The 53682-nt window shown below is 59.7% G+C and carries 61 protein-coding genes (1 of these 61 only partly in view); 31 read left to right on the plus strand and 30 right to left on the minus strand.

What is annotated here, in order from left to right:
- The 5 genes from HMPREF3138_RS26025 to HMPREF3138_RS24515 all read right to left on the minus strand — a co-directional run.
- Positions 1–333, minus strand: a 333-nt coding sequence (locus HMPREF3138_RS26025; RefSeq protein ID WP_144062337.1) for an AAA family ATPase, incomplete at its 3' end; no start/stop codon positions are given.
- Positions 330–2639 (minus strand): AAA family ATPase, encoded by a 2310-nt coding sequence (locus HMPREF3138_RS24500; RefSeq protein WP_070559435.1) that lies wholly within the window; start codon positions 2637–2639, stop codon positions 330–332. The genes HMPREF3138_RS24500 and HMPREF3138_RS26025, both read right to left, overlap by 4 nt.
- A gap of 374 nt (positions 2640–3013) precedes the next feature.
- The gene (locus tag HMPREF3138_RS24505; protein ID WP_038872747.1) at positions 3014–4150 is read right to left on the minus strand and encodes an HlyD family secretion protein; all 1137 of its coding nucleotides are present in this window, start codon (positions 4148–4150) and stop codon (positions 3014–3016) included.
- A 9-nt stretch (positions 4151–4159) separates the two neighbouring features.
- Complete coding sequence (locus tag HMPREF3138_RS24510; RefSeq protein WP_038872749.1) at positions 4160–4504, minus strand: DUF3302 domain-containing protein; 345 nt, start codon at positions 4502–4504, stop codon at positions 4160–4162.
- A gap of 38 nt (positions 4505–4542) precedes the next feature.
- A complete protein-coding gene (locus HMPREF3138_RS24515) occupies positions 4543–5196 on the minus strand; it encodes a DUF3313 domain-containing protein (protein WP_038872753.1) in 654 nt (217 codons plus the stop codon).
- A gap of 135 nt (positions 5197–5331) precedes the next feature.
- On the opposite strand from HMPREF3138_RS24515, the gene HMPREF3138_RS24520 reads away from it, so the two are divergent.
- Positions 5332–6267: a LysR family transcriptional regulator gene (locus HMPREF3138_RS24520; RefSeq protein WP_038872756.1), complete on the plus strand. Its 936-nt coding sequence runs from the start codon at positions 5332–5334 to the stop codon at positions 6265–6267.
- A 10-nt stretch (positions 6268–6277) separates the two neighbouring features.
- Here the strand turns inward: HMPREF3138_RS24520 and HMPREF3138_RS24525 are convergent, their stop codons facing one another.
- The 5 genes from HMPREF3138_RS24525 to HMPREF3138_RS24545 all read right to left on the minus strand — a co-directional run bounded on the left by HMPREF3138_RS24525 (position 6278) and on the right by HMPREF3138_RS24545 (position 12002).
- The gene (locus HMPREF3138_RS24525) at positions 6278–7588 is read right to left on the minus strand and encodes an L-cysteine desulfidase family protein (RefSeq protein ID WP_038872758.1); all 1311 of its coding nucleotides are present in this window, start codon (positions 7586–7588) and stop codon (positions 6278–6280) included.
- 30 nt (positions 7589–7618) lie between these two features.
- Positions 7619–8950, minus strand: coding sequence for an SLC5/6 family protein (locus HMPREF3138_RS24530; protein ID WP_038872761.1), 1332 nt, complete (start codon positions 8948–8950; stop codon positions 7619–7621).
- A gap of 337 nt (positions 8951–9287) precedes the next feature.
- Positions 9288–10949, minus strand: coding sequence for a DUF2534 family protein (locus tag HMPREF3138_RS24535; RefSeq protein WP_038872764.1), 1662 nt, complete (start codon positions 10947–10949; stop codon positions 9288–9290).
- Between the two features lie 71 nt (positions 10950–11020).
- Positions 11021–11437 carry a DUF2946 domain-containing protein gene (locus HMPREF3138_RS24540; RefSeq protein ID WP_223294853.1) on the minus strand — a complete coding sequence of 139 codons (417 nt, stop codon included), beginning with the start codon at positions 11435–11437 and terminating at the stop codon, positions 11021–11023.
- A 112-nt stretch (positions 11438–11549) separates the two neighbouring features.
- A complete protein-coding gene (locus HMPREF3138_RS24545; RefSeq protein ID WP_038872878.1) occupies positions 11550–12002 on the minus strand; it encodes a GNAT family N-acetyltransferase in 453 nt (150 codons plus the stop codon).
- 100 nt (positions 12003–12102) lie between these two features.
- Here HMPREF3138_RS24545 and HMPREF3138_RS24550 point away from each other — a divergent pair, with 100 nt between their 5' ends.
- Positions 12103–12840 carry a class I SAM-dependent methyltransferase gene (locus tag HMPREF3138_RS24550; protein WP_038872770.1) on the plus strand — a complete coding sequence of 246 codons (738 nt, stop codon included), beginning with the start codon at positions 12103–12105 and terminating at the stop codon, positions 12838–12840.
- Positions 12841–12902: 62 nt separating this feature from the next.
- On the opposite strand, the gene HMPREF3138_RS24555 is transcribed toward HMPREF3138_RS24550, so the two are convergent.
- Positions 12903–13400 carry a GNAT family N-acetyltransferase gene (locus HMPREF3138_RS24555; RefSeq protein ID WP_033649791.1) on the minus strand — a complete coding sequence of 166 codons (498 nt, stop codon included), beginning with the start codon at positions 13398–13400 and terminating at the stop codon, positions 12903–12905.
- A gap of 85 nt (positions 13401–13485) precedes the next feature.
- Here HMPREF3138_RS24555 and HMPREF3138_RS24560 point away from each other — a divergent pair, with 85 nt between their 5' ends.
- Positions 13486–14412: a LysR substrate-binding domain-containing protein gene (locus tag HMPREF3138_RS24560; RefSeq protein ID WP_038872773.1), complete on the plus strand. Its 927-nt coding sequence runs from the start codon at positions 13486–13488 to the stop codon at positions 14410–14412.
- Here the strand turns inward: HMPREF3138_RS24560 and HMPREF3138_RS24565 are convergent.
- Positions 14407–14922 carry a DUF1543 domain-containing protein gene (locus tag HMPREF3138_RS24565; protein WP_038872776.1) on the minus strand — a complete coding sequence of 172 codons (516 nt, stop codon included), beginning with the start codon at positions 14920–14922 and terminating at the stop codon, positions 14407–14409. The genes HMPREF3138_RS24560 and HMPREF3138_RS24565 overlap by 6 nt on opposite strands.
- 120 nt (positions 14923–15042) lie before the next feature.
- Here HMPREF3138_RS24565 and HMPREF3138_RS24570 point away from each other — a divergent pair, with 120 nt between their 5' ends.
- Entirely contained in the window at positions 15043–15225 is a 183-nt protein-coding gene (locus tag HMPREF3138_RS24570; protein ID WP_025303973.1) for a YodC family protein, read from the plus strand.
- A gap of 32 nt (positions 15226–15257) precedes the next feature.
- On the opposite strand, the gene HMPREF3138_RS24575 is transcribed toward HMPREF3138_RS24570, so the two are convergent.
- Together HMPREF3138_RS24575 and HMPREF3138_RS24580 are read right to left on the minus strand one after the other, a co-directional pair.
- Positions 15258–15536, minus strand: a complete 279-nt coding sequence (locus HMPREF3138_RS24575; protein ID WP_038872779.1) for a GNAT family N-acetyltransferase — start codon at positions 15534–15536, stop codon at positions 15258–15260.
- Between the two features lies 1 nt (position 15537).
- Positions 15538–15768: a (4Fe-4S)-binding protein gene (locus HMPREF3138_RS24580; protein ID WP_038872781.1), complete on the minus strand. Its 231-nt coding sequence runs from the start codon at positions 15766–15768 to the stop codon at positions 15538–15540.
- A 192-nt stretch (positions 15769–15960) separates the two neighbouring features.
- Here HMPREF3138_RS24580 and HMPREF3138_RS24585 point away from each other — a divergent pair, with 192 nt between their 5' ends.
- Positions 15961–16374, plus strand: a complete 414-nt coding sequence (locus HMPREF3138_RS24585; RefSeq protein ID WP_016929826.1) for a DoxX family protein — start codon at positions 15961–15963, stop codon at positions 16372–16374.
- Positions 16375–16424: 50 nt separating this feature from the next.
- On the opposite strand, the gene smrA is transcribed toward HMPREF3138_RS24585, so the two are convergent.
- On the minus strand, positions 16425–16997 hold the full coding sequence (gene smrA / locus HMPREF3138_RS24590; protein WP_038872783.1) for a DNA endonuclease SmrA: 573 nt from the start codon (positions 16995–16997) through the stop codon (positions 16425–16427).
- Between the two features lie 184 nt (positions 16998–17181).
- Here smrA and HMPREF3138_RS24595 point away from each other — a divergent pair, with 184 nt between their 5' ends.
- Both HMPREF3138_RS24595 and HMPREF3138_RS24600 read left to right on the plus strand, forming a co-directional pair.
- Entirely contained in the window at positions 17182–17517 is a 336-nt protein-coding gene (locus tag HMPREF3138_RS24595; RefSeq protein ID WP_004928976.1) for an MbeD/MobD family mobilization/exclusion family protein, read from the plus strand.
- Positions 17518–17584: 67 nt separating this feature from the next.
- Positions 17585–18031, plus strand: coding sequence for a DUF1198 family protein (locus HMPREF3138_RS24600; RefSeq protein ID WP_025303978.1), 447 nt, complete (start codon positions 17585–17587; stop codon positions 18029–18031).
- Positions 18032–18057: 26 nt separating this feature from the next.
- On the opposite strand, the gene HMPREF3138_RS24605 is transcribed toward HMPREF3138_RS24600, so the two are convergent.
- From HMPREF3138_RS24605 to HMPREF3138_RS24615, 3 genes are all read right to left on the minus strand, one after another.
- Positions 18058–18396 (minus strand): DUF2002 family protein, encoded by a 339-nt coding sequence (locus HMPREF3138_RS24605; RefSeq protein ID WP_038872785.1) that lies wholly within the window; start codon positions 18394–18396, stop codon positions 18058–18060.
- Positions 18397–18498: 102 nt separating this feature from the next.
- Entirely contained in the window at positions 18499–19671 is a 1173-nt protein-coding gene (locus HMPREF3138_RS24610; protein ID WP_038872787.1) for an MFS transporter, read from the minus strand.
- Between the two features lie 94 nt (positions 19672–19765).
- Positions 19766–20746 carry a helix-turn-helix domain-containing protein gene (locus HMPREF3138_RS24615; RefSeq protein WP_223294854.1) on the minus strand — a complete coding sequence of 327 codons (981 nt, stop codon included), beginning with the start codon at positions 20744–20746 and terminating at the stop codon, positions 19766–19768.
- A gap of 174 nt (positions 20747–20920) precedes the next feature.
- Here HMPREF3138_RS24615 and HMPREF3138_RS24620 point away from each other — a divergent pair, with 174 nt between their 5' ends.
- Complete coding sequence (locus HMPREF3138_RS24620) at positions 20921–21961, plus strand: alpha/beta hydrolase family protein (protein WP_038872790.1); 1041 nt, start codon at positions 20921–20923, stop codon at positions 21959–21961.
- Here the strand turns inward: HMPREF3138_RS24620 and HMPREF3138_RS24625 are convergent.
- Positions 21921–22817: a LysR family transcriptional regulator gene (locus HMPREF3138_RS24625; RefSeq protein WP_038872792.1), complete on the minus strand. Its 897-nt coding sequence runs from the start codon at positions 22815–22817 to the stop codon at positions 21921–21923. The two genes, HMPREF3138_RS24620 and HMPREF3138_RS24625, sit on opposite strands and share 41 nt — an antisense overlap.
- Before the next feature lie 105 nt (positions 22818–22922).
- Between HMPREF3138_RS24625 and HMPREF3138_RS24630 the strand changes: the two genes are divergently transcribed.
- Both HMPREF3138_RS24630 and HMPREF3138_RS24635 read left to right on the plus strand, forming a co-directional pair.
- Complete coding sequence (locus HMPREF3138_RS24630; protein WP_038872794.1) at positions 22923–24305, plus strand: MFS transporter; 1383 nt, start codon at positions 22923–22925, stop codon at positions 24303–24305.
- A complete protein-coding gene (locus HMPREF3138_RS24635) occupies positions 24302–24682 on the plus strand; it encodes a DUF4440 domain-containing protein (RefSeq protein ID WP_038872797.1) in 381 nt (126 codons plus the stop codon). The genes HMPREF3138_RS24630 and HMPREF3138_RS24635 overlap by 4 nt, the downstream gene beginning before the upstream one ends.
- Positions 24683–24877: 195 nt before the next feature.
- Here HMPREF3138_RS24635 and asr read toward each other — a convergent pair whose 3' ends face one another.
- A complete protein-coding gene (gene asr / locus HMPREF3138_RS24640) occupies positions 24878–25228 on the minus strand; it encodes an acid resistance repetitive basic protein Asr (protein ID WP_070559437.1) in 351 nt (116 codons plus the stop codon).
- A gap of 201 nt (positions 25229–25429) precedes the next feature.
- Here asr and HMPREF3138_RS24645 point away from each other — a divergent pair, with 201 nt between their 5' ends.
- Positions 25430–25969, plus strand: coding sequence for a nickel/cobalt transporter (locus HMPREF3138_RS24645; RefSeq protein ID WP_050572032.1), 540 nt, complete (start codon positions 25430–25432; stop codon positions 25967–25969).
- Positions 25970–26138: 169 nt separating this feature from the next.
- Positions 26139–26447 carry an ElaB/YgaM/YqjD family protein gene (locus HMPREF3138_RS24650; RefSeq protein WP_004928950.1) on the plus strand — a complete coding sequence of 103 codons (309 nt, stop codon included), beginning with the start codon at positions 26139–26141 and terminating at the stop codon, positions 26445–26447.
- Between the two features lie 61 nt (positions 26448–26508).
- Here HMPREF3138_RS24650 and HMPREF3138_RS24655 read toward each other — a convergent pair whose 3' ends face one another.
- A complete protein-coding gene (locus HMPREF3138_RS24655) occupies positions 26509–27915 on the minus strand; it encodes a MocR-like pyridoxine biosynthesis transcription factor PdxR (protein ID WP_038872800.1) in 1407 nt (468 codons plus the stop codon).
- A 95-nt stretch (positions 27916–28010) separates the two neighbouring features.
- Here HMPREF3138_RS24655 and HMPREF3138_RS24660 point away from each other — a divergent pair, with 95 nt between their 5' ends.
- The 5 genes from HMPREF3138_RS24660 (at position 28011) to nrdF (ending at position 32465) form a co-directional block, all read left to right on the plus strand.
- The gene (locus tag HMPREF3138_RS24660; RefSeq protein WP_038872802.1) at positions 28011–28442 is read left to right on the plus strand and encodes a carboxymuconolactone decarboxylase family protein; all 432 of its coding nucleotides are present in this window, start codon (positions 28011–28013) and stop codon (positions 28440–28442) included.
- Positions 28443–28714: 272 nt separating this feature from the next.
- Entirely contained in the window at positions 28715–28945 is a 231-nt protein-coding gene (gene nrdH, locus HMPREF3138_RS24665) for a glutaredoxin-like protein NrdH (RefSeq protein WP_004928934.1), read from the plus strand.
- A 9-nt stretch (positions 28946–28954) separates the two neighbouring features.
- Entirely contained in the window at positions 28955–29359 is a 405-nt protein-coding gene (nrdI, locus tag HMPREF3138_RS24670) for a class Ib ribonucleoside-diphosphate reductase assembly flavoprotein NrdI (protein WP_015378865.1), read from the plus strand.
- The gene (gene nrdE / locus HMPREF3138_RS24675) at positions 29341–31485 is read left to right on the plus strand and encodes a class 1b ribonucleoside-diphosphate reductase subunit alpha (protein WP_071605302.1); all 2145 of its coding nucleotides are present in this window, start codon (positions 29341–29343) and stop codon (positions 31483–31485) included. Before nrdI ends, nrdE begins: the two co-directional genes overlap by 19 nt.
- A gap of 8 nt (positions 31486–31493) precedes the next feature.
- Positions 31494–32465: a class 1b ribonucleoside-diphosphate reductase subunit beta gene (gene nrdF, locus HMPREF3138_RS24680; protein WP_038872807.1), complete on the plus strand. Its 972-nt coding sequence runs from the start codon at positions 31494–31496 to the stop codon at positions 32463–32465.
- 43 nt (positions 32466–32508) lie between these two features.
- On the opposite strand, the gene HMPREF3138_RS24685 is transcribed toward nrdF, so the two are convergent.
- The 4 genes from HMPREF3138_RS24685 to HMPREF3138_RS24700 all read right to left on the minus strand — a co-directional run bounded on the left by HMPREF3138_RS24685 (position 32509) and on the right by HMPREF3138_RS24700 (position 34166).
- Complete coding sequence (locus HMPREF3138_RS24685; protein WP_038872809.1) at positions 32509–32796, minus strand: type II toxin-antitoxin system RelE/ParE family toxin; 288 nt, start codon at positions 32794–32796, stop codon at positions 32509–32511.
- Positions 32796–33083, minus strand: a complete 288-nt coding sequence (locus tag HMPREF3138_RS24690) for a CopG family ribbon-helix-helix protein (protein WP_038872812.1) — start codon at positions 33081–33083, stop codon at positions 32796–32798. The genes HMPREF3138_RS24685 and HMPREF3138_RS24690 overlap by 1 nt, the downstream gene beginning before the upstream one ends.
- A gap of 83 nt (positions 33084–33166) precedes the next feature.
- Positions 33167–33361, minus strand: a complete 195-nt coding sequence (locus tag HMPREF3138_RS24695; protein WP_038872815.1) for a DUF1289 domain-containing protein — start codon at positions 33359–33361, stop codon at positions 33167–33169.
- A gap of 64 nt (positions 33362–33425) precedes the next feature.
- A complete protein-coding gene (locus tag HMPREF3138_RS24700) occupies positions 33426–34166 on the minus strand; it encodes an SDR family oxidoreductase (RefSeq protein ID WP_038872817.1) in 741 nt (246 codons plus the stop codon).
- A 101-nt stretch (positions 34167–34267) separates the two neighbouring features.
- Here HMPREF3138_RS24700 and HMPREF3138_RS24705 point away from each other — a divergent pair, with 101 nt between their 5' ends.
- Positions 34268–35161 carry a LysR family transcriptional regulator gene (locus tag HMPREF3138_RS24705; RefSeq protein ID WP_038872820.1) on the plus strand — a complete coding sequence of 298 codons (894 nt, stop codon included), beginning with the start codon at positions 34268–34270 and terminating at the stop codon, positions 35159–35161.
- 12 nt (positions 35162–35173) lie between these two features.
- Here HMPREF3138_RS24705 and HMPREF3138_RS24710 read toward each other — a convergent pair whose 3' ends face one another.
- Entirely contained in the window at positions 35174–36118 is a 945-nt protein-coding gene (locus HMPREF3138_RS24710; protein WP_038872823.1) for an MBL fold metallo-hydrolase, read from the minus strand.
- A gap of 206 nt (positions 36119–36324) precedes the next feature.
- Here HMPREF3138_RS24710 and HMPREF3138_RS24715 point away from each other — a divergent pair, with 206 nt between their 5' ends.
- The gene (locus HMPREF3138_RS24715; RefSeq protein WP_070559439.1) at positions 36325–37296 is read left to right on the plus strand and encodes a patatin-like phospholipase family protein; all 972 of its coding nucleotides are present in this window, start codon (positions 36325–36327) and stop codon (positions 37294–37296) included.
- Positions 37297–37394: 98 nt separating this feature from the next.
- On the opposite strand, the gene HMPREF3138_RS24720 is transcribed toward HMPREF3138_RS24715, so the two are convergent.
- A complete protein-coding gene (locus HMPREF3138_RS24720) occupies positions 37395–38750 on the minus strand; it encodes a 2-hydroxycarboxylate transporter family protein (protein ID WP_038872830.1) in 1356 nt (451 codons plus the stop codon).
- Positions 38751–39076: 326 nt separating this feature from the next.
- Between HMPREF3138_RS24720 and HMPREF3138_RS24725 the strand changes: the two genes are divergently transcribed.
- On the plus strand, positions 39077–40669 hold the full coding sequence (locus tag HMPREF3138_RS24725) for an ATP-binding protein (RefSeq protein WP_038872834.1): 1593 nt from the start codon (positions 39077–39079) through the stop codon (positions 40667–40669).
- Between the two features lie 34 nt (positions 40670–40703).
- Positions 40704–41390 carry a response regulator gene (locus HMPREF3138_RS24730; protein ID WP_038872837.1) on the plus strand — a complete coding sequence of 229 codons (687 nt, stop codon included), beginning with the start codon at positions 40704–40706 and terminating at the stop codon, positions 41388–41390.
- A gap of 16 nt (positions 41391–41406) precedes the next feature.
- Here HMPREF3138_RS24730 and HMPREF3138_RS26585 read toward each other — a convergent pair whose 3' ends face one another.
- Positions 41407–41670: a hypothetical protein gene (locus HMPREF3138_RS26585; protein WP_134267924.1), complete on the minus strand. Its 264-nt coding sequence runs from the start codon at positions 41668–41670 to the stop codon at positions 41407–41409.
- Between the two features lie 126 nt (positions 41671–41796).
- Between HMPREF3138_RS26585 and proV the strand changes: the two genes are divergently transcribed.
- The 3 genes from proV (at position 41797) to proX (ending at position 45170) form a co-directional block, all read left to right on the plus strand.
- Positions 41797–42999, plus strand: coding sequence for a glycine betaine/L-proline ABC transporter ATP-binding protein ProV (gene proV, locus HMPREF3138_RS24735; protein WP_038872840.1), 1203 nt, complete (start codon positions 41797–41799; stop codon positions 42997–42999).
- Positions 42992–44098: a glycine betaine/L-proline ABC transporter permease ProW gene (gene proW / locus HMPREF3138_RS24740; protein WP_038872842.1), complete on the plus strand. Its 1107-nt coding sequence runs from the start codon at positions 42992–42994 to the stop codon at positions 44096–44098. Before proV ends, proW begins: the two co-directional genes overlap by 8 nt.
- Positions 44099–44168: 70 nt before the next feature.
- Positions 44169–45170: a glycine betaine/L-proline ABC transporter substrate-binding protein ProX gene (gene proX / locus HMPREF3138_RS24745; RefSeq protein ID WP_038872844.1), complete on the plus strand. Its 1002-nt coding sequence runs from the start codon at positions 44169–44171 to the stop codon at positions 45168–45170.
- Positions 45171–45200: 30 nt separating this feature from the next.
- Here the strand turns inward: proX and HMPREF3138_RS24750 are convergent, their stop codons facing one another.
- Positions 45201–46079 (minus strand): LysR family transcriptional regulator, encoded by an 879-nt coding sequence (locus HMPREF3138_RS24750; protein WP_038872847.1) that lies wholly within the window; start codon positions 46077–46079, stop codon positions 45201–45203.
- A 105-nt stretch (positions 46080–46184) separates the two neighbouring features.
- On the opposite strand from HMPREF3138_RS24750, the gene HMPREF3138_RS24755 reads away from it, so the two are divergent.
- From HMPREF3138_RS24755 to emrB, 7 genes are all read left to right on the plus strand, one after another.
- Positions 46185–47384 carry an MFS transporter gene (locus HMPREF3138_RS24755; protein ID WP_033632267.1) on the plus strand — a complete coding sequence of 400 codons (1200 nt, stop codon included), beginning with the start codon at positions 46185–46187 and terminating at the stop codon, positions 47382–47384.
- A gap of 121 nt (positions 47385–47505) precedes the next feature.
- A complete protein-coding gene (locus HMPREF3138_RS24760) occupies positions 47506–48252 on the plus strand; it encodes an AzlC family ABC transporter permease (RefSeq protein ID WP_038872849.1) in 747 nt (248 codons plus the stop codon).
- Positions 48242–48589, plus strand: coding sequence for an L-valine transporter subunit YgaH (ygaH, locus tag HMPREF3138_RS24765; protein ID WP_038872852.1), 348 nt, complete (start codon positions 48242–48244; stop codon positions 48587–48589). The genes HMPREF3138_RS24760 and ygaH overlap by 11 nt, the downstream gene beginning before the upstream one ends.
- 162 nt (positions 48590–48751) lie before the next feature.
- On the plus strand, positions 48752–49270 hold the full coding sequence (gene mprA, locus HMPREF3138_RS24770) for a transcriptional repressor MprA (protein WP_025160249.1): 519 nt from the start codon (positions 48752–48754) through the stop codon (positions 49268–49270).
- A gap of 28 nt (positions 49271–49298) precedes the next feature.
- Complete coding sequence (locus HMPREF3138_RS24775; protein ID WP_038872855.1) at positions 49299–50750, plus strand: efflux transporter outer membrane subunit; 1452 nt, start codon at positions 49299–49301, stop codon at positions 50748–50750.
- A gap of 23 nt (positions 50751–50773) precedes the next feature.
- On the plus strand, positions 50774–51946 hold the full coding sequence (gene emrA / locus HMPREF3138_RS24780) for a multidrug efflux MFS transporter periplasmic adaptor subunit EmrA (protein WP_038872857.1): 1173 nt from the start codon (positions 50774–50776) through the stop codon (positions 51944–51946).
- Between the two features lie 17 nt (positions 51947–51963).
- Complete coding sequence (gene emrB / locus HMPREF3138_RS24785) at positions 51964–53502, plus strand: multidrug efflux MFS transporter permease subunit EmrB (protein WP_038872860.1); 1539 nt, start codon at positions 51964–51966, stop codon at positions 53500–53502.
- Positions 53503–53562: 60 nt separating this feature from the next.
- On the opposite strand, the gene HMPREF3138_RS24790 is transcribed toward emrB, so the two are convergent.
- A protein-coding gene (locus HMPREF3138_RS24790; RefSeq protein WP_038872863.1) for a tRNA/rRNA methyltransferase crosses the window boundary here: on the minus strand, positions 53563–53682 show its end. 969 nt of this gene lie beyond the right edge of the window; only the last 120 of its 1089 coding nucleotides appear in the window; its start codon lies beyond the right edge, outside the window; it ends in the stop codon at positions 53563–53565.

The raw sequence follows: 53682 nt of genomic DNA on the forward strand, positions 1-53682 counted from the left end.
AACGGTTGTATCTAATACTGGGGGCAGGTCAACACTGACTAAGCTATTGTCTCCAAGACGTCCGTTGATTACAGAGACAGCATTTTTGGTGTAGGTTACCACTCTAATCGAACGCCCATACATCTTCAGGGACCGTGCCAATTGTCCCCCCCTCTCATGCTCGGTCACACCAGTAAGGCGACGTAAAACTTCCACCAATGTTCGTGTTTTACCAGAACCAGCCCCTGCAAAAAGGAAGTAGTTACGTGGTGGTATATTTGTAAGGTAGCCACAGATCTCTTCTACTACCCCTGCATCGCGATCATTGCCGTCAAGGATCTGTGAGTTAGTCATGGCATCCCCTCCCTACTTGGCTCCAACTGTGTCTGGAGCCATTCCAATGCGTCCTCGATATATTTAGGACAGATTATCGGCTCATCCGCAGCAACCATTTCAAAGATGCTTGCGGCAAAATCTCCTTTATTAAAAGATCCATGCATTAATTTGTGCAGAGCCGCGAGCAGTTCTGGAATATTATCATTTTCAGCGACCTGTCTTGCTACTGAGCCCAGCGCGCCCTTCGGCGGTTTGATTTGCTTCCCATCGCCATCGACTTTTTCATTAATAAGTTGCTTAAACCAAGGGATATTTCTAAGAATTAGGGAGTCTTCAAAAGTACTTGGCCATTGACCATCAGCTTCGGCTACAGGCAACTGCCATGCGAAACGTACAGAACATTCGGCAATTTCGTTCCAGACAAGATGCTCATCTTTCGGGTTCTTGAAATCCTCAAGCTGTTGCAGCTTAGGGTGCCATCCGCGAAGAGTCGGGTTCCCACATTGCAGTCCGGGTTGTCCGGTATTAGCTATAGCAACTAAGGTTGTAGTCGGGTCCCCATTTTTTTTAGGCTTACCTGGTCTTTCTTCAACTGGATCGATATCAGTAATAATTACAGTTGGAATACGGAGTCTTTCAACGAGAGATCTTAGACGATGAGCATGGCTGCCACCAATATCAAGGAAGGACAGATAGCGGCTGTTGAGTGTTGCAAAATCTCTTTCAATGAAAAGAGGTAACAGCATTCGCTCAGCAACCCCCTCGACAAAGATTGCAGCATTGGCAAATAAAAGATCTGTGTGTTGAACGCGAAAATAACGTTCAGCGAATTGACGGGTCGTTTTATCATCACCAAAAACTTGCCCAAGATTAACCACCTCAGTGGTAGGCATGTTTTGTTCTTCACACTTAGCAATGCGGCGAACATATCGTAGCCGGTCAAAATTCTCAGCATGTGCTAGATGACTAGAATGAGTACTGATAATCAATTGGCTTTTAAGACCTGACTCATCGCTACCGTTAGGACTGATTAGTTTATGTGCCTTACCCGGGAAAATACGTTGTACCTGTACGTGCAAATGCGCCTCGGGCTCCTCAATCATAACCAGATGAACAGGTGCTGGAGCGCCCTTTTCAGGATTTAGGCGAGCAGCTTTGAAAGAAACTAGTTGGTAACTAAGGGACTGTAAATTCTGATAACCGAGTCCAATGGAATATTCAGGGAGAAGCTCCTCTAATGAATCCTTTTGCATGCTGTATTGAACAGCTGTCCCATGGTCGGGTAATTCGGCTGTCTGTATGCGCGTGCGGAAACGAATCTCTTGGGGGTCATGCAAACCGGGGTACCCAAGCTCTTTAACCTCTTCTACCGATGGCCCAATAGCCTCATGAATCTTTTTATCTAGTTCCTGCTGGGCCTCAGCAACAGCTTTTATGAGGTCAGCCCGGTGTCCATGACCTGTTGCTGCCACATTTAGATGTTGTCGAGCAAATTTGAGAAGCTGATTGGAGAATAAACCTATGCGATGTGGGCCAGAAGCAGACCGGGAATCAGCTTCCTCACTACCAAGGCCACGCTGTGCAGCCACAAAGTCTACTTTTATGAGTTTCTGCAGATGTTTACGATCAATTGGGCTGGAATCAGCATCTAGTACTTGGCTAACATAGGTCTTTATTCCGTCCAAAGGGTTGTTATCGGCATCCAACTTATAGGCCCGAACTTGACCGAGTAGAGAAGGTTCTCGTAGCCAAAAATCAAGAAGATCAATTGGCCACGCAAGTGAATCCTTTCCCATATCCTTCACAGGTATTCTCGCCAAGTGATACTTCCAAGCCAACTGCTTCAGATCCTCAATGTTCGTAGCCGGTTCCAGACGTAGTCGGACACCTACCCCGCCACCCTTCCAACTGAATTTTGACAAGAACGGGGAGACATAGTGGAACATACCTGCCTTAGCATCGAACCATAGATCCAGAGTTGGCATCGCCGAAAGTAAGGTTCTAAGTTGCTCTCCCCATTCACCTTCGGATGCGCCTGACGTAGACGGATCTTCTTCTAATGCGTCCCAAGCTCTCCCAAGTCCCCGCAATTTTGGCCATTGAGAAATACTGATGTCGAAAGCACCAAATGGTGAGCCATCAGCAAGGAAGTGGCGCAGCGCTGCCAGAATTGATGTTTTGCCGCTATTGTTAGCGCCGACGAGGATAGTAGTTTTTGGGTCAACGTCCATTTGGACCTTGCCTAGTCGGCGGAATTGGGAAAGCTCAATAAACCTTAGTGATATCTGTCCCGATAATGACATGGTGGTAGCTGCTTCTGACATTTTGGCTCCTCTCAATCCGTATAGAGATGCGCCAACCTGTAACAGCCTAGCGCCACGCCGTAAGCTCGAATTCTTCTAACTTGATGCCTTTATCTACGAATCATTGAGTTAGGTTAGAATCGACACGGCAAGTTATATTACCGCCCCGTTAAAAAATGCCCATTACTAAATGCGCATGAAATGACTCTTATCACACAACTTTTCGCTACTCAGAGTAACAGTGCATCACAAGCTTAAGCGTCAGCTGTAGAAAAGACTTAATGGGCTTGTAATAGGCCCGCTTTAGTTCCACACGCTTTTGAGCTCCTGACCAGATGATATTTTCGCATTCAGGGGCCAACCCAACGGCCCAGGCTCCCCCGGGCCAATGCGGGCTAGTGATCCAAATAAAGGTAATGCAACCAGCTGGTCATGCGCAGCAGCACTTTGCGCATCACGGAGACGTGCTCAAAGTGCCCGGTATAGACCGCCGCCTGAGCGCTCACGCCGTCGGGCAGATGATCCAGATCCGGGTTGGCCGCCAGGTCAATCATCACGTACACCCCTTCCCGGCCCGGCGTGGCGCTCAGGCCCTGCAATGCGCCGCTGGCCTGGTAGCTGCCGTCCGGTATCGCCGGCAACACCCGGCTTACGGTGCCGCCATAAACCTGCCCCGGCAAGCCGTTGAACACCACCTCGGCCTGGTCCCCCTGCGCCAAGCGCAGGATGGCGTTCTGACGGAATACCGCCACTACCTGGCGCTTTTGCTGCGGGATAAAAATCATCACCGGCTTGAACGGCAGGCGAACCGCCGCCGTACCCGGCCGCGCCAGCACCTGCGTGACATAACCGTCGCTCGGCGCGCGCACCACCGTTTGTTCCAGGTTGTAGCGCGCTTCGGCAATCTGCGATTTCAGGCTGGCTATCGTGGCGTCTTCGCCGTCATAGCGCCCGGACAACCGCGCCTGTTCCTGCTGGAACTGGGCTTTCGCCGCCTGCAGCGCCGCAGACTGCGCCTGATACTGCTGCTGCGCATGGCTGACGTCCTGCTCCGAGAACGGGTTGACTGGCATCGCCGCCCCTTTCGCGTAGCGCTGGTAATCCTTGCGGGCGCGCTCATACTCTGCGTTCGCCCGCTGCACGTTGGCGGCGGACTCGCTGAGCGCCGCCCGGCGCGTTCTGATCTCCGCCTCTGCCCCGGCCAGATCCGCCTCCAGCCTGGTGAGCCGCGCACGGTAGCGGCTATCGTCAAGACGGAACAGCACCTCGCCTTTGCGCAGCAGCACGTTGGTTTTCTCCGTCACCTCTACGATCATGCCCGAGACCTGCGGCACCATCGGCACAGAAACGGCAATTTTCTGCGCCCGATCGCTGTACGGATGGTTGTAGTTCATCGTCAAAATCAACGCGCCGACGATAACGATCCCGCCGAGCACGGTGGTCGGCACGGTCCATTTATTGACCGGAATGCGGAACAGTTTAAATACGCCGTAGCTCAGCGCCACGTAGCTGAGAATAATGAGCAAATCCATAGGCTACGCTCAACTTACCGTAGGGCCGGAAACCGCCGGCGGCTTTTCCTGCAGGCGTTGCAATTCGGCTTCGAGCAGCGCGATGCGCGCCTGCAGGTCCGTTGAAGGTTCTGCCTTCTCACTCATGCCCCAGCCGCGTTCCGGCCGATAGAGCGTCGCCCAGATCCACAGCAGTGGCCAAATGGCGTGCAGCGTAAACAGGCTAACCCAGCCGGCGACGTGAATCGCATCTTGATGCGGGTGCTGGCGCTTTTTGGCCAGCAAATAGGGAATGTCATGAATAATAATGACGCCGTAGAATAAAATCAGGAATACCGCAATCAGTACGCCTAAAGCAAAATAATTAAGAAACATGTAAAGCCCTGGTTGGTCATAGCGGAAATAAACGAGGTTTATAGCGTGTTATATTGTCTGATATCGTTGGCGATGGTATCGATGGCATTCTTCACGTCGGTCACTTTCAATTGTGCTTTCTCGTTATTGAGATTTTCCCCCGAAGCCTTGCGCACCACTTTAATAACCGGCTGATTGGTCGCCGCATCGATAAACTCACCCTCCATATAGACCGCGCTCTCCATGGTGCGATGGCCGGTCACGCTTTGCGTCGCAGCAATCAGCAGGGTGATCGGCAAGACTTCATAGATCTGCAGCCCTTTCTTCTGCGTGTCGATCGCCGTGATGGCGCCGCGGAAAATCAGGGTATGCTCGCGCGGCATATCCACCAGCTTAAAGTGGGTGCCCATCGCCTGCTTAAACTGCTGGTTGGTGTAATTCAGGATATTGTCGAGTGCGCGCTGGCTCACCATCTCGCTCGGTTTCGGCCGCGGGAAATAGATCATCGGTTGATAAACCAGATATTGATAACGGGAAAAATCGACGTTCTTATCCTTCCAATATAAAACGTCTTTGCCGGACGCGGATTGACCTTTATTGATATCGTTATAATTGGTCAAAAAGGTCGAGTACTTTTCTTTTTCGGTCACGGCGGAAGAGCACGCGGCCAGTAATAACAGCGCAGGCAAAATAACCGCTCTTGTCACTTTCATTGACGGGTTTCTCTTTATTTTGGTGGATAGCAAATAATCAAATCGAATGATACCCAGCCGTCCGCAATAAGTCATATGACAATGCCGCCAAAGGTGTATATCATTTTTGATATACAAACTCACAAGAGCCGGCCAGTGAAAGAGAAAGACTTCCGCATTGAAGAACTCAGGATTGTCCGCATCATTGCCGAAACGGCGAGCGTCAGCAAAGCGGCGCAGCTGTTGGATATGCCGCAGTCTAACGTGTCGCGCGCCCTCACCGCGCTGGAACGGCGGCTCGGGCTGGAACTGTTCCTGCGCGGCCCGCGTACCCTGGCGCTGACCGAATTCGGCGAGCAATTCTTGCGGCGCGCCTCGCAGTTGCTGGACGAACACAGCGATCTGCTCGATATGTCCGGCACCTATAAACGCAGCCTGAGCGGCATGGTCACCCTCGGCGCGCCGATCGGCATCCACGCTTTCCTGGCCCGCTATTTACTGCCGCCGCTGCTGCACGCTGCGCCGGCGTTGACTGTCGATCTGGTGACCCGCAACCCCGACGAACGCGAGAAAAAATACGGCGCAGTATTCGACAGCGACTGCGATTTGCTGATCAGCTTTTTCCAGCCGCAAAACGAAAGCCTGATCGCCAGGCCCTTCACCCGCTTTCGCGTCGGGCTGTTCGCCGCGCCGGATTACATTGCCCGCTCGCCACTGACAGCGCTGGATGAACTGCCGCAGCATCGCTGCATCACCTTGCGCATGCTGGGCGGCATCCGCAATACCTGGAGCGGCTACAATGCGCAGGGGGAATTGGTGCAGGTCGAGCTCGGCGGCGCCAGCGTTTGCGATAACATTCTGCCGGCGATCGAGCTGGCCAAACAGGGCCTGGGCATCGTCTACGCCCCGTACTATTCCGTCGCCGCCGAGCTGGATGCAGGCACCCTACAGCCCTGCCTGGCGCGCGAGCGCGGCATCGATATGCAAGCCTACCTGATCTACCGCCGGCGCGGCGTGTTGCCGCACCGCGTGCAGGTGACGATGGACAGCATCATGGAGAACGTCAAGCTGCACGCGCACCGGCTGATGTAACCAAGAACGCTCAGGAAGCCTTTTGCGCCATAATTTCGATGATCTGTCTGTCGGTGTGCTGCATCGATCGGCTGGCCAGCGCGCAAAGGTTAGCGATCGACTGCTCGACATCGTTCGCCACGATCCCCTCATTGCCGGTGACCGCCGTATCGTCCAGTGCCATCAGCACCGCTTTCCACGCCGAAGAAGCGCTGGTGGAAACCTTCATCGCGCAACTGTTGGAGGCGCCATCGCAAATCATCCCGCTCACATCGCCAATCATGCTGCCGATGGCCTTGGCGAGGGTGTCGTACCGGCCATCCGCCAACCATGCCATACCGGCGGCCGCCCCCATCGAAGCGGTGGTGGCGGCGCACAACGCAGAGAGGCGCGGCAGACGATAGTGAATATAAATCGCGCTCAAGTGGGACAACATCAGCGCTCGCGCCAGCTTTTCTTCACCGGCCGCGAAGTGCTCCGCCACCACCATCACTGGCATGGTGGCGGCAATGCCCTGATTGCCGGAACCGGAGTTGCTCATCGCGGGCAGCGTCGCGCCCCCCATGCGCGCATCGGACGCCGCGCTGGTGCGGATCACGATGTCGCTGGCCAGATCGCTCGCCATCAATCCACGCGCGCGCTGTTTTTGCAACGTAGCGCCCACGTGCAATCCCCACTGGCCACGCAGCCCTTCACGCGACAGCGCCTCGTTAAGGTGCGCGGCATCGAGAATAAAGCGGATATCGTCGAACGGTACCCGCTCAATAAAATCCACTATCTCACGCAGCGAAGTCTGCGCCAGCACCTGCAGCGGGCACACAGGTGCTTCGCCCTGCGCCAGCTCCGTCAACGTAAACAGCGTGGCCCCCTGCTGCTCGATGCTCACAATGCGGGTATGTCCGCCGACGATGGTGGCGCTGGCCCAACGCTCACCGGCGTACACCTTCGCCCGGGCATAGAGGATATCGTCGCAAGGCGCCTGCAACATGACGCGCACCGCCCCCTGTTCCAACAGCCACTTCGCCTGGGTGACGGCTCTTGCCGAGGCCTTCTCGAGCACTTGCAAACCGCCGTTAGCATCGCCGCCTACGGCCCCCAACGCGGCGGCGATCGGCAATCCCGCCATGCCGGTGCCAGGCACCGTCACGCCCATGCCGTTTTTCATCAAATTCGGCGAAACCCAGGCTTCAATGCGATCGACCGCCCCCGGTAAATGGGCCGCCGCCGTGGCGCTGGCCAGCGCCAGAGAAACCGGTTCGGTACACCCCAGCGCAGGCTTTACCTCCTCCTGCACTGCGCGAATGTATTTTTTCCATAATGAAAGACTTTCAGGGTTCAACATAATGACAACCTTAATGCCGTGTTAGCGATATCAGGAGAATGCCAGAAACGGGGAGACGCACAGCAATAGACCGGTCACGATGATAAGCACCAGCGATGCGCCTTTATATTTATGCAGCGCGGGCACTTTATGAACCAGCCACGCCGGAATAAGACAGCCGACCAGGCCAAAGATGGGGCTGCAAATAGACGTGAAGCTCAGCACCGGGGCATTCAACACAATGGCGCTCCAGGCCAGCAGAATGGCGAACACCATAATGCCGCGCTGCACATATTTTTCATTGATGCTTTCCAGCGGCAGCTTACGGCGCAGCAGGTTCATCACGATACCCTGCGTCGCTTCGCGAAACCCCAAGTAAACGCCGAAAAATGCGGTCATCACGGCGAAAATATTCAGTATCACGCTGACGATTTTTACCCAAGCGGCACCATCACCGCTTATGAATTGAGCGGCAATCGCCAGCGCGGAAATATTCTGCTCATAGGCCTTAACGGCCTCGTCATGCCCCATCGCCAGAGTGAAAGAGACGGCATAGAAAAAGACAGTGGTAAACAGGATACCGAAGGCGATATTCATGGCGCGCAACGCTTTATGCCGGGCAACCTCAATGGATTTTTCGCGCGAGCGATAAGAAATGACCATTGGGCTGAGCGTCTGAATAAACAGAATCGAGGTCAGAGTAAACGGCAGCGTAATGATGGCGTTTTTAATCAGCAGCGCCGCCGGCGGCAGCGCGCCGATATGATGCACGTGCCACAGGCCAATCATCGACACGCCGAGCGCCGCCACAACCAGCAGCTTGGTCAACACCATCAGGCTTGAAAGCTTAAACAGCAGCTGTTCGCCGCGAGATGAAATCGCCACTAAAATGCAGATCAGCGCCAGGCCGTAAAAGGGATTGTCGGACAACAGCCCTTCCGTCACGCCAAAGGTGTGCAAATAAGAAGCACTGTCGTTGGTGATGGCGGTGGAATAAACAAACATCCAGATCACCAGCATGACAAAATAGAGCGCACCGAGCAGGATGCCCCAGTTTTTCCCCAGATAGCCGCTAATCACGCTGGGATAATCTTTACACTCCGGCGACTCCGCAAGGGTATTGATAAATAAACGCTGGAATAAATACATTGCCGGATAACCGATAATTGAGGAGAGCAAAAATACCCATAGCCCCATCAATCCGACCTGAACCGGTAAAAACACAATGCCTGCGCCAATGGCCATGCCAATACTCATAATGACCCAGCCGGTATCAGTGCTGTCGAATTTAATTGCCTCGCGCCATTCACTTTCCGTCATCTTCGCCCGCAAAGCAGGCGATATATCATCCAATAGCACGCTATTATTTGAAGCCGTTTCCATAAGTTTCTCGCTTGTGTAGGTAGAGGTTTTTTTTAATAGTTTCGGCACGATGGACGGTACGAAAATGCAGGCGAGTTATGGTTTTAATGGGGGAAATCTTACCCCTGAAACAAGAGAAAAAAGTCACAATATTAGTGTGGATTATCACCATCAAAGAGAAAAAAATTCCATATATAAAAAATAAGAAGAAATAAATTCTATCGAAAACCGGTATGAGAGGCGTATCACATTATCCCGATGCGCCACGGCGTTCATCGCCAAACGGTGTTAACTCAAGCTTTCTATCCGTTTCTCATGAGCAGCGTCCGGCAGGCCACTCCGCCGGCCGGACGCTACCTCACCGCCCCTCTTTCTCCCCCAGGAAGAAATACCACAGCGGAATGGAAAGCAGCAGGGTGAACACCAGCGTATACAGCAGCACCATCAGGCTCTGCATGATCACCATCTGGGCACTCCAGGCGCCGATCGGCAGCTGGAATTGCTCGACGGTGCCGCCGAGGATCGCTCGGCCCATCACGCAGCCGACTGCTACCGCCACGGTCGCCACCGCAGCGCGGAACTTACGCACCTCGGCGCGGCGGGCGGCCGCTTCCGGCGTTTCGTCCCGGTGGCTTTGCCGTTGGCCGCGCCAGCGCCACACGTCCACCAGCAGCAACGCCGCGAGGCTCACGCCCGTCACCGGCAGGCAATACCCCAGTGCGGAAGCCACCAGCAGAGTGACGGCACGCGCCGGCAGGGAAAGCGCCAGCCAGGCGGCAATCAGCGTATGCACCGGATGCTGCGCCCCCGCCGCCGGGCGGCGGATCCACCACATGCGGTAACCCAGCGCAATCATCAGGCACAGCCCGAGGCCGAACGCCGCCAGCAGCAGCTGATTCGGCAAGCCGAACAGAATGCCCATGTGGGCGTCGATGCCCCAGCGGGTCAGCTTGGCGATGAGCGGGAAGGTGTCGAACCGCACCTGGTCGACGACGGCGAAGCTTTGCGGTGCGATGGCAACCGCGTCCACCTGCGTTGGCCAGCTGCGATCCACTTCGGTTACCGTCCAGGCTTTGCCCTCGCCTTTCGGCTGGCGCAGCTCGACCTTAGCGGCGTCTATTCCAGCGGCGCGCGCAGCGTGCAGCGCCCGATCCCAGTCGCCGTTCAGCGCATTGCTCTGCGCGGCAGGGCCCATCTTCATGCCCGGCATCATCCCGCGGTGCTCGGCGTGCGGATCGGCCGGCGTCTGCGGTGCATCGGCCTGCAGGCTGGTGTTGACCTGCGGCGTCAGCCAGCCCAGGTTGGCCCGCAGCGCGTCGATGTTGCCGCCGGCCCACTGCGACCAGGTCAGCCCGGTAGCCGAGAAGAACAGCAGCCCGGCCAGCAATGCCACGCCCAGCGTGATATGCCAATGGCGGCTGGCGGCAAAGCCCCCTTTCGCCCTTTTCAGCTTGCGCTTCGGCCGCGTCGCCAGCCACAGCGCAACGCCGCCCAGCGCGGCCACCCACAGCCAGGAGGCCGCCAGCTCGCTGTAGTTGCGGCCAAGATCGCCGAGCAGCAGGCTGCTGTGAAGCTTGTCCAGCCAGGTGCGCAGCGGCAGCACGCCGGAGGTGCCGTACACCGTCATATCGCCCTTGATCGCCAGGGTATAAGGATCGACAAACAGCGCGCGCGACTCGGAAGCACCCAGATCGGCACCCGCGAACTGTACGCGCGTAGTGTCCATTGCGCCGGGTGCCGGGCGCACGGCGTAAATGCGCGCCTCGTCACCCACCGCGCGGCGGGCGGCGGCGATCTGGTCAGCCAGCGATCTCGCCTGCCCGTGCGGTTCGGTGAAAAGCGCATCGCGATACAGCGTCTCTTCAAGCTGAGGCGTCAACACATACAGCGTGCCGGTCAATGCAGCGACCAAAATAAAAGGAGCGACCAGCAGGCCGATATAAAAATGCAGCCGTCTGATCAGGTTCAACATCGCGCCACGCGGCGATGCGGCAGGGGGAGTTTTGGTTATTGAAGACATGGCCTTTCTCGTTTTTCAAACTGTGCGCGCAGGCAAACCGTCCGCAGCGATACGGACGGCGTTACCCATGATCAAGCAATAGGGAAAAACGGTTGGCCGGGTGGCCCGCGCGGGCTCGGCCGCAGAGTAAGGCGCCGAATGGGCGGAGAAACGATGCGCGGCGCGCAAGGCAGGCGCGCGATGCGCGCCATCAGCCACAGCAGCGGGACGAATGTCCACAGCAGCAGCGGCACGTGGATCAGCAGCTCACAATAGCCGCAGAAAATCATCTCCGCAGGATCCATGCCGTGGTGGCCGCCATGCTCGGCGGCGGGCATCGCCATCGCGTGCATGTCGTGCGGCATAGCGGCGTCCGTCTGCGCCATGCCGCCCATCATCGGGTGGTGCATCAGCGATTTCGACACCACCGGTGCCACAAACAGCAACAGCACCGCCATAATGGCGATGCAGGCGGTAAAGCGTTGCTGTAGCTGGCGTGGCACTCTCATCGCGGCGGCGAATTAACCCGGTCGGTGGCGAACAAGCGGCCAGTGTAACCCGTGATGCGCGATGAGGTGAAAGAAAAGTCAGATTTGTCTTACGCGCCCCCGGCGGCGGCGATCACAGCACCCGCGAATAGACCCGCGAAGATTCGCCCCACGGGTGATACCCGAGCCCGTTATAAACGAAGCCGCTGCGCTCATAGTAGCCTTCCAGATCGGTGCACAGGTGCAGCTGCGGGAAGCCCAGCCGGCGGGTTTCCGCCGCCACATGCTCAATCAGTTTGGCGCCGTAGCCCCGGCCGCGCTGCGCTTCCTCTACATAGAGCGCGCACAGCCAGGGATACAACTCCCCACGGCTGATGAAGTCGTTGGTGATAAGCCCCGCGCAGCCGAGGATCTGGTCATTTTCCATCAGCAGGTACCACTGCGGCAGCGGGTTGGCGGCGCCGAGGCTGCGGTTGATGGCGTCTTCATACATCATCAGCGTCTCTGCCGTGGCCCAGTGCCGCTGAAAATACGCAATGGCGCGCGGCGCCAGTTCGGGCGCTTGCCGCACCGAAATCATGTCCATCGTCATTCCCGTTATTCATGTTGTCAGCGTAGAATTATGCAGCAATATGCACGGTATGGCAGCGGCATTCCGCCGCCGTCATTCACCCCAAGGAGTCATCATGACGCAAAACATCTATGACAATCAGGCCTTTTTCGACGGCTATGCGCAGCTCAGCCGCTCGCAGCACGGCCTGGACGGCGCGCCGGAATGGCCCGCCATCCGCCGCATCCTGCCGGATTTGCAGGGCAAAAGCGTGGTCGATCTCGGCTGCGGCTACGGCTGGTTCTGCCGCAGCGCGCGCGAACAGGGCGCCGCCGACGTGCTGGGGCTGGACGTTTCGGAAAAAATGCTGGCCAAGGCGCGGGAGATGACCGCCGACGCGGGCATCGAGTACCGTCGGCAGGATTTGGCGCAGCAGCTGCAGCTGCCGCCGGAAAGTTACGATCTGGTCTACAGCTCGCTGACGCTGCACTACCTCGAGGATCTGGCCGCGCTGTTCGCCACGGTTTACGCCGCGCTGAAACCCGGCGGGCAGTTCATCTTCACCGCCGAGCACCCGATCTACACCGCCCCGGCGCAGCAGGGATGGCTGACCGACGGCAACGGGCAGAAATCCTGGCCGGTAAACGGCTACCAGCGAGAAGGCCAGCGCGTTTCCAACTGGCTGGCGGAAGGCGTCATCAAGCAGCACCGCACGCTCGGCAGCTATATCAACCCGCTGGCGCAGCAAGGATTTATCATCCGGCATTTGAACGAATGGGGCCCCAGCGCGCAGCAAATCGCCGCTAACCCGGCGCTGGACGAAGAGCAGGAACGCCCGATGATCTTCATTCTCGCCGCCCGCAAACCCGCCTGATTGACCCGCAGTAAACCGTTCACACCACCACAGTTGGGGAGGCCGCCTCCCCCCAACGGCTATTATGCCGGCAGCGCCGCCCCGTGCGCCGCGAAGTGCGTCAGCGCCTCGCCTTCCATACGATAGCGCACCCACTCGCCCTGCGGCTGCGCGCCGATGCTGAGGTAGAAATCGATGGCCGGTTGGTTCCAGTCCAGCACGCTCCACTCCAGGCGGCCACACTGCCGCTCGCACGCCAGCTGGGCGATGTGCCGCAGCAGCTTTTTACCGGCGCCCGCGCCGCGATGCTTCGGCGCCACGTACAGGTCTTCCAGATAGATGCCGTTTTTACCCAGCCAGGTGGAGTAACTCATAAAGAACACCGCATAACCCGCCGGCTCGCCGTTCACCGTACAAATCAGCGCTTCGGAACAGGCGCCCGGCCCAAACAGGCTGCGTTCGATATCTTCCACGCTGGCCAGCACCTGCTCGCGCGCCTTTTCGTACACCGCCAGCTCGATAATCATATCCAGAATCAGTTTGGCGTCGCTTTTTTGCGCCGGGTAAATCTCGATGGTCATGGCAAATCCTGAGTGTGTTGATGACTGTGCTTGCCAGCATATCGCGCCTCAAATACTGTATGAACTGCATTTTCATCAACAGGTAATGAATATCATGCATCTGGATTTGAAGCGTCTCGATCTCAACCTGCTGCTGGTGTTCGAAGCGGTCTATCGGCTGCGATCGGTGACGCGCGCCGCAGCAGAGCTGGCCCTCAGCGCGTCGGCGCTGAGCCACGCGCTGATCCGGCTGCGCAAGGCGCTGGCGGACGAGCTGTTCTACCGGGTCGGCAACGACATGCACCCGACGGTGTATGCCGACAGCCTGGCCCCGACCGTCAGCGAAAGCCTGGCGCTGCTTTCCAAAGGGCTGCATCCGCGCCCGCGCTTCGTCCCCGCCGAAAGCAGGGAGAGCTTTACCTTCGCCATTACCGATTACACCGCCTTCGCGGTGTTTCCCGCGCTGATGGCACAGATGCAGCGCCTGGCGCCGGGGCTGTCGTTCCAGCTGCGCTATTCCGAGCGCAAGGTGGCATTGAACGATCTGCTGGCGGGGCGCATCGACTTCGCGCTGGGCTTTACCGAAACCGACGGCGAAAGCTACCCGGAGATCGACGAGGTGAGCTGGTTGGAGGATGAGTATGTGGCGATTTGTGCACCCGCCTTCAGCGTAAAATACGGCGAACTGACGCTGGAAAACTATCTGCGGGCGCGCCATCTGGTGGTGACGCCGTGGAACGAACAGCGCGGCGTCATTGACTACCAGCTCGATAAGCTGGGGCTGCAGCGCGATATCGCCATCCGCACGCCTTCGCTGTTGGGAGCACCGTTCATCGTCGCCGACAGCGAACTGGTGATGAGCATGCCGCGCTACGCCGCGCAAAAATTGCGGCAGGCGGCGGCGCTGGATATCCACCCCCTGCCGTTTCCGGTGCCGCCGTATCAGATCAAAATCTACCTGCACCGCAAGAACGGCCGGCCAGAGGCCTGCCGCTGGTTGCGGCAACAGCTGCAGGCGTTGGCGGCGTTATAACGCGGGTTCGCCGATCGGCAGATACCCCTGCCACAGCGGCCGGGCCGGTTTGCCGTGCGGGTTGGCCCGCAGATGCACGTGGTAGCCCTGCAGTGCCTGTAGCAGCAGGCAGTCGTCCACCTCGGCCAGGTCATCCTTGTGCTGCTGCGCGCTGTCCGTCAGCAGCACCCGTTTGGCTTTCTCCTTCGCCTCGTCGGCGGAACGCGCCACAAACAGGCCGAACTGGTGCAGCTCCGCCAGCTCATCGCTGCGGTAGCCGCCCACGTTGACGAAAAACAGCTTCTCTTCACCGGCGAACGGCGCAGGCTCCAGGCTCACGTCGTAACCGTCCGCCCAGTCGATGCGCGCATAGCCGTCGACATGCACCTTGCGCTTATCGCCGAACCACTTTTCACGCAGCAGCGGATACGCCTCTTCCGGCCGATCCGCCGCCGCAAACTGTACGTCGTGCAACTCAATATTGGCGCCCGGCGCCGTACCGCCCACATAAAACATCAATAATCCCGGCATGTTATTCTGCTCTCCTTGGTGATAATCGCTATATAAAATAATATATAACGAGACTCATGCCAACGGCAGCGCCATTCTGTGTTATCAATAGGTGAGGTTTAATCTGTTGTGGAGGAACGCATGGCATTCAATATCGGTGATTTTGTTCAACGCACCACCGGCGGCCCAAAGATGACCGTGGTGGCGATCGACGGCGAAACCCTGGTTTGCAGCTGGAATGAACTGGGCAAAGAGCAGCGCACAGAGGTGCAGGCCAGCGATGTGGCGCTGTACCACGAAGACGGCGATTTCGGCGTCTGCTGAATAACCGGGGCGCACCGCGCCCCGTTATCGCCTCAGGCGCGAATGTCCTGATAGGCCGGCGTGGTATCAAACTCATGCTTGGCGAACGGGCACAGCGGAATGATTTTACGCTGCTCCGCGCGCATCTTCTCTACCACCAGCGCCACCAGCTTTTTGCCGACGCCCTGCCCCTTAAATGACTCATCCACCCAGGTGTGATCGATAATGGTCAGCTTGTCGCCGCTCGGCACGAAAGAGATCTCGGCGATCAGCTTGCCCTGCTCGTCATTGATATAAAAACGCTTGTCGTCTGCCAGTATTTTATGTTCCATATTATTTCTCCCTATATTTAAGTGCGCCGCTGGGGCAGGTGTCGATAACGCGTTTCACCTCCGCCGTATCGGCATTGTCCGGCATAATCCACGGGCGGCGGTTCAGGGTAAAAATAGCCGCGTTGCCACGCACGCAGTTGGCGGAATGGCGGCATATCGCGCTGTTAAAATAAACGTCAATCTTGTCGCCGGAATAACGGCGGTAACCGGCGGCGGTCAATTCCTCATCCATTTTGGCCTCACATTGCCTGTTTTATTGTTTTTGCTCCAGGCTCAAGTATAGGCAATGCCGCCGGCTTCACCACGCGTCTCACCCAACGAAAAAAGTGGCGCAACCGCCCGTCGCCGCTAGAAAAAAACGTAAATTGTTCTAATCTTTATTCAGTAAGACAACATCATTCCGACAGTGGCTAAGGAGTTCGAAATGGGTGATAGCTCAAAAGACGGCGTCATTCTGCTGTCCCGCATATTACTGATGGTTCTGTTTATCATTTTCGGCTGGATGAAACTGGTCAACTTCGGTGCGACCGTCACGGCAATGGAAGGCTACGGCACGCCGATGCCTTATTTAGCGGCGATCGTTGCCGTGGTGGTGGAGTTTATTTTCGGCATCGCGCTTATTCTCGGTCTGTTTACTCGCCCTATCGCGGTCATTTTCGCCCTGTATGTGTTGGGCACCGCGTTTATCGGCCATCCGTTCTGGAAAATGACCGGCATGGAAATGATGGGCAACGAAATCAACTTCTTTAAAAACATCAGCATCATTGGCGGATTGCTGTTGCTGGCGGTAACCGGCGCCGGCCGTTATTCGCTGGACTATAAAATATTTAATAAATAATTCATCGATGGCCGGCGATATTCGCCGGCCATTTTATTTCGGCTATCCCTTCAACGGCTGCGCTTGGCGTGCCGCTCAAAGTTTTCCGCCTTGGCCTGCGCCGATTTACGCAGCGTGACATAGCAGGCACCCTCGCCGCCGTCGCGCGGTAAGGCGCGGCAAAACGCCTGTACCTGTTCAAACTGCGCCAGCCATTTGGCGACGTAACTGCGCACGATATTCGGATGGCTTTCGTTCTGCCGCCCGCGGCCGTGCACGATCAGCAGCGAACGCAGGTTTTGCGCCTCCGCCTGCACGATAAAGCGAAACAGCGCCTGCCGGCTGGCTTCGACCGACTGACGCAGCAGGTTCAGCGACGCCTGCGGCGGATAACGCCCGTTACGCAGCTTGTCCAACACGCCCTGTTGAATGCCTTCCCCTTTGAACTCCAGCGGCTGTTCGCAGGGGATCACCTCGAGAAAATCGGTGCTGAGGAAGTTTTCCTGCATCAGCCGCTGCGCTTCGCGCCGCGCGCTTTTGTCCACCGCCTCCTGCGGCTTGAGGTACAGCGTCTGCCGTCCGCTCGCCAGCGGCACCACGTCCGCCATCGCCTGTTCAAAAAAGTCTTTTTCCTGCTCGCTCATCTTCCACCTCTCTTGAACGGCAGCCTTTACGGCCGGGAATGGGGTCGATTGTAAGACGCCTTACCACGGTTGCAAGCCGGGAATTGTCAGCGGCATTTGTCTCATTTGTCGTCAACGGGTGAGCTTGCGAACAGTTTTCGCTATACTGCTAAGCCATCATTGAGTGCCGCAAAGGATCGAGCCCATGACAATGCGCGAGCTGGAAATCCAGTTTCAAAATGCGATGAATGAGTTGCAGAGCAGCTTCGAACGGCAACACCGCGAATGGCAGCAGAGCTACCAGGCGCTGCAGCAACTGCTGGAAGAAGCCAAACAGCGCGAAGCCGCGCTGCGGGCGCAGAATGAACAACTGGCGCGCAAGCTGAGCACCGCCAGCTCGGTACCAGAACAGCATGCGCTGGTGAAGCAGATCAAAATGCTCGGCGCTCATCTGGACGCGCTGGCCAAAGACGCGGCCACTTTCAATCACCACCTGCGCCAACAGAGCGCGGTCGGTAATTTCAGCGGCGAACAGCATTGATAGCGGGCGCTGTCGCACAGCGCCTCCCGCCCCTCTTCTGGCGTATTGAGAGTGTAATAAAGCCTAAATGACCTGGATCATCCTCGCCGCCCTGATCGTCGTATTCATTATCGGTTACCGCATCCTGACGTCCGACACCCGCAAAGCCATCGATTCGCTGGCCCATCTGCTGAGGGTCAAACCGATGCTGATCGAATCGATGATCCAGGAAATGGGCGGCCGCCAAAGCCAGACCTTTATCCGTATGCTGAACAACGGCTACACCGAAGAGATGCACCAGGCGGCTTATCTGCTGTTCATCTACCTGACGTTCATCAAACAGGCGGACGACGAACAGATTGCCCTGTGGCGCGACGTGCTGCTGCGCGCCGGGCTGTCGCCGGAGCTGCACGCCGAGCACACCGAAGCGGCGCTGTTTTACTTCGCCGAGCTGGATATCGATGCGTTTGAACTGGCGCAGTTCCGTCGCGCCTACAACGAGCGTTTCAACCGCGAAGCGTTGGCCCACGGCTGATCGCGTCCCCCAAGGCGGGGGACCGATTACAGGAACATGCTGAAGAGGTAGCGCGACAGCGCTTCGCGCGAGCTGAAGCCGTGTGCGATGCCGTAACGCAGGTTCGGGGCGTCGCCGCTTAAATCCAGGGGAAATTCCAGATACTGCTCGCTGGTGCGCACCGGGGAGGTTGGCGTGGCGAAATGCACGCTTCTCTCTTTCAACGCCGGGTGGATCACCAACGCGGTTCTGCCCATCCGCGCTTCGCGATTCACATACACGTAGTGCGCACCCTTGCGGTAGCCATAGGCCTGATCGGTGACATAATCACGCTCAAAGCCGGTATTCTCCAACACTTTAGCCACTTCATCCGGCCGTAAATACATCGATTCCTCCTCTCATTCTGGACCGCTGAGCGACCTTACCGTAATCATTCACCGAAACAATGATTTTCTGGGGAGGAATCCGGGTTTCGGACTATTCCTGAATCAGCGCCGGCTGCGCTGCAGCAGGCGCAGAGTGAGCAACACCCCGAGCGCCACCAGCAGCGCCGCCGCCAGATAGATCGACCGCACGCCCGCTTGCCCAATCAGCAGCCCGGCCAGCGGGCCGGTGATGCCCAGCGCCAGGTCGAGGAACGCCGAATAGGTGCCGAGCGCCGTGCCCTGATTCTGCGGCGGCACCTGTTTCACCGCCTCGACGCCCAGCGCCGGGAACACCAGCGAGAAACCGGCGCCGGCCAGCAACGCGCCGGTTTGCACCATCCAGGGCTCACCGGCCTGCCAGATCAACAGCAGCCCGACGATCTCGACCAGAAACGACGCCAGCGTCACCTTCAGACCGCCGTGGCGGTTGATGACATTGCTGAAGATCAGGCGGATGCCGACGAAGGCGCAGCTGAACAGCGTCAGCGAAAACGCCGCGCCGCTCCAACCTTTGTCGGCATAGTAAAGCGTGATGAACGTGGCGATCACGCCGAAGCCGACGGTGCCCATCGCCAGCCCGAGACCATAGGCCCAAATGCGACCGAACACCGCGCGAAAGGCGATGCGCTGCCCGGCGGCGATCGAAACGTCCGGCTTGCCGCTCGCCAACAGCAGCGCCACCGCGACCGCCAGTACGATCAGCCCCGCCACCCCGGCCAACCCCCACTGCTGATTCAGGTACACGCCGAGCGGCGCCCCGGCCGCCATCGCCCCGTAAGTGGCAACGCCGTTCCAGGAAATCACCCGCGCGGTGTGCATCGCTCCGACCCGGCCGATACCCCACAGCGTGGAACCGGTGCTGGCGAAGCTTTCGCCGACGCCGAGAAACACCCTCCCCACGCACAGCAACAGCAGGCTGAGCCACGGGTAATCGTCAACGCCGAACGCCAGCGCGTAAAACAGGCCGCTGGCACCGCAGCACGCCAGGCCGAACAGCACCACCTTCTTCGGCCCCAGCTGATCGGCATAGCGCCCGGCGTGTGGGCGGCTGAACAGCGTGGCGAAGTACTGCGCGCTGATGATAAGGCCCGCCAGCACCGAGTTGTAACCCAGATGGTCATGCACAAATCCCGGCAGCACCGCCAGCGGCAGGCCGATGGTCAGGTAGCAGACGAAGGTGAACATCACCACGGACAGAATGCGTCGGTTCAGCTGGAGGTTATTTTCTGCGGTCATCGAAGGTGGCTCGCATCGGACGGGATAGACAGAGATTGCCAGCATACCCCGATGGGATCTGATGATAAATGAGAGAGTTATAACGAATTATTATTTAACTAAGTCTTTGCTGCCTGCGCCATTCGCTGGGATTGGCACCATATACGCGCAAGAATTCGCGGTTAAAATTCGACTTGGTGGTAAATCCCGACTCATGCATGATTTCGGTTATCGGGCGGTCGCCGACAAGCAGCCTTCGCGCCGCCTCACCGATGCGCAATTGGTTCACGTATTGCGAGACATTCATCCCGGCATGCTGATTGATGGCCTGCGACACCCGGCGCGCCGGCAATCCACTTTTGCGCGCCAACAGCGCCAAATTCAGCTCCGGTTGCAAATAAAGATCGTCTTTCAGCAATCGCTGTTGCACCTGAACAAACCAGTGGTGGATCTGGTCATCATTCACTGCGACGACTTTAACAGGCTCCGGCGTTTCCTCGACCGGTTGCTCCGCCGGCCGGGTGCGGGACAAGACCTGGTACACGCCCAACGTAAGCAGCAGAGTGTCGACCGTCACCAACAGGCCGGCATGTCGCCCGCCAAACCAGGCAAAATCGAGGGTAATGATCAGCTCCGCTATCGCGACGGTGAACAATAAAATGGCTAACCCACGCCACAGACGGCAGCAGAGCCAGCTTTCCGCCAACGCCACCTGCTTCAAACTATTCTCACCGCCGCGCAGTGCACACCACAAGGCCACACCGTAACCCGCATCGGCGGCAATAATCAACGCATCCAACCAAACTGGCGCATACCAGCTGGCCAACAGCGTCAGGCATAAGGGCGCAAAATGCCAGACATCGGCAAGCCGCAATCGCCCCTGCGTGCTCACCCGGAAGGCCAGCCAGACCAGCACCGGGATCATGACGGCGCCAATTGGCTGCAACCGATTGAACTGCGTTAAGTCGTAACCGTAACGCAACCCCACCAGCAGGCTTTGCCATGCGCACAGCAGCAGTAACAGCTGGAAAACCCAACGCCGGGCGCTGGGCCGGCCAAGGCGAAGCAACAGCCCGCAGCACAGCAGGCTGAACAAAAAGGTAACGGGAATGAGCGGCATTCATTACGCCTTATCCAAAGAGACGAAGCGGAAAAGTGTATGGCGTGAAGTCTGTTAAAACAATAATTTAACGACCTTAATCGCGATCGAGGTCGCGGAGAGGCACAGCCGATGTCACCTTTGCGCTTTTGTCGTAATGAGGATGTGAAGATGAAAAAGTTACTGTCTCTGTGGCTGCTGTTGTGCACGACGGCCAGCGCATCGCCTTATCAGATCGCCATTCATGATGAAGCGTTTTCCCGGGATTCGCGCACGCTCGCCAGCCGTATTTATTATCCCACCGAGGCCGAAGGCCCACGACAAAACGTCGGTGCCAATCCGGTATTCACCGGTATTGCCGGCCAAATTGACGCACCACCGGCCAAGGGCACCTTTCCCTTGGTGGTGTTCAGTCACGGCAGCGGAGGGAACAATACCAGCCAGGCCTGGCTGGCGGCAGCGCTGGTTAGCCAGGGCGTGGTGGTGATTGCCGCCAACTCACCCGGCAGTACCACCGGCGACTCAGTCCCGGCGCAGTCCATCAATCTTTGGCGGCAAACCGAAGATATCTCCGCGCTGATTGACGCGATCGGCGCCTCCCCTCGCTGGGCTGCTCTCGTCAACCCTCACGCCATCGGCGTTGTCGGCCACTCCAAGGGCGGTTACAGCGCCATCGCGGCCATCGGCGGCAGAGTCAGACTGGCAGATTTCATCGCCGGTTGTCGGCAACGGCCGCAGTCACCCAATTGCCGGTTCTATACCCAGGCCAGGGTTGACCTGACGCAGGTCACCGCCGATCGGTTCGATGCCGATTATACCGACCCGCGCATCCGCTTTGCCGTCGCCCTCGATCCCGGCATGGTGCCCTATCTGCGGCCGGAGAGTTTGCATCACCTAAACGCACCCTTGTTGATTATCGAACCGCAAAACTATCTGCCAAGCGAGAAAGGCTCGCGTTTGGGTGGGGCGTCGCTGGCAGCTAACGGCGCTGAACAGCCTATCCGCGCACAGCGATTAACCCGCGGCAATCATTTCGATTTCTTACCCATTTGCCAACCCAACGGCCGCAAAATTTTGGCCTCTGAAGAACAGGAAGCAGAGGTACTATGCGCAACCACGCCTGCCCAACGTGCATGGGTACATCAGCAAACGGTGGCGGCAATATTGCCGTTCATTCGCCCCTGGCTACCCGCGCGCGCAGAAAATCGATAAACGCCCGCACCTTTTCCGGCACATGGCGGGTGTTCGGGTAGAGCGCATAGATGCTCTGCTCGGGGAAACGGTGATCCGGCAGCAACCGCTGCAGCCGGCCGGCGTCGATTTCGGGCTGTGCCAGCCACGCCGGCAGCAGCGCCACCCCGGTGCCATGCAGGGCGAACGCCAGCAATGCCGCGGCGCTGTCACCGGTGAGCGTGGCAGCATCCGCGACCTTGAACAGCACCGCTTCGCGCTGCGGCGTGGCCACCAGCCAGCTGAGCGGTGAACTGAGCCGGCTGTGGGCGATCCACTGCGCCTGCGCCAGATCCGTCAGCGAATGAATCGGCCGGTCGGCCAGATAACCCGGCGCCGCCACCGGAAAAATGGCGAAGCTGTCGATCAACGCCGCGCGGTGGCTGGAATCCGCCAGCTGGCCCAGGCGGATCGCCACGTCAAAGCGCTCCGAGATCAGATCGGCATGATAAGAAGAAGAGACATGCTGGATGCGCAGCCGCGGATGCTGCCGCGAAAAAGCCGCCAGCGCCGGCACCACCACCTGCGCGCCGTACTCCGGCGTGCTGGTGATGCGCAGCACGCCGCTCAGCCCGTGATGATCGCGGCGCACGTCGTCCAGCACGTTTTCCGCCTCCTGCAGCAGCTGCAGGCTGCGCTGGTAAAAGCGTTCGCCGGCGTCGGTCAGCGACAGCCGCCGGGTGCTGCGCGCCAGCAGTGACACCCCCAGCTCATTCTCCAGCTGTTTGACGTTAAAACTCACCACCGCCTTGGTTTGCCCCAGCGCCGCCGCCGCCGCGGTAAAGCTGCCCGCTTCCACCACCGCCGCGAAGATCGCCAGGCGCTGCAAATTCAGCATTTCGCCGCCCTTATTGTCAAAATAATTTTGACAGTGTAATCGCCCGCCGCCGATTTATCCGCACTTTTCCCCCCGATACACTGCTCGCCTTCAACCGGAGGCACCATGTCTTATCGCAGCAAAGTGGCAATCGTCTATCTGCTCGGCTTTTTCGTCGATCTGATCAATATGTTTATCGCCAACGTCGCCTACCCCGCCATCGGCCAGGCGATGCGGGCGTCGGTCAGCCAACTGGCGTGGGTTAGCAACGGCTATATTCTCGGCCTGACGCTGGTGATCCCCCTCAGCGCCTGGCTGGCGCAGCGCATCGGCGGGCGGCGGGTGTTCCTGCTGTCGCTGGCGCTGTTCATGCTGGCGACCCTCGGCGCGGGCAACGCCGACAGCATCGGCGCGCTGATCGGCTGGCGCACCCTGCAGGGCATGGGCGGCGGCTTGCTGATCCCCATCGGCCAAACGCTGACCTACCAGCTGTACCGCAGCCATGAACGCGCCGGGCTGTCGGCGGCCATCATGCTGGTGGGGCTGCTGGCGCCGGCGCTGTCACCGGCGCTGGGTGGCTGGCTCGTCGATCGGCTGGACTGGCGCTGGGTCTTTTTCGCCAACCTGCCGCTGGCGGCCGTGGCCCTGGCGCTGGCGGCCCTGTGGCTGCGCGCGGAAACGTCGACGGCGATGCGTAAACCGCTCGACGGCAAAGGACTGCTGAGCGCCTGCGCAGGGTTGACGCTGCTGCTGCTCGGCCTGACCCGGCTGAGCGAGGCCGGTCATCAGGCTTCCGGCGCGGCGCTGCTGGCCGCCGGCCTGCTGGTGCTGGCGTACTATCTGCGCCATAGCCTGTGCACCCCGCAGCCGCTGCTGAACCTGCGGCTGGTCGGCGATCCGCTGCTGCGCAACGCCATGGCGGTTTACTTGTGCATTCCCGGCCTGTTCATCGGCGTCAGCCTGGTGGCGATGCTGTATCTGCAAAACCAGCTGGGGATGGCCGCCGCCCAGGTCGGCGGCCTGATGCTGCCCTGGGCGCTGGCGTCGTTCCTGGCCATCACGCTGACCGGCAAAACCTTTAATCGCCTCGGCCCGCGGCCGCTGCTGATCGCCGGCTGCCTGTTGCAAGGCGCCGGCATGCTGACGCTGGCGCAGATCGATCAGGCCGGGCAGCACGCATTGCAGATCGCCGCCTTCGCACTGATGGGATTTGGCGGCAGCCTGTGCAGCAGCACCGCACAGAGCAGCGCGTTCCTGCAGATCCCCGACGCTCAGCTGGCGGACGCCAGCGCGCTGTGGAACATCAACCGCCAGATCAGTTTTTGCCTCGGCGTGGCGCTGCTCAGCCTGCTGCTGAATCTGCTGCTGACCGGGCTGCCGCCCGCGGCGGCCTACCGCACCTGCTTCATTCTGGCGGGCGCCAGCGTATTTATCCCGCTGCTGCTGTGCCTGCGCCTCGCCAACCGCGCCATCGTGCGCCAACTCAACGCTCAACAGGATGCTTTATGAACCCGTACTTTACCGAAGTGATCGACGCCCACATCGCCATTGAACGCTGGCTGGGCAAAGGGGCTGGCGAGGAACAAGCGCTGCTGGCGCGCTTTACGCCGGATTTCAGCATGATCGCGCTGAACGGCGCTCCGCTGGATTTTGCCGCGCTGTGCGCCTTTTTCCGCGCGCATCGCGCCGCCAAACCGGGATTGGAAATCGAGATAGAAGAGATGAAGCTGGTGGCCGAATGGCCGACGGGCGCGGTAGTCAGCTACCGGGAAAAACAGAGCCTGCCGGGGCAAAGCGCCACGCTGCGCTATTCCACGGTGGTCTTTGAACGTCAGCCCAACGTACTCGTCTGGCGGCATTTGCACGAAACCGCCGCAGCGCAATAATTACAGAAAGCTGCCGGCCAAAAACAGTTCCCAACCGACGATCACCCCGCACAGGGTTACCGCACTGAAAATGACTTCAAACAGATAGCGATTGATCATCGTTCGTCGCCTCAAAAGAAGACACCCGGAAGAACCGGGTGTCTGGAGTACGGGCTGGAGAGTGCGGAACCTTTCGGTTCCGCAAACATCACTTAATTAAGCTTTTTTACCGGCTTTTTTGTGGTGTTTTTTAGCGGACTGAGCTTTCTGCACTGGCGCTTTTTTGTGGTGTTTTTTAGCAGCCTGGGCTTTCTGAGCTGGCGCTTTTTTGTGGTGCTTTTTAGCGGCCTGAGCTTTCTGGGCTGGCGCTTTTTTGTGGTGCTTAGCTTTCTTGTGGTGCGTTGCTTTAGCTGGCGCTTTTTCAGCAGCAGCCGCTGGCGCAGCGGTAGTGGTGGTCGCAGCTGGCGCGGTGGTGGTAGCCGGAGCAGTAGCTGCAGTATCAGCAGCGAAAGCAACAGAAGACAGACCCATAGTGGCAGCAACGATCAGCGCTAATACTTTTTTCATCTTTAAATCCTCAGAGTGTTGTTTCGGTAAGCTCCGGTGGAGCCGTTGAAACAGATACTAGTGGAATCAAACGGCCGTTTCCGTGAGTGATTGGTTTCGCCGAGTAACCAAATGTACAACGTTTGTGAACGGCGCTTGTGAACCGAATCGGCAGATATATGCTGAAGGAATCCCCCCCTCGGCACAGGGTTCACTCACGCGATGAAAACTGCCTCGCTGAAGTACATGCCAGGCCGCCTCACCGGTCTGGCACTCGCCGGTCTGTTGCTGGCGCTGCTCTATCTGTTCGTGCGTCACTGGGCGGACTTCGTGCAGTATTGCATTACCTTCCAGATTTACATGCACCGCTATCTGGTGCTCTATCTGCTGCAGCAGCGCAACCAGCAATACAGCGGCGGGCTGATGCTGACGCTGGCCAGTTTCGCTTACGGCTTCCTGCACTCCATCGGCCCCTGCCACGGCAAGTTCGTCATCACCACTTATCTGGCCACCCACCGCGAACGGCTGAACGCCAGCCGGGCGATCACCCTGCTGGGCAGCCTGATGCAAGGCGTGGTCGCCATTGTGTTCGTGGTGGTGCTGGCGGTGGCGCTCAACCTGTCGATGGGCGATCTCAGCCTCAGCCGTTACTGGGTGGAAAAAGGCAGCGCGGTCTTCATCGCCGCCTTCGGCCTGATGGTGATCCTGCGCGCCGGCGGCTGGCGCTGGCGCCGCGCATCGCCGTGCTGCTCGGCGGCGTGATCCTGTTCGCGCTGGTGTTGTTCAATTCGGTGATCCCGGTCAGCGCCAACGGCGATTTTATCGCCGCCGGCTGCTAACGCCGGTGAAATCATCGTTTTTTTGCGTGATCGACCACACAAATCTCGGCATGGTCTACACTTAAAAGACATGTGTCGAAATGGAGAGCTGAATGTTTAAGAAAGCGGAAAGAACAGAACGCGATATCGATCAGGACGTCACTCTGTTGGCCGATACGCTGGATGAAGTGTTGCGTGAGTCCGGTGACAAGACCAAAGAGGAACTGAAAGAGCTGCACAGTAAGGCGAAAGGCGTACTGCGCGACGCCCGGGCGCGGTTCAATGGCTCTACCAGTCTGACACAGCATGCGCGCGACGCGGTCGATCAAGCCGACAGCTATGTGCGTGACAAACCTTGGCAGGGCGTAGGGATCGGTGCCGCCGTCGGCATCGTGCTCGGCGTGCTGCTGGCCCGGCGTTAACACCCCTGCAGTCATAAAGATAAAACAGATGTGCGTCTGGCCCGCGGAAATCGCGGGCCGTTTAATTTAGACGTTTGAACAGCTGCGCCAGCCCCTGCACCGCCCGCTCCGTCTCCTCTTGCCGAGTGAAATTGGCGAACCCCAGCAGTAACCCCTGCCCCGCCGGATGGTCGATTCGCCAGTCCGACAACGCCTGCGCCGCCAACGGCGTATCCGCCACCCCGTCACGCAGCCGGGCCAACAGTTGAATGCCGCCCTGTTGCGGCACCGCTGTCAGCCACGTCCCCAGTTGCCGTTCCAGCGCCTGCGTCAGCCACTCGCGCCGCTGGCGGTACAGCGGCCGCATGCGTTTCAGGTGGCGGTAGAAATGTCCTTGCCGGATAAAATCCGCCACGCCGGCCTGCAGCAGCGGCGGACAGCCGCAGCCACGTAGCCGGCTGCTGCGTGCAAAGGCCTCCGTCAGGTCGGCGGGCACCACCAGGTAAGCCATGCGCAGCGCCGGGAACAGCGTTTTGCTGAAGGTGCCGGCGTACAACACCCTCCCCTGAACATCGAGGCTTTTCAGCGGCGGCAATGGCCGCCCGTGATAGCGAAACTCGCTGTCGTAGTCATCTTCCAGGATCCAGGCTTCGCGCTGCTGCGCCCAGTCGAGCAGCGCCATGCGCCGCGCCAGGCTGAGCGTGACGCCGAGCGGGCTTTGATGGGTCGGCGTCACCACCGCCAGCCGCGCCTCAGGCGCCGTCAGCATACCGGCGGCCACGTCCATGCCTTGTTCATCCACCGGCACGGCGACCGGCCTGACACCGGCGGCCCGCAGCAGCGGGCGCGTAACCGGATAGCCGGGATCTTCGATCCATACCGCGTCGCCGGCGTGCAACAGCGTCTCCACCACCCAGTCCAACAGCGCCGGATAGCCAGCGCAGAGGAAAACCTGCTCCGGCCTGCAGCTGATACCGCGCGACAAATGCAGATAATGGGCGATCGCCTCACGCAGCTCTGGCAGGCCGCTGGCCGGCGGCAGCGCCAGGGAAGCCACCGTGGAACCGCGCAGCTGGCGGGCGACAATGCGCTGCCACAGCGCCCTTGGAAACGCGTCCAGCGCCGGCACGCCCAGCTGGAAGGGCTGCAGCATGCCCTGCGGCTGCAGCGGATCGGGCGCCATCGCCGCTAACGGCGGCGCAGCAGATACCGCACCCGGCGGCACGTGCGGCAGCTGCGGCGAGACATAGGTGCCCGCCTGCCCACGGCTCTGCAAGAAACCTTCGGCGATCAGCTGCGCGTAGGCGCTTTCCACCGTGGCGCGCGCCACGCCCAGATCGCTCGCCAACCCGCGCACCGAAGGTAACCGGCTGCCCGCCGCCAGGCTGCCCTGGGCGATGGCGTCTTTAATCCGCAGGTAAATCTGCCGGTACAGCGGTTCCGCAAGCCGGTTGTCCAGCCGCAGTGAGGTCAGGAAAGATGGCATCATGGCCCGGTTAAATAATCATTTTATGGCCCTATAGCATAGACCATAAGGCCGCTAAAGTAGCGCCATGATTTCGTTACTACCGATTGAGGTTGACCATGATTAAGCAACGTTTGAACTATGCCGAGCTGGCGCCCGCCCCGTACAAAAATATGGTAAGCGCGCTGATGGCGCTGGAGAAAGGTACCCTGGACAAGGCGACCATCGAGTTGATGTTTATGCGCGTTTCGCAGATCAACGGCTGCGCCTACTGCCTGGATATGCACGGCAAAGCGCTGCGCGAAAGCGGCTTCAGCCATGCCAAGCTGGATACGCTGGCGGGCTGGCGCGTCAGCCATGAGTTCAGCGAGCGCGAACGCGCCGCGCTGGAATGGGCCGAGTCGGTGACGCTGATCGCCGCCACCGGCGCACCGGACAGCGCTTTCGAGGCGCTGAAAGCGCACTTCAGCGATACCGAGATCGCCGATCTGACCTTCGCCATCAGCATCATGAACGCCTTCAATCGTCTGGCCGTCAGCATGCGTCAGTAATGCGCTCGATTCCCCCTCTTCACTGAGAGGGGGAATTTCTCACCCGCAAAAATTTTTTCCCTCGCCTTTTCCAGCCCCGACGCGGCCTGCACGCAAAACCTCACAAAACACCATATATAGCGTGGTTGATAAAACAAACATCAATATATAGTATTTTATGAGTCAGCCGCAGGGAATGTCGTTCGGTTGATAACGCCGTCAGAAACGCCAGGAACGATGCTCCGTTATCTGACTTGTCCGCCTTTCCTTCAGCCTAAAGGTAAATGCGAATCATGAGCATTATTATTTACAGTAAGCCGGACTGTGTCCAGTGCAACGCCACCTATCGTGCATTTGATAAACAGGGGATTGATTATCAGGTGATCGATCTCACCCAGGATCAGCAGGCGCTGAACCACGTTAAATCCTTAGGTTATCAGCAAGTTCCGGTGATTATCGCCGGTGACGATCACTGGTCCGGGTTCCGGCCGGACAAGATCGGCGCGCTGGCGCTCACCTGCTGAGGCCCGCCGATGAATCCGCTGGTCTATTTCTCCAGCAGCTCGGAGAACACCCATCGGTTCGTTGAGAAACTGGGCCTGCCGGCGATCCGCATTCCGATCGCCGGAGCCCGCAGCAAATTGCTGATGGAACAACCCTATATCTTGATCGTGCCCAGCTATGGCGGCGGCAGCGCCGTCGGCGCGGTGCCGATCCAGGTCATCCGCTTTCTCAACGTTCCGCAAAACCGTTCATACCTGCGCGGCGTCATCGCCGCCGGGAACACCAACTTCGGCGCAGCGTACGGCATCGCCGGCGACATCATCGCCAAAAAATGCCAGGTGCCTTTTTTGTACCGCTTCGAGCTGCTCGGCACCGCGCAAGACGTTGAAAACGTTCGACAGGGAGTAACCGCATTTTGGCAACGACAGAACTGACCAGGCCCGAGACGGGCGCGCTGGATTACCATTCGCTCAACGCGATGCTCAATCTTTACGATGCGGAAGGCCGGATCCAGTTCGATAAAGATCGGCTGGCGGCGCGGCACTACTTCCTGCAGCACGTCAACCAAAACACCGTGTTCTTCCATAACCTGGAGGAAAAGCTGCGCTATCTGGTGGAGGAAGGCTACTACGAGCCGCAGGTGCTGGCGCAGTACGAATTCCCGTTTATCAAGCAGCTGTTCCAGCAGGCCTACGCCAAAAAATTCCGCTTCGAGACCTTCCTCGGCGCCTTCAAGTACTACACCAGCTATACGCTGAAAACCTTCGACGGCAAACGCTATCTGGAGCGCTACGAAGATCGGGTATGCATGGTGGCGCTGCGGCTTGCGGCGGGCGACACCGGGCTGGCGCAGGATCTGGTGGAGGAGATGATTTCCGGCCGCTTCCAGCCGGCCACCCCAACCTTCCTCAACTGCGGCAAACGCCAGCGCGGCGAGCTGGTCTCCTGCTTCCTGCTGCGTATCGAAGACAATATGGAATCGATCGGGCGGGCGGTGAACTCCGCGCTGCAGCTGTCGAAACGCGGCGGCGGCGTGGCCTTCCTACTGAGCAATATTCGCGAGGTGGGCGCGCCAATCAAGCGCATCGAGAACCAGTCCTCGGGCGTCATTCCGATCATGAAAATGCTCGAAGACGCCTTCTCCTACGCCAACCAGCTCGGCGCGCGCCAGGGGGCCGGCGCGGTGTATCTCAACGCCCACCACCCGGACATTCTGCGTTTCCTCGACACCAAACGGGAAAACGCCGACGAGAAGATCCGCATCAAAACGCTGTCGCTGGGGGTGGTGATCCCGGATATCACCTTCGAGCTGGCGAAGAACAACGAAGAGATGTACCTGTTTTCGCCCTACGACGTCGAACGGGTGTATGGCGTGCCGTTTTCGGAGATTGCCGTCAGCGAGAAGTACCGCGAGATGGTGGACGACAAGCGCATCCGCAAGTCGCGCATCAACGCGCGCGAGTTCTTCCAGGTGCTGGCGGAGATCCAGTTCGAATCCGGCTACCCGTACGTGATGTTCGAGGACACGGTCAACCGGGAAAATCCGATCGCCGGGCGCATCAACATGAGCAACCTGTGTTCGGAGATCCTGCAGGTCAACCGCGCCAGCACGTATCACGAGGATCTGAGCTACGATCGCATCGGCAAGGACATCTCCTGCAACCTCGGCTCGCTGAACATCGCCAAAACCATGGACGCGCCGGACTTCGGCAAGGCGATCGAGATCGCGATCCGCGCGCTGACCGCGGTGGCCGACATGAGCGATATCCGCTCGGTGCCGTCGATCGCCGAGGGCAACCGCAGCGCCCGCGCCATCGGCCTGGGCCAGATGAACCTGCACGGTTACCTGGCGCGCGAGCGCATTTTCTACGGCTCGGAAGAAGGCATCGACTTCACCAACCTCTATTTCTATACCGTGGCCTATCACGCCATTCGCGCCTCGAACCGGCTGGCGATCGAGCGCGGCGGCGCCTTCGACGGTTTTGAACACTCCCGCTATGCCAGTGGCGAGTACTTCGACAAGTACACCGAACGCGACTGGCTGCCGCAGACCGAGCGGGTGCGCGAGCTGTTCGCCGCCGCCGGCATCGCCATTCCTGGCCGCGACGACTGGCGCGCGCTGCGCCAGTCGGTGATGCTGCACGGGCTGTACAATCAGAACCTGCAGGCGGTGCCGCCGACCGGTTCCATCTCGTACATCAACAACGCCACCTCCAGCATCCACCCGATCGTTTCGCGCATCGAGATCCGCAAGGAAGGCAAGATCGGCCGCGTTTACTACCCGGCGCCCTACATGACCAACGACAACCTGGCGTATTACCAGGATGCCTACGAGATTGGCCCGGAAAAGATCATCGATACCTACGCCGCCGCCACGCAGCACGTCGATCAGGGGCTGTCGCTGACGCTGTTCTTCCGCGATACGGCCACCACCCGCGATATCAACCGCGCGCAGATCTACGCCTGGCGCAAAGGCATCAAGACCATTTACTACATCCGCCTGCGCCAGATGGCGCTGGAAGGCACCGAGGTGCAGGGCTGCGTGTCCTGCTCGCTGTGAGGCAACTTATGACGACCCTAACATCGGCGCCGCTGGTACGCGCCATCAACTGGAACATCATCGAAGACGACAAGGATCTGGAGGTATGGAACCGCCTGACCTCCAACTTCTGGCTGCCGGAGAAGGTGCCGCTGTCCAACGATATCCCCTCCTGGGCCACGCTGACGCCGAAGGAGCAGCAGCTGACCATTCGGGTGTTTACCGGGCTGACGCTGCTGGACACCATCCAGAACACCGTCGGCGCGCCGGCCCTGATCGCCGATGCGCTGACGCCGCACGAAGAGGCGGTGTACTCCAACATCAGCTTTATGGAGGCGGTACACGCCCGCTCGTACAGCTCAATCTTCTCCACCCTGTGCCAAACGCCGGACGTGGACGACGCCTACCGCTGGAGCGAGGAAAACCGCGCGCTGCAGAAAAAGGCCGGCATCATTCTGGCCCACTACCGCAGCGACGATCCGCTGTTGAAGAAGGTTGCCAGCGTGTTCCTCGAGTCGTTCCTGTTCTATTCGGGCTTTTATCTGCCGATGTACTGGTCGAGCCGCGCCAAGCTGACCAACACCGCCGATCTGATCCGCCTGATCATTCGCGACGAGGCGGTGCACGGTTACTACATCGGCTATAAGTTCCAGAAAGGGCTGGAGAAAGTGGACGCCGCGCGGCGCCGGCAGGTGAAAAACTTTGCCTTCGACCTGATGCAGGATTTGTACGACAACGAGGTGCGTTACACCGAGGAGCTGTACGACGGCGTCGGGTGGACGGAAGACGTGAAGACCTTCCTGCACTACAACGCCAACAAGGCGCTGATGAATCTGGGGTATGAAGCGCTGTTCCCACCGGCGATGGCGGAGGTCAACCCGGCGATCTTATCGGCATTGTCGCCGAACGCCGATGAAAACCACGACTTCTTCTCCGGCTCCGGTTCGTCTTACGTCATCGGCAAGGCGGTCAACACCGAGGATGAGGACTGGGATTTCTGACGGCATGACAACGATACCGGTCTTTCAGGCCGGTATCGTGCATTCAATACCCTTGTTCTTTCTGACTACGGATCGCCAGAACAAACGCCGTATCGATATCAGGGATATATTTGTAGAGCGCCAAATAACCGCGAGCTTGCTGCCCAATAGTCAATTCACGCAGCCCTGCGCCAAGGGCTCGTCCGATCAATGGGTTATGTTCCAATACCGCAATCGCCTGGATGATTTCCTGAATGCGCCGCCCTGAATCCGCGGCACCATGCTGAGCCAAATGAGCGAGAATACGTTCGATATCATCCCTGACCTCTGGCGCCAACTCGACGTTTGCCATCAGCGCCCCAATTTTTTAACCGGAGGTTTAACAGCGTCAGTGTTACCCGCTGCGTAATTTTCCAAATAACCGCGCATCTCTTTCCAAGAGACAGTCTCTCCCGTCGCAATGATCTTGGCATAGCGTTTTTCCGCTTCATTCTCAAAGTCGCGGCGCAACTCTTCTTGCTGCGTTTTCTCCGCTATGGCCTGCAAAATAAAGCTGTGAGACGTCACGCCAGCCTGCTCGGCGACGGCGGCGACTCGGGCTTTAAGCTCATCTGGAATACGGATGGTCGTCGTCGACATAATCGCTCCCAACGTCGGTCAATCACATGTAGCTCAATAGTGCTACATGGAGTCTGGCAGCGCAATCGCAATAATGCTGGGGATTATTTCACCCACTGACGCAGCTCAAGCCGCCGCCAAATAGCGCGTTTCTCCGCGTCACTGGCGGTCGGCCAAGCGGCGATCTCCGCCCGCGTGCGCCGGCATCCGCGGCACTGCTGGGTTTCGTCGTCGATCCGGCACAGGCTGACGCAGGGCGACCTGACGCCGGGATGAAACTGCTGATTGTCGCCCGCCATAAATCGCCCTTGATGTGATGTGTGCCGCCACAGGATACCCGATCCTGCGGCGGCGCGTCGCCAATCAGATGATGCCGCCGTTGGCGCGCAGGGTTTGGCCGTTGATCCAGCCGCCGTCGGCCCCCGCGAGGAAGGCCACCGCCGCGGCGATATCTTCCGGCGTGCCCAGGCGCTCCAGCGGCGCCATCTTCGCCAGCCGCTCGATAAGCTCCGGGGTTTTACCGTCGAGGAACAGCCCGGTCGCGGTCGGCCCCGGCGCAACGGCGTTCACCGTGATATTGCGGCCGCGCAGCTCTTTTGCCAGCACGCTGGTCAGCGCCTCGATCGCCGCCTTGCTGGCGGCATACATGCCGTACCCCGGCTGCAGCAGCCCCACCACGCTGGAGGAGAAGTTGATGATGCGGCCGCTGTCGCGCAGGCGCTTCGCCGCCTCGCGCATCGTGTTGAAGCTGCCTTTCAGATTGATGTCGATCAGGCGATCCGCGTCTTCATCGCGCATGTCCGCCACCGGTGCCAGCACCATCACCCCGGCGTTGTTGACCAGCACGTCGACACCGCCAAACGCCTGTTCGGCGCTGTCGAACAATCGGGAAACCGCAGCCGCATCGCTGACGTCGGCTTTGGCGCCGAGCGCGCGGCCGCCCGCCAGTTCTATCTTGCGCACCAGTTCATCGGCCGGCACCGGGTTGCCTGAATAGTTGATGATGACGGTAAAACCGTCGGCGGCCAGACGCTCGGCAATGGCGGCGCCGATGCCGCGCGATGCGCCGGTGACGATGGCGACGCGTTGAGTGGCGTGCTGCATAAGTCTCTCCTCCTGGGTCAGTGAGTTGTCATCATGCACCTTTCGATACGACGAATAATCCCCTATTCTTCGTTATCACTATCCGAAATAAACGAACAATTATGGACAGAATCGACGCCATGCGCCTGTTCACCCGCGTGGTAGAACAACGTAGCTTTACCCAGGCGGCGCAGGATCTGAACCTGCCGCGCTCCACCGTGACCGACGCCATCAAACAGCTCGAAGCCCGGCTGCAGGTCAGGCTGCTGCAGCGCACCACCCGCCACGTCAGCCCGACGCTGGACGGCGAAGCCTACTATCAGCGCTGTCTGAGCATTCTGGCGGACATCGAAGAGGCGGAGATGGCGTTCGCCGGCGCCAAACCGCGCGGGCTGCTGCGCATCGAGGTGCACGGCACGCTGGCGCGCCATTTTCTGTTGCCCGACTTGCCTGATTTTTTGGCGCAATACCCGGATATTGAGCTCTATATGAGCGAAGGCGATCGGCTGGTGGACGCGCTGCGGGAAGGCATCGACTGCGTGGTGCGCGTCGGCAAACCGCGGGACAGCGACATGGTGGCGCGCCGCCTGGGCGAGCTGGAAGAGGTGACCTGTGCCGCCCCGGCCTACCTGCAGCGCTTCGGCACGCCGCAAAGCCTGGACGATCTGCGCCATCACCGCATGGTGGGCTTTCGCTCTTCGGCGACCGGTGCGCTGATGCCGCTGGCGTTCACAGTGGCGGGGCAAGCGCAGCCCATCACGCTGCCGGCGACGGTGTCGGTCAGCGCGGCGGAGAGCCTGGTCGCCGCCGCCCGCGCCGGGTTGGGCATCATTCAGGTGCCGCGCTATCACCTGCGTGGCGATCTGGCCGACGGCAGCCTGTTGCCGCTGCTGCCGGATTGGCCTTCTCCACCGATGCCGGTCTCGCTGCTTTATCCGCGCAACCGCCAGCTGTCGCCGCGGGTGCGCGTGTTTCTCGATTGGTTCAGCCGGGTATTCGCCGAGCGCAATCGGTAGTGACCGAGTGCGTTACAGCGCGCCGTAATTCAGCGGCACCCAGTTGTACCCTTCGCCCTGGCGGTTCAGGTAGCCCAACCCCGGGAACGACAGGTGCGCACCACCCACCAGCTCGCTCTGCCGCGCGCTGTCGCCGAACACCCGCAGCCGTTGAGCGACCGCCGCCTTAGCGTCGCTGTCAAAGCTGATAGCCACCTTCGGATGCGGCATCTGCACCGCCGCTACGTGGATCAGATCCCCCAGCAACAGCAGCTTTTTGCCCTGGCTCGTCACCTGATAGACGCTGTGGCCCGGCGTATGCCCGTGGGCGGCAAAGGCGGCGATGCCCGGCGAAAGCTCGCCGTCGCCGTTGAATGGCTTAAAGTGCCCGGCCGCCTGATAAGGCTTGATCGCCGCCTGGGCTCTTTCGAAGTTGCTTTTATTTTCCGCATTGGCCCTTTTCAGCTGGTCGGCGCTCAGCCAGAAGTCCGCGTCCTGGCTGGCGGCGCGCACCACCGCATTGGGGAATACCGCCTTGCCGTCGTGCGCCAGGCCGCCGAGGTGATCCGGGTGCATGTGGGTCAGGTAGATCTCATCCACCTGCTCCGGCTGGTAGCCCGCCGCGCGCAGGTTATCCACCAGCTTGCCCAGGCCGTCGCCCAGCAGCTGGCCGGCACCGCTGTCGATCATCACCAGCTTGTCGCCGGTATTGATCAGATAGGCATTGACCGAGGTGACCACCGGCAGGCTTTGATGCCGCTCGGCCAACCCGGCGGCGATCTGCTGCGGCGTGGTGTTCAGCAACAGCTTGTCCGCCGGCAGGCGAATGACGCCGTCGGACAACGCGGTCACTTCAACGCTGCCCAGCATGATGCGGTAAAATCCCGGCGTCGGGGTTTTGGCCTGCGGCGCGGCGGCCCCGGCCTGTAATGACATAACGGCCAGCGCCGCGCCCAGCAGACAACGTTTCCAGAACATGATGACTCCTTGCGAGAATTGGACAGCGCTAAGTATTGACGCAAAAGGCCCGATGCGCCTGTTTAATAAATGCCTTTGATAAATATATAAATAATATATTTATTATGAATAATTCTGTTTGCCGAGCCACACAACCCCAATCCATGTTTTCTCGCTCGCCACTTGGTTATTTTCCTTACTCCCTAAACCAAGAGTGAGGAAATATCATGAACTATCAATTCGAAAATCTGGTCTTTGAAGGCGGCGGCGTAAAAGGCATCGCCTATGGCGGCGCGCTGGAATTGCTGGAAGCCAAAGGCATCATGCCGCAGATCAAGCAAACCTCCGGCGCCTCGGCGGGCGCCATCGCCGCGCTGCTGGTCGGCCTGGGCTGCAGCTCGGCGGACGTCACCAAAATTCTGTCGGCGATGGATTTTAAAAAATTCCTCGATTATAACGGCGGCTTTTTCGGTACGCTCCAGGACGCCTACCGCCTGTTCAATCAATACGGCATCGCGCCCGGCGATTATTTCTATCAATGGTCGCGCGATATTATCAAGCAATATACCGGCAAGCCGGATATTACCTTCGAGCAGTTCGAAGCGATGAAGGCGACGAAAGGGTTCAAGTCGATTTACTTTATCGGCGCCAACCTCAACAGCGGCCAGCGCGAGGTCTATTCGCATCGCACCACGCCGCGCATGAACGTGGCGGACGGCCTGCGCATTTCGATGTCGTTCCCGTTCGCCTTCGTGGCCAAGAACAATACCCTGGGCGATCTGTGCATCGACGGCGGCATGATCGACAACTACCCGGTGCGGCTGTTCGACTATGACTTTTCCGCCACGCCGCCTTATATCGACAGTTCCAGCCAGCGCATCAACACCCGCACCCTGGGCCTTCGCCTGGACTCCGCCGGCGAAATCGCCCAGGCCGCCGGGCAGGCCGGCCCGCGCACGCCGGTCAACAACCTGTTTGACTTCACCCTGGCGGTGGCCAACGTGATGCTGGACATCCAAACCAAGGTGCACCTGGACAGCGACGACTGGAAGCGCACCGTGTATGTCGACACGCTCGACGTCGGCACGCTGGAGTTCGGCATCAGCGAGGAGAAGAAACGCGCGCTGATCGAATCCGGCCGCCGCGGCGTAGAGCGCTACTTCGCCTGGTACGACGCCGCCATGAAACAGGCAGCGTAACCGGTATTATCCCTGCCCGCGCGTACGGCCGGCACGCAGGCAAAAAAAATCCCCGCGGGGGCGGGGAAAGGCAAAGTAACGCTAAGGATTTATAGGAGTTATACGAAGAACTTGGCCAACACCAGCAGCGACAGCGAGACGTTGATAGCGCCCCCGATACGCGTCGCGATCTGGGCGAACGGCATCAGCGACATGCGGTTGCCAGCGGTGAGGATCGCGACGTCGCCGGTGCCGCCCTGCCCGCTCTGGCAACAGGAGACAATCGCCACGTCGATAGGGTGCATGCCGATTTTCTTGCCGACGAAGAAACCGGTCGCCACCAGCGCGCTGACAGTGGTGACGATCACGATCAGATTCTGTACGGTGAACGCGTCCACCAGCTCCTGCCACGGCGTGATGGCCACGCCGACCGCGAACAGGATCGGATAAGTCACGGCGGTGCGGAAGAATTTGTACACCACCTGCGAACCTTCCTGAATGCGCGGCGACACCCCGTGCGCCAGCTTCACCGCCACGGCGGCGAACAGCATGCCCACCGGCGCCGGCAGACCGATCAGACGGTGCAGCAGCATGCCTACCATATACAGCAGGATGGCCAGCAGTGCGCCGCAGGCGATGGTGCTGACGTCCACCTTGCCGCTGATTTTTTCCACCGCGTTCATGTCGCTGTCGCCCTGCTTGCTCGGCATCAGGCTGCCTTCGCCGGTCAGGTGCGGATAACGCTTGCCCAGTTGGTTGAGCAGGCCGGCGATGACGATGGCAGTCAGGCTGCCGAGCATCACGATCGGCAGAATGCGCCCCAACGCCACGCCCTGCTCCATGTGCAGGATCGCCGCGTAACCCATCGACAGCGGGATCGCCCCTTCACCCACGCCGCCGGCCATGATCGGCAGGATCAGGAAGAAGAAGATCTGGAACGGCTCCAGGCCCAGCGCCATGCCGACGCCCATCCCCACCAGCATGCCGACGATCTCGCCGCACAGCATCGGAATGAAGATGCGCAGGAAGCCCTGGATCAGCACCTGGCGGTTCATGCTCATGATGCTGCCGACGATGATGCAACAGATGTAGAGATAAAGAATGTTGGTCGATTTGTAGAACTTGGTGGTCGACTCCACCACCACGTCCGGCAGCAGGCCGTAGTGCACCAGCGCGGAAGGAATGAAAGTGGCGCAGATCGCCGCCGCGCCCATTTTGCCGATCAGCGGCAGGCGCTTGCCGAATTCGCCGCAGGCGAAACCGAAGAACGCCAGGGTGGCCACCATCACCACGATATCGCTCGGCAATTTGCCTTCCAGGCAGTCGAGCAGAATCAATACGCCGGCCAGAATAAAGAACGGTAACGGAATAATCCCTACTTTATAATTGTCCAGTATCCGCCACCATTTCTCACGCAGAGGAATATCGGCGGCCTTGCCTTTGGCTACGAGGTAAGAATCATCTGTTGTGCTCATAATCTGGCCTCTTATTAGTTTGTTCAGCCATCATAGAGAAGCGCACGGATTATCTGCTGTGATTATGTTCAAAGTTAAAAAGGGTTTTTAATGGTGGTTATGGTTTCTATGGGGTTAATTAAGATTATGTAAAAACCGGCGTGGTTTTAATGGTGTTAATACCGCTTTTATTTTAAAGCTTATCAACTTTATCGCAGACGAACAATTCTCGTCCGGTTCACTCTAATCCCGTGTGAGGGATCACAAGTTGATCGGGCGCAATATTACAGACCCCGCTTCTCGTGATAGGGTAAGGCTTCAGGATCTCTTTACGGTGAAGCACCGCCATGCGCCTCAAACTCTCATTTCAAATCAAGCTGTTTCTGTGCCTGGTGGCCTTCTCCTGCCTGCTGCTGACCTGTATCGGCGCCTATACCTATTACCAGCTGGATGCGCAGCTGCACCGCGATCTCGGCGCCCGCGCCCAGGTACAGGCGCGGGAAATCGCCCTCATTCCTTCGCTGGTCGACGCAGTGGAGAACAACGACGCCGTCCGGATCGCCGCGCTGATGAAAAAAATCCGCGCCAGCAGCGACGCCAGTTATATCGTCATCGGCGATAATCATGCCCGCCACCTTTATCATTCCGAATATGAAGGCCGCCTGGGCACGCCGATGATCGGCGGCGATAATAAAGAGGTGCTGGAAGGAAAAAGTATTATTTCCATTCGCAAGGGCGGCATTGGCGTTTCATTGCGCAGCAAGGCGCCGATCGTGGATGAAAATAATCGCGTGATCGGCATCGTTTCCGTCGGCTATTTGAAATCGCATATCGATAATTTAAATGCCAGGACGTTGACGCAAATTATCGGCTCCATCGTCCTGCTGCTGATCGCCCTGTTCGTCTTTTCCTGGCTGCTGTCGAAAAACCTCAAGCGCCAGATGTTCTGGCTGGAGCCGAAAGAGATCGCGCTGCTGGTTCGCCAGCAAAAAGCGCTGCTGGAAGCCATCTATGAAGGGGTGATCGCCATCGATCCGCAGATGCGGATCATCACCATCAACCATGCGGCGCGCGAGCTGCTGGATCTGCACCAGCCCGCCGCCGGCTTGCTGGGCCGGCCGATCGGCGACGTGATCCAGGCGCAGCCGAACTTCTTCGCCGCCGCGCAGCTGGGCCAGGATACGCATGACGAGGTGTGCCGCTTTAACCACGTGCGGGTGATCGCCAGCCGGGTGCGCATCATGCAGGAACAGGAACTGCAAGGCTGGGTGATCAGTTTCCGCGACAAGAACGATATCAATACCCTGAGCAGCCAGCTCAGCCAGGTGAAACGCTATGCCGACAACCTGCGCATCATGCGCCACGAGCAGCTGAACTGGACCGCGACGCTGGCCGGGCTGCTGCATATGCAGCGCTACGACGAGGCTATCCGCTACGTGGAGGCCCAGTCGGAGGGCGCACAGGAAATCCTCGATTTCATCTCGCAGCGCTTCAGCTCGGCGGCGCTGTGCGGCCTGCTGCTGGGCAAATACTCCAGCGCCAGAGAAAAAGGCATTGAGCTGCGCTTCGATCCGGCCTGCCAGCTGCGGCAGATCCCGGCGGCGCTGAATGAGACCGAACTGATGTCGATCGTCGGTAACCTGTTGGATAATGCCGTGGAGGCGACGCTGCACTGCCCGGCCCCGCACGAAGCGATCGAGCTTTATATCAGCGACGGCAGCGACGAGCTGGTGATCGAGGTGGCGGATCGCGGCACCGGCATCGCCGAGGAGATTCGTGATACGCTGTTTGAACAGGGCGTGACCACCAAAGCGGATAAAAGCGACCACGGCATCGGCCTGCATCTGGTCGCCAGCCACGTGGCGCAGGCGCACGGCAGCATAGAAGTGTCGGACAACGAGCCGCACGGCGCGATATTCTCTATATTTATCCCTAAATAAAACCCATAACCCGATTTTTTTTGAGCACCCGATTATGTCACACCAAACACTGGACGTTCTGATCGTGGAAGACGAGCCGCAACTGGCGACGCTGCACGCGGAGTTCATCGAGAAAAATTTCAACCTGCGGGTGGTGGCTTACGCCGCCACGCTGGCCGAAGCGCGGGCCAAAGCCAATGCGCATCAGCCGCGGCTGATCCTGCTGGATAACTTTCTGCTGGACGGCCAGGGCATCGAGCTGATGGAAGAACCGGCGGTGAAGAACCCCGCCTGCTCGGTGATCTTCATCACCGCCGCCAGCGACATGCATACCTGCAGCCAGGCGATCCGCAACGGCGCCTTCGACTACATCATCAAGCCGGTATCCTACAAGCGGCTGCGCAACTCGCTCGAGCGCTTCATGCAGTTCGTGCAGACCCAGCGCACCTTCAAAATCATCGATCAGGACAATGTCGATGCGCTGTACAACCTGCAGTCGAAGCAGTTCTCCAGCGAGCCGAGCGCCAAAGGCATAGAAACCAACACGCTGGAGCTGGTGCAGGCGCTGTTTATCGCCCAGCCGGCGGTGGCGCATGCGGTGGAAGACGTGGTCGAACAGGTCGGCATCAGCAAAACCACCGCTCGCCGTTATCTGGAATATTGCGTCGCCACCCAGTTCGTGCGGGTGGAGATGCTGTACGGCAATATCGGCCACCCGCGGCGGCTGTATCGCAAGGCCTGAGGCTGCCATCTGGCTGTCATATTACGGCGGTAACATAGCGCCCGACGATATCCCCCTCGATATCGGCACCTGTCGTTAAAACTGATGAAATACTGATGACTTTTGCCCGACCTCTGGTCGGGTTTTTTATTATCCAAACGGCAAGCGCAGAAGCGAAATATCCTCCTGCTTCACGCCGCGTTATTTCCCCCAAAACCAATCCATTATGGCGAATAACGGCCGTCAATTTTGAGTCACGGGCCAAATTACCATAACTAATTAAAACCTTGATGTAAACCACTAATACCCCATTTAAACGACATTCAGGGTTGTCTCAGATATTCACTGTGTTAGGGTAAAAAGCTCTTTTATTTTGCTAAGGACAGCTCATGTCGTTTTAATTAAACCAGAGGAAACAGCAAATTGCATGGCAATTAAACTCGAAGTAAAGAACCTGTATAAGATATTTGGCGAACACCCGGAACGCGCATTCAAACTGCTGGATAAAGGTCTGACAAAAGATCGGCTGTTTGAAAAAACCGGCTTATCGCTCGGCGTAAAAGACGCCACTCTGGCCATTGAAGAAGGCGAGATATTTGTCATCATGGGGCTCTCCGGTTCCGGCAAGTCCACCCTGGTACGCCTTCTCAATCGTCTGATAGAACCCACCCGCGGTCAGGTGCTGATCGACGGTGAGGACATCGCCAAAATATCCGACACCGCGCTGCGTACCGTGCGGCGAAATAAGATCAGCATGGTATTTCAGTCATTCGCGCTGATGCCGCACATGAATGTCCTGAATAATACCGCCTTCGGTATGGAATTAGCCGGCATACCGCTGCAGGAGCGCCAGGAAAAAGCGCTGGACGCCCTGCGTCAGGTCGGGCTGGAGAATTATGCGCTGTCTTATCCGGATGAATTATCCGGCGGTATGCGCCAGCGCGTGGGATTAGCCCGCGCCCTGGCCAATAACCCGGATATATTATTGATGGACGAGGCCTTCTCGGCGCTCGATCCGTTAATTCGTACCGAAATGCAGGATGAGCTGGTGAAATTACAGGCCCAGCATCAACGCACCATCGTGTTTATTTCCCACGATCTGGACGAAGCGATGCGCATCGGCGATCGCATCGCCATCATGCAGGGCGGTGAGGTGATCCAGGTCGGTACGCCGGACGAGATCCTGAATAACCCGGCCAACGACTATGTACGCACCTTCTTCCGCGGCGTGGACATCAGTCATGTGTTCAGCGCCAAGGATATCGCCCAACGGCGCCCGGTGACGCTGATCCGCAAAACCCCCGGTTTTGGCCCCCGTTCGGCGCTGCAGCTGCTGCGCGATGAGGACCGGGACTATGGTTATGTTGTTGAACGCGGGAAGAAATTTATCGGCGTAGTGTCGATAGAGTCGCTGAAAAAGGCGCTGTCCGCCAATCAAACGCTGGACGATGCCCTGCTCGAGGCCCCCGCCGCCGTGCCGGCCGACACGCCGCTCAGCGATCTGATCTCCCTGGTCGCCCAGGCGCCGTGCGCGGTGCCGGTGGTGTGCGAAGAACATAACTATCTCGGCATCATCTCCAAGGCCATGCTGCTGCAGGCGTTGGACAAGGAGGGCTCCGCCAATGAGTGATACCACGCAAACCCAAGATCCCTGGGCTACCGCACCGGTCGATGCCGGCGCCGCACCCGCAAACGATGCCACCGCCAACGCCGGCGACGCCTGGTCCAGCGCGCCGCCGCCGGCCGCCCATGACGCCGCCGCGTCAGGCGCCGATTGGCTCAGCGGCGCCCCGGCGCAGCCGGAGCACTTCAGCCTGCTCGATCCGTTCCACAAAGCCTGGGTGCCGTTCGATGCCTGGGTTACGCAAGGCATCGACTGGCTGGTGCTGCACTTCCGCCCGCTGTTCCAGGGTATCCGCGTGCCGGTGGACATGATCCTGAGCGGCTTCCAGCAATTGCTGCTGGGCATGCCGGCGCCGATCGCCATTTTGGTGTTCTCGCTGCTCGCCTGGCAGGTCTCGGGGCTCGGCATGGGCGCCGCCACGCTGCTCTCCCTGGTCGCCATCGGCGCCATCGGTGCCTGGTCGCAGGCGATGGTCACGCTGGCGCTGGTGCTGACCGCGCTGTTCTTCTGCATTCTTATCGGCCTGCCGCTCGGCATCTGGCTGGCACGCAGCAAGCATGCCGCCAAGGTGATTAGACCGCTGCTCGACGCCATGCAGACCACCCCGGCCTTCGTCTATCTGGTGCCGATCGTCATGCTGTTCGGCATCGGCAACGTGCCGGGCGTGGTGGTGACCATCATCTTCGCGCTGCCGCCGATCGTGCGCCTGACCATTCTGGGCATCAAGCAGGTGCCGGAGGATCTGATCGAGGCCGCCGAATCCTTCGGCGCCAGCCCGCGTCAGCTGCTGTTCAAGGTGCAGCTGCCGCTGGCGATGCCGACCATCATGGCCGGCGTTAACCAGACGCTGATGTTGGCGCTGTCGATGGTCGTCATTGCCTCGATGATCGCCGTCGGCGGCTTGGGCCAGATGGTGCTGCGCGGCATCGGCCGGCTGGACATGGGCCTGGCCGCCGTCGGCGGCGTCGGCATCGTGATCCTGGCGATCATTCTCGATCGCCTCACCCAATCGCTGGGGCGCGATCGCCGCAGCAAAGGCATCGGCCGCTGGTATCGCCGCGGCCCCATCGGGCTGCTGACTCGCCCGTTCATCAAACAAGCCTGACGCTTTTCCCGCCGGCGGCTGCGGCCCCGGCGGGCTATGACACCACCACATCGAAAAAAGGGGAAACACTATGCGCACTATGGGCATCTGGGCTCTCGCCCTGACGACGCTGATTGGCTCACAGAGCGTGAGCGCGGCAGATTTACCCGGCAAGGGGATCGCGGTACAGCCGGTGCAAAGCACCATTTCCGAAGAGACGTTCCAGACGCTGCTGGTCAGCAAGGCGCTGGAAAAATTGGGTTACGACGTGAAGGAACCGCGTGAAGTGGATTACAACGTCGCCTACACCTCGATCGCCTCCGGCGACGCGACCTTTATCGCGGTCAACTGGGATCCGCTGCACGCCGATCAGTACAAGGCCGCCGGCGGCGACGCCAAGTTCTACCGCGAAGGCGTCTACGTCAACGGCGCCGCGCAGGGCTACCTGATCGACAAGAAAACCGCCGAGCAGTACCACATCACCAACGTCGAGCAGCTGAAAGATCCCAAGATCGCCAAGCTGTTCGACACCAACGGCGACGGCAAGGCCGATCTGACCGGCTGCACTCCGGGCTGGGGCTGCGAAGCGGTGATTAACCACCACATCAAGGCCTACGGCCTGAGCAATACCGTCGAACACAATCAGGGCAACTACGCGGCGATGATCGCCGACACCATCACCCGCTACAAAGAGGGCAAACCGGTGCTGTATTACACCTGGACGCCGTACTGGGTCAGCGATGTGATGGTGCCGGGGCGCGACGTGGTCTGGCTGCAGGTGCCATTCTCCTCCCTGCCGGGCGAGCAGAAGAACGTCGACACCACGCTGCCTAACGGCGCCAACTACGGATTCCCGGTCAACACCATGCGCATCGCCGCCAACAAGCAGTGGGCCGAAGCCAATCCGGCGGCCGCCAAGCTGTTCGCCATCATGAAGCTGCCGATCGCCGACATCAACGCGCAAAACCTGCGCATGCATGAAGGCCAGGCTTCGGAAGCCGACATCCAGAACCACGTCAACGGCTGGATCAAGGCGCACCAGGCCACCTTCGACGGCTGGGTGAAAACCGCCGCCGAAGCGGCGAAGCCGTAACCGTTCAGGGGCGCCGCCAGTGCCGCGCCCCTACCCCGCCATATCGATGCCGCTGAAATGCAAAAAGCGCTCGGCGATAGTCGACATGGGCTGCGGCCAAATGCAATACACCTGGCGCCGCGGCCCGTCTTCAATCGGAATCGACACCAGCGCGCTCAAGCGTTGCGCGGTCGAGATCGGTACGATGCCCGCCGCCAGCCCGCGCCGCACCAAATTCTCCAGCCATTCGATATGATCGATTTCAAAACTGACGTGCCGACGGATGCCCGCCGCCTGAAAGGCGCGATCGGTTTGGCGCCGCGCGCCGGTGCCGCTGTAGAAATCCACCAGCGGCACTTCCGCGAGCGCCTGCAGGTTCACCCGCTCGCGGCCGGCCAGCGGATGCTGCGGCGCCACCAGCGCCACCAGCGGCTCATCGGCCAACTGCCGGTGCGACATCGGCAGCAGATCGGCATCGCCCGGCCAGATGCCGACGAACGCCATATCGCATTTTTGCTGGCGTACGTCCTCCAGCAGCGCTTCGCTCATGCCGACGTACAGGCGGATATTCACCGCCGGATAGTGGCGGTGAAACTTGTCGAGCCTTTCGGTCAGAGCCATCACGTTTATCGTTGAAATGGTGCCGATGGTCAGGGTGCCGGACACCGCGCCGTCGGCCGCCGTCACCTCCTCCACCAGCGCCTGCTGCGCCGCCAGCAGGCGCTGCGCAGGGGCCACGAAAGCCTGGCCGGCGGGGGTCAACCGTACCCGACGCGAAGTGCGTTCAAACAGCGTACAGCCCAGCTCTTCTTCCAGTTTGGCGATCTGGTGGCTCAGCGCCGACTGCACCGTATGGCAGCGCTGCGCCGCCCGGGTAAAGTTCAGCTCTTCCGCCACCGCCAGCGCATAGCGGATCTGTTTCAGGTTCATGGCATCTATCTTGAAATGAGATAAATAAAATGAAAATTATACATTGGTTTCCCGGCGTGCGTTGCCGGATACTGCGCGCCATCTTCTTCCCGTGATGAAAAAACCATGAGCCAACAAAACGCCCACCCGGGCCTCAGCCCGGCGCTGACCGTGCTGATCGCCATCGCTACCGGTCTGGCGGTCGCCAGCAACTATTACGCGCAGCCGCTGCTGGAAACCATCGCCACCGGTTTCAACCTGTCGGTCAATCAGGCCGGCTTTATCGTTACCGCCGCGCAGCTCGGTTACGCCACCGGGCTGCTGCTGCTGGTGCCGCTCGGCGATATGTTCGAGCGCCGCGGGCTGATCGTGTTCATGACGCTGCTGGCCGCCGGGGGCATGCTGATCACCGCCACCTCCGCCACGCTACCGATGATGATCCTCGGCACCGCGCTTACCGGGCTGTTCTCGGTGGTAGCGCAGATCCTGGTGCCGCTGGCCGCCACGCTGGCCCACCCGGAAAAGCGCGGCAAGACCGTCGGCATCATCATGAGCGGCCTGCTGCTCGGCATCCTGCTGGCGCGCACCGTCGCGGGCGCGCTGGCGTCGTTCGGCGGCTGGCGCACCATCTACTGGGTCGCCAGCGTGCTGATGATCCTGATGGCGCTGATCCTGTGGCGCGCGCTGCCGCGCTATAAGCAACACTCCGGGCTGAACTATCCGCAGCTGCTGGCCTCGATCTTCAGCCTGTTCTGCCGCACGCCGCTGCTGCGCACCCGCGCCATCCTCGGCGCCCTGTCGTTCGCCAACTTCAGCGTGCTCTGGACCTCCATGGCCTTTCTGCTCGCCGCGCCGCCGTTCAACTATTCCGAAGGGGTGATCGGGCTGTTCGGCCTGGTGGGCGCCGCCGGGGCGCTGGCCGCTTCACGTGCCGGGCATCTGGCAGACAAGGGCAAAGCCGGATTGACCACCACCGTCGGCCTGGTGCTGCTGCTGCTGTCCTGGATACCTATCGCGTTCGCCAAACAATCGCTGTGGGCGCTGATCGCCGGCATCCTGATCCTCGATCTGGCGGTGCAGGCGGTACACGTCACCAACCAGAGCGTGATGTACCGCATCATGCCGGACGCGCGCAACCGCCTGACCGCCGGCTACATGACCAGCTACTTTATCGGCGGCGCCCTCGGCTCACTGCTCTCCGCCTCGGCCTATCAGCATGCCGGCTGGTACGGCGTGGCCGCCGCCGGCGGGGTGTTATGCCTGCTCAACCTGCTGACCTGGTGGCTCGGCAAGCACCACGATCCGCAGGGGCCGGCGACAATCTGATTATCGTGCAAATAGTCACTTAAGAAATTTATTAGCGGTGCAGGGTATAAACATTACTTACTCTCTGGTAATGTTCTGGACATAAACTATTGAAGTCCTATCTACCCTGCGACCCACAACCATGCAAAGCCAAGCTGCAGACAGCCTCAATCCGCCCGCCGTCAGCGCCACCTTCGCCAACGGCGTCGTCGACAGTTTGCCGATCGTCATCGGGTATGTCCCGGTGGCGTTCGCCTTCGGCCTCAGCGCCGTCAAACTGGGCTTTTCCCCGCTGGAAAGCATTTTTTTCTCCTGCATCATCTACGCCGGCGCCAGCCAGTTCGTGATCACCGCCCTGCTGAGCGCCGGGATGTCGCTGTGGGTCTCCGCGTTGACGGTGATGGCGATGGATGTGCGCCACCTGCTGTACGGCCCGGCGCTGCGCCACCGCATCGTCTCGCGCATGTCGCCCGGTAAAACGGCGATGTGGGCCTTTGGCCTGACCGATGAGGTCTTCGCCGCCGCTACCGCCAGGCTGATGCGCAATAACCGCAGCTGGAGCGAAAACTGGATGCTGGGCATCGCGCTCTGTTCCTGGCTTTCCTGGGTGGCCGGCACCGCGCTCGGCGCGCTGTTCGGCAACGGCCCGCTGGAGCAGTTCCCGGTGATCGAAGCCTCGCTGGCCTTCATGCTACCGGCGCTGTTTCTCAGTTTCCTGCTGGCCGCCTTCCGGCGCCCGCAGAGCCTGACCATTGCTGCCGCATTGGCCGGCGCGCTGCTCGGCGTGGTGCTGTTCTCCATCCCGGTCGCCATTTTGGCCGGCATCGGCGCCGGCTGCGTCGCCGCCCTGTTCCAGCCCGCCCCTGCGGAGGCCAACCATGAACACTGATGTGCTGGTGATCGGCCTGGTGGTGGGCTGCGCCAATTACCTGTTCCGTTATCTGCCGCTGCGGCTGGCGCCGGCGCGCGCCCAGCCCGGCCTCAAGCGCGGTAAAGCCGCCCTGTTGCTCGACAGCATCGGCATCGCCTCGATCTGCGCCCTGCTGGTGGTCTCCAGCACGCCGGTCGTCATGCGCGAGCCGGCCAAGCTGCTGCCGACGTTGGTGGGGTTCGCCGCGCTGGCGTTGTGCTTCTACCGCAGCAAAAGCATCATTCTGTCGACGCTGCTCGGCGCGACGACCTTTGGCGTCACATTAAAGCTGTTAATGCTTTTCGGTCTGGGCTGACGCCGCTCCCGATCGTTTGGCTTCACTTTGGCGTTTTCATGCGCCACATCTTTACAAACACTGACAAATGACACGAATTGCTAAATTATCCGCACGGCTGAACATTTACATTATTTGTCACCGTCGTTACTATCTCGAACGAAATTAATGAGGCCCTAAATTATGGAAAGCTCGTTTGCCCCCATAGAACAAATGCTGAATTTCCGCGCCACCCGGCAGAAAGATTTCCCTTATCAGGAAATCCTGCTGACCCGCCTGTGTATGCACATGCAAGGCAAGCTGCTGGAAAACCGCAATAAGATGCTGAAGGCGCAGGGGATTAACGAAACACTGTTTATGGCGCTGATCACCCTGGATGCGCAGGAAAGCCACAGCATCCAACCTTCTGAGCTAAGCTCTGCCTTAGGCTCCTCGCGCACCAATGCGACCCGCATCGCCGACGAGCTTGAGAAACGCGGCTGGATCGAGCGCCGGGAAAGCGACAACGATCGCCGCTGCCTGCATCTGCATCTGACGCCGCAGGGGGAAGAATTTCTCAGTCAACTGCTGCCGCCGCAGCACCAATGTCTGCATTTCCTGTGGTCCACGCTGACCGACGATGAGCAAAAACAGCTGGAACAGCTGACGCGCAAATTGCTGGCACGTCTGGATCAAATGGAAATCACAGAACAGTTATCCTAATTCACAATTTCTGTTCAGGTACCTACTTATGCGATCCCCATTTAACTGGAGATTCACCCCGCTGTTCGCCGTGTTGCTGCTGGTCGGGTGTGCTTCGACCGATAATATTGCCCCGCAATCCACGCTGATGGATCCGCAGAGCCTGCAGTTGGCTCAGCCGAAAGTCAGTTCGCTGGCCGTCAGCCCGCAGTGGTGGCGCGCCCTCAAGGATCCGCAGCTGGACGCCTTGATGACGCAGACGCTGCAAAGCTCGCCGACCCTGCGGCAGGCCGCCGCCCGCGTGCGCGAAGCGCAGAGCGTGGTGGGTGAAGCCAGCGCCGCCAACGGGCCGAACCTGGATCTGAACGCCAGCACCCAACGCCAGCGCGTGCCGCAAAACGTCAATATGGGGCTGGGGTATCCGCATAAGCCGATCTACGAAAGCTCCAATTCGCTGGGGCTGAACCTGGCGTACGAGTTCGACTGGTGGGGCAAATACCGCAATCAGGTGAACGCCGCCAAGGCGCAGGTCAACGCCGCGCGCGCCGAGCAGGAACAGGCGGCGCTGACGCTGACCAGTTCGGTGGCGTCCGCCTACTATCTGCTGCAGAGCAATTTGGCACTCGAAAAGCTGCTGCAGCAGGAAGTGAACAACAATGAGCGCCTGACCGCGCTGCGCCAACAGCGCTATCAGGCCGGCCTGACCGGCGTCGACGTGCCGCAACAAACCCAGGCGCAGTCCGACGTCGCCAAGCAGCAGATCCTGCAGCTGCAATCGCAGATCGAGCAGCTCAGACACCAGCTCGCTGCGCTGGCCGGCCAGGGGCCGAACGCCATGCAGCACCTGCGTCAGGTGCCGTTGCCCGCAGACAATCTGATGGCGCCGCAGGGCGAGCTGACGGCGGATCTGCTGGGCAAACGCCCGGACATCGCCGCGCAACGTCAGCTGGTGGAGTCTTACAGCCAGCGCGTCAGCGCCGCGCGTAAAGAGTTTTACCCCAGCCTGACCATTTCAGCCTTCGCCGGCCTGATGACCACCAATACCAGTGGCACCAGCCCGAATCTGTTTGAAGCGGCCAGCCAGGCCTGGAACGTGATGCCGGCGATTTCACTGCCGATCTTCCACGCCGGGGCGCTGCGCAGCAAGCTGGGCGAGGAATCCGCGCTGTATGACGAAGCGGTGGAATCCTACAACCAAACCATCCTGAATGCGGTACAGGAAACCGCCGACGCCATCACCATCCAGCAGAGCTCTGCGCAACAGCAGCTGCAGGCGGCGTCCGCGGCCCAGTCGATGCAACAGGTGTATCAGGTCGCCAACGCCCGTTACCAGGCAGGGATTATCGGGCGCGACGATCTGTTGACCAGCCAGACGCAGCTATTGCAGCAGCAACAGGCGGAGTTGAATGCCAGCAGCAATTTACTGCAGGCGAAGATAGGACTGATCCGCGCGCTGGGCGGTGGCTATCAGGCCCCGGCCGCAGCGGATTCGAAAGCATAATAATATAAGGCTTGGAGAACACCATGAGCGCAAGCGCGGAAATCCAAAACCCGCAGCAGCCGAACGGCAAAAAGAAGCAGCGTAAATTTTGGCTGCTGTTGCTGACGGTTATTTTCATTGTTATAGGGGTGGCTTACTTAGTGTATTGGTTCCTGGTGCTGCGTCATCACCAGGAAACCGACGACGCCTACGTCTCCGGCAACCAGGTGCAGATCATGGCCCAGGTGTCCGGCAGCGTGAACAGCGTCAATTTCGACAACACCGACTACGTCAAGCAGGGCGACGTGCTGCTGACGCTCGATCCGACCGATGCCGAGCAGGCGTTTGAACGCGCCAAGACCGGCCTGGCCAACAGCGTGCGTCAGACCCACCAGTTGATCATCAACAGCAAGCAATATCAGGCCAACATCGCCCTGCGCAAGACCGATCTGAGCAAGGCCGAGAACGATCTGAAGCGCCGCGTGGTGCTGGGCAGCGTTGACGCCATCGGCCGCGAAGAGCTGCAACACGCTCGCGATGCGGTCGACAGCGCCAAGGCCGCGCTGGAAGTGGCGGTGCAGCAATACAACGCCAATCAGGCGATGGTACTGAACACCCCGCTGGAACAGCAGCCGGCGATCCAACAGGCCGCCGCGCAGATGCGCGATGCCTGGCTGGCGCTGCAGCGTACCAAAGTGATCAGCCCGATCACCGGCTATGTCTCGCGCCGCAGCGTGCAGGTCGGCGCGCAGATCGCCGCCGGTTCGCCGCTGATGGCGGTGGTGCCGGCCGATCACATTTGGGTCGACGCCAACTTCAAGGAAACCCAGATCGCCAACATGCGTATCGGCCAGCCGGCGACGGTGGTCAGCGACGTCTACGGCGACGACGTGGTGTATCAAGGCAAAGTGGCCGGTATCGACATGGGCACCGGTAGCGCCTTCTCCCTGCTGCCGGCGCAAAACGCCACCGGCAACTGGCTCAAAGTGGTGCAACGTCTGCCGGTGCGTATTGAGCTCGACGCCAAGCAGGTGGCCGATCATCCGCTGCGCATCGGTCTTTCTACGCTGGTGACCGTCGACACCGCCAACCTGGACGGCCGCGTGCTGGCCGACGTGGTGCGCGACAAACCGCTGTACCAGAGCGACGCGCTGGCGTTGAATCTGGCACCGGTTAACCAGCTGATCGCCGACGTGATCCATGCGAACGCCGGCTAAGCGCGCGGGAGGCCATCTTGCCACAGAAACCGCTTGAAGGCGCCCAGCTTGCCTGGATGACGGTCGCGCTCGCCATGGCGACCTTCATGCAGGTGCTGGACTCCACCATCGCCAACGTGGCGATCCCCACCATTTCCGGTAACCTCGGGTCTTCCAACTCGCAGGGCACCTGGGTGATCACCTCGTTCGGCGTGGCGAACGCCATCTCGATTCCGATCACCGGCTGGCTGGCGAAGCGCTTCGGCGAAGTGCGGCTGTTCCTTTGGTCCACCGCGCTGTTCGCCCTCGCCTCCTGGCTGTGCGGCATCTCCAACAGCCTCGGCATGCTGATCTTCTTCCGCGTGATCCAGGGCGTGGTGGCCGGGCCGCTGATCCCGCTGTCGCAGAGCCTGTTGCTGAACAACTATCCGCCCGCCAAGCGAGCGATGGCCCTGGCGCTCTGGTCGATGACCGTTATCGTCGCGCCGATCTTTGGGCCGATCCTCGGCGGCTACATCAGCGACAACTACCATTGGGGCTGGATCTTCTTCATCAACATCCCGATCGGCGTCTTCGTGATCGTGGCGGCGATGGCGACGTTGAAGGGGCGAGAAACCAAAACCGAGATCAAACCGATCGACACCGTCGGCCTGGTATTGCTGATCGTCGGCATCGGTTCGCTGCAGATCATGCTCGATCAGGGCAAGGAGCTGGACTGGTTCAACTCGACCGAGATCATCACGCTCACCGTCGTCGCGGTGGTGGCGCTGCTGTTCCTGGTGGTGTGGGAGCTGACGGACGACCATCCGGTGGTGGATCTGTCGCTGTTCAAGTCGCGCAACTTCACCATCGGCTGCCTGTGTATCAGCCTCGCCTACATGCTGTACTTCGGCGCCATCGTGCTGTTGCCGCAGCTGCTGCAAGAGGTGTACGGCTATACCGCCACCTGGGCGGGGCTGGCGTCGGCGCCGGTTGGGCTGATCCCGGTGCTGCTGTCGCCGATCATCGGCAAGTTCGGCAACCGGCTCGACATGCGCCGGCTGGTCACCTTCAGCTTCATCATGTATGCCGTGTGCTTCTACTGGCGTGCCTATACGTTTGAACCGGGCATGGACTTCGGCGCTTCCGCCTGGCCGCAGTTTGTCCAGGGCTTCGCCATCGCCTGCTTCTTCATGCCGTTGACCACCATCACGCTGTCCGGCCTGCCGCCGGAACGCATGGCGGCGGCGTCGAGCCTGTCGAACTTCACGCGAACGCTGGCGGGGTCGATCGGTACCTCGATCACCACCACCCTGTGGACGCAGCGCGAATCGCAACACCATTCGCAGCTGACGGAGTTCGTCAACCCGTACAACCCGCAGTCGCAGGAGATGTACCGGCAGTTGGAGCAGCTCGGCATGAGCAAACAACAGGCGTCGGCGTATATCGCCAACGAGATCACCGCGCAGGGCCTGATCATCTCCGCCAACGAGATCTTCTGGCTGTCGGCCGGGGTATTCCTGGTGCTGCTGGTGCTGGTGTGGGTGGCGAAACCGCCGTTCAGCTCCGGCGGCGGTGGGGGCGGCGGCGCTCACTAAGCTTCAATAAACGAAACGGGCGCCCTGCGGCGCCCGTTTTTTTATCCGACGTAGAACAGATTACGCCTGATTCTGACGCCACCAGTCCGCCAGCAGAATGCCGGTCGCCACGGAAACGTTCAGGCTTTCCACCTTGCCGGTGCCGCCGATAGACACGTTCATGTCGCCCTGCTGCCAGGC

The sequence above is a fragment of the Serratia sp. HMSC15F11 genome, assembly GCF_001808215.1.
GTDB classification, from domain to species: Bacteria; Pseudomonadota; Gammaproteobacteria; order Enterobacterales; family Enterobacteriaceae; genus Serratia; species Serratia nevei.

What these genes read in the sequence shown, in the direction of transcription:
- emrA (WP_038872857.1), top strand. Translation starts at nt 50,774, where the DNA reads ATGAGCGCAAGCGCGGAAATCCAAAACCCGCAGCAGCCGAACGGCAAA.
- HMPREF3138_RS24710 (WP_038872823.1), bottom strand. Translation starts at nt 36,118, where the DNA reads ATGTTCTGGAAACGTTGTCTGCTGGGCGCGGCGCTGGCCGTTATGTCA.
- HMPREF3138_RS24505 (WP_038872747.1), bottom strand. Translation starts at nt 4,150, where the DNA reads ATGGATTTGCTCATTATTCTCAGCTACGTGGCGCTGAGCTACGGCGTA.
- nrdH (WP_004928934.1), top strand. Translation starts at nt 28,715, where the DNA reads ATGAGCATTATTATTTACAGTAAGCCGGACTGTGTCCAGTGCAACGCC.
- HMPREF3138_RS24515 (WP_038872753.1), bottom strand. Translation starts at nt 5,196, where the DNA reads ATGAAAGTGACAAGAGCGGTTATTTTGCCTGCGCTGTTATTACTGGCC.
- HMPREF3138_RS24750 (WP_038872847.1), bottom strand. Translation starts at nt 46,079, where the DNA reads ATGAACCTGAAACAGATCCGCTATGCGCTGGCGGTGGCGGAAGAGCTG.
- HMPREF3138_RS24730 (WP_038872837.1), top strand. Translation starts at nt 40,704, where the DNA reads ATGTCACACCAAACACTGGACGTTCTGATCGTGGAAGACGAGCCGCAA.
- HMPREF3138_RS24695 (WP_038872815.1), bottom strand. Translation starts at nt 33,361, where the DNA reads ATGGCGGGCGACAATCAGCAGTTTCATCCCGGCGTCAGGTCGCCCTGC.
- HMPREF3138_RS24605 (WP_038872785.1), bottom strand. Translation starts at nt 18,396, where the DNA reads ATGTATTTACGGCCGGATGAAGTGGCTAAAGTGTTGGAGAATACCGGC.
- HMPREF3138_RS24625 (WP_038872792.1), bottom strand. Translation starts at nt 22,817, where the DNA reads ATGCTGAATTTGCAGCGCCTGGCGATCTTCGCGGCGGTGGTGGAAGCG.
- HMPREF3138_RS24510 (WP_038872749.1), bottom strand. Translation starts at nt 4,504, where the DNA reads ATGTTTCTTAATTATTTTGCTTTAGGCGTACTGATTGCGGTATTCCTG.
- ygaH (WP_038872852.1), top strand. Translation starts at nt 48,242, where the DNA reads ATGAACACTGATGTGCTGGTGATCGGCCTGGTGGTGGGCTGCGCCAAT.
- HMPREF3138_RS24585 (WP_016929826.1), top strand. Translation starts at nt 15,961, where the DNA reads ATGGGTGATAGCTCAAAAGACGGCGTCATTCTGCTGTCCCGCATATTA.
- HMPREF3138_RS24760 (WP_038872849.1), top strand. Translation starts at nt 47,506, where the DNA reads ATGCAAAGCCAAGCTGCAGACAGCCTCAATCCGCCCGCCGTCAGCGCC.
- HMPREF3138_RS24560 (WP_038872773.1), top strand. Translation starts at nt 13,486, where the DNA reads ATGAATATCATGCATCTGGATTTGAAGCGTCTCGATCTCAACCTGCTG.
- HMPREF3138_RS24545 (WP_038872878.1), bottom strand. Translation starts at nt 12,002, where the DNA reads ATGGACATGATTTCGGTGCGGCAAGCGCCCGAACTGGCGCCGCGCGCC.
- proX (WP_038872844.1), top strand. Translation starts at nt 44,169, where the DNA reads ATGCGCACTATGGGCATCTGGGCTCTCGCCCTGACGACGCTGATTGGC.
- HMPREF3138_RS24555 (WP_033649791.1), bottom strand. Translation starts at nt 13,400, where the DNA reads ATGACCATCGAGATTTACCCGGCGCAAAAAAGCGACGCCAAACTGATT.
- HMPREF3138_RS24755 (WP_033632267.1), top strand. Translation starts at nt 46,185, where the DNA reads ATGAGCCAACAAAACGCCCACCCGGGCCTCAGCCCGGCGCTGACCGTG.
- HMPREF3138_RS24540 (WP_223294853.1), bottom strand. Translation starts at nt 11,437, where the DNA reads ATGAGAGTGCCACGCCAGCTACAGCAACGCTTTACCGCCTGCATCGCC.
- HMPREF3138_RS24570 (WP_025303973.1), top strand. Translation starts at nt 15,043, where the DNA reads ATGGCATTCAATATCGGTGATTTTGTTCAACGCACCACCGGCGGCCCA.
- HMPREF3138_RS24610 (WP_038872787.1), bottom strand. Translation starts at nt 19,671, where the DNA reads ATGACCGCAGAAAATAACCTCCAGCTGAACCGACGCATTCTGTCCGTG.
- HMPREF3138_RS24635 (WP_038872797.1), top strand. Translation starts at nt 24,302, where the DNA reads ATGAACCCGTACTTTACCGAAGTGATCGACGCCCACATCGCCATTGAA.
- HMPREF3138_RS24575 (WP_038872779.1), bottom strand. Translation starts at nt 15,536, where the DNA reads ATGGAACATAAAATACTGGCAGACGACAAGCGTTTTTATATCAATGAC.
- HMPREF3138_RS24715 (WP_070559439.1), top strand. Translation starts at nt 36,325, where the DNA reads ATGAACTATCAATTCGAAAATCTGGTCTTTGAAGGCGGCGGCGTAAAA.
- HMPREF3138_RS24525 (WP_038872758.1), bottom strand. Translation starts at nt 7,588, where the DNA reads ATGTTGAACCCTGAAAGTCTTTCATTATGGAAAAAATACATTCGCGCA.
- HMPREF3138_RS24775 (WP_038872855.1), top strand. Translation starts at nt 49,299, where the DNA reads ATGCGATCCCCATTTAACTGGAGATTCACCCCGCTGTTCGCCGTGTTG.
- HMPREF3138_RS24700 (WP_038872817.1), bottom strand. Translation starts at nt 34,166, where the DNA reads ATGCAGCACGCCACTCAACGCGTCGCCATCGTCACCGGCGCATCGCGC.
- HMPREF3138_RS24720 (WP_038872830.1), bottom strand. Translation starts at nt 38,750, where the DNA reads ATGAGCACAACAGATGATTCTTACCTCGTAGCCAAAGGCAAGGCCGCC.
- HMPREF3138_RS24660 (WP_038872802.1), top strand. Translation starts at nt 28,011, where the DNA reads ATGATTAAGCAACGTTTGAACTATGCCGAGCTGGCGCCCGCCCCGTAC.
- HMPREF3138_RS24655 (WP_038872800.1), bottom strand. Translation starts at nt 27,915, where the DNA reads ATGATGCCATCTTTCCTGACCTCACTGCGGCTGGACAACCGGCTTGCG.
- HMPREF3138_RS24685 (WP_038872809.1), bottom strand. Translation starts at nt 32,796, where the DNA reads ATGGCAAACGTCGAGTTGGCGCCAGAGGTCAGGGATGATATCGAACGT.
- nrdI (WP_015378865.1), top strand. Translation starts at nt 28,955, where the DNA reads ATGAATCCGCTGGTCTATTTCTCCAGCAGCTCGGAGAACACCCATCGG.
- HMPREF3138_RS24705 (WP_038872820.1), top strand. Translation starts at nt 34,268, where the DNA reads ATGGACAGAATCGACGCCATGCGCCTGTTCACCCGCGTGGTAGAACAA.
- HMPREF3138_RS24500 (WP_070559435.1), bottom strand. Translation starts at nt 2,639, where the DNA reads ATGTCAGAAGCAGCTACCACCATGTCATTATCGGGACAGATATCACTA.
- HMPREF3138_RS24620 (WP_038872790.1), top strand. Translation starts at nt 20,921, where the DNA reads ATGAAAAAGTTACTGTCTCTGTGGCTGCTGTTGTGCACGACGGCCAGC.
- HMPREF3138_RS24535 (WP_038872764.1), bottom strand. Translation starts at nt 10,949, where the DNA reads ATGTCTTCAATAACCAAAACTCCCCCTGCCGCATCGCCGCGTGGCGCG.
- mprA (WP_025160249.1), top strand. Translation starts at nt 48,752, where the DNA reads ATGGAAAGCTCGTTTGCCCCCATAGAACAAATGCTGAATTTCCGCGCC.
- proV (WP_038872840.1), top strand. Translation starts at nt 41,797, where the DNA reads ATGGCAATTAAACTCGAAGTAAAGAACCTGTATAAGATATTTGGCGAA.
- HMPREF3138_RS24690 (WP_038872812.1), bottom strand. Translation starts at nt 33,083, where the DNA reads ATGTCGACGACGACCATCCGTATTCCAGATGAGCTTAAAGCCCGAGTC.
- HMPREF3138_RS24600 (WP_025303978.1), top strand. Translation starts at nt 17,585, where the DNA reads ATGACCTGGATCATCCTCGCCGCCCTGATCGTCGTATTCATTATCGGT.
- asr (WP_070559437.1), bottom strand. Translation starts at nt 25,228, where the DNA reads ATGAAAAAAGTATTAGCGCTGATCGTTGCTGCCACTATGGGTCTGTCT.
- smrA (WP_038872783.1), bottom strand. Translation starts at nt 16,997, where the DNA reads ATGAGCGAGCAGGAAAAAGACTTTTTTGAACAGGCGATGGCGGACGTG.
- HMPREF3138_RS24645 (WP_050572032.1), top strand. Translation starts at nt 25,430, where the DNA reads ATGAAAACTGCCTCGCTGAAGTACATGCCAGGCCGCCTCACCGGTCTG.
- HMPREF3138_RS24725 (WP_038872834.1), top strand. Translation starts at nt 39,077, where the DNA reads ATGCGCCTCAAACTCTCATTTCAAATCAAGCTGTTTCTGTGCCTGGTG.
- HMPREF3138_RS24650 (WP_004928950.1), top strand. Translation starts at nt 26,139, where the DNA reads ATGTTTAAGAAAGCGGAAAGAACAGAACGCGATATCGATCAGGACGTC.
- HMPREF3138_RS24595 (WP_004928976.1), top strand. Translation starts at nt 17,182, where the DNA reads ATGACAATGCGCGAGCTGGAAATCCAGTTTCAAAATGCGATGAATGAG.
- nrdF (WP_038872807.1), top strand. Translation starts at nt 31,494, where the DNA reads ATGACGACCCTAACATCGGCGCCGCTGGTACGCGCCATCAACTGGAAC.
- HMPREF3138_RS24530 (WP_038872761.1), bottom strand. Translation starts at nt 8,950, where the DNA reads ATGGAAACGGCTTCAAATAATAGCGTGCTATTGGATGATATATCGCCT.
- proW (WP_038872842.1), top strand. Translation starts at nt 42,992, where the DNA reads ATGAGTGATACCACGCAAACCCAAGATCCCTGGGCTACCGCACCGGTC.
- HMPREF3138_RS24580 (WP_038872781.1), bottom strand. Translation starts at nt 15,768, where the DNA reads ATGGATGAGGAATTGACCGCCGCCGGTTACCGCCGTTATTCCGGCGAC.
- HMPREF3138_RS24630 (WP_038872794.1), top strand. Translation starts at nt 22,923, where the DNA reads ATGTCTTATCGCAGCAAAGTGGCAATCGTCTATCTGCTCGGCTTTTTC.
- HMPREF3138_RS24550 (WP_038872770.1), top strand. Translation starts at nt 12,103, where the DNA reads ATGACGCAAAACATCTATGACAATCAGGCCTTTTTCGACGGCTATGCG.
- HMPREF3138_RS24565 (WP_038872776.1), bottom strand. Translation starts at nt 14,922, where the DNA reads ATGCCGGGATTATTGATGTTTTATGTGGGCGGTACGGCGCCGGGCGCC.